Here is a 57,671-nt window from a genome sequence, read left to right on the forward strand (position 1 = left end):
CTACTCGCCGCTCTCGTCGTTCTACTCGCCGCTCTCGTCGTTCTACTCGCCGCTCTCGTCGTTCTACTCGCCGCTCTCGTCGTTCTACTCGCCGCTCTTAATTTCTCTAAACACTCATCTTTATTGCAAAAAAACGCCGAAGAACTACGAATGTCTTCGGCGTTTTTTTCCACTTATAGAAGGTGCACATTTGGAAATATACTAAGATGGAGCGTTATTCATTTTACATAGAAATAGAAAAGGAGAGCTTTTATGAAAAAAAATAAGCATCGAATTTTAACTTCATCAACCACAGATGTCGAAGAAATCAAACGTTTAAATGCGCAGTCTGGACTAACTTACAATGAAGTATTTGCACTTCTTGGAGAAACCTATTTGAAAAATCAAAAGAAAAAATAGTAAGCAGGGACTAGAAAACACCTTCTAGTCCTTATACTTTGAAAATCCCGGAAAATCCTTTTACTAAGGATGTTAATTGGTTCATAGCTCCCATCATCTGCCCGGCAGTATTCATCATCTTGTTCATATCGTAATTGCCATCACTCGATTTAAACTGAGACATTAATGACTGAAATTGAGATGGCTGAGGCTTTTGCTGCTGAGCTTTAGGGTATGGATTAAAAGGCGCACCTGCATTATTGTACATGGGCTGCTGGTACATTCCGTTCATATAGGGAATTTGCTGAGGGCCAAAAGGCATTTGTTGCTGAGCGTAAGGATGTTGCGGCATATAAGCTTCCGTCCATGGCTGCTGGTGATACTGTGGAAATGGATGTACCTGACTTAAATCAAAACGTTCTGGTTGATGTTGCTCATAATACGGATAGTGCTTACTTGTATACATGCAAAATCAATACCTCCTTTTTAATATTACATAATATATAGTATGTATGCAGAAATAAGAGGTGACGTTCGTCTACTTGTACTTTTGGAGAACGTATTCAAAAATATGTAGGTTTCTGTCGAAAGTTTAAATTTTTCAAAAAAACGAGATTATTCAAATATATGGTACGATAAGAACAAGTGATACTACGATACGTAGTGGCACAAATGGGGATTAGGAGGGAATTTACATGTATGTGAACGAACTTCAAGAAGCTTTTATAGCGGTGAAACAGTATGAGCCGCAGTCAAGTAATGAATTACTCGATTTTGCTCAGCAGCAGTATTTAAAAGGTTTTTTAACTCCTATGAATTACAAAGCCGCTGTACGTGAACTCGAACAAATTGGAGCTACTAAGCCCGATTTTAGTGCACAAGACGATTAATTTTTTTTACTACCACCGAGAAATCGGTGGTTTCTTTGTTTCCTTTAAAGTGGACACATACTTCTTTTTTGACTTGTTTATACTATAAAAGCTTTAACGTAGTATTCAATAAAGGAGGTCTATCTCATGAGTCGTGGAAAACATTTTGATCACAAAAAACAGGGACAAAGTGCAGTAAATAAAACAAATAACGCCGTTGCTTCTAAACATACCGAAAAAGTTGATTATCATATCGATACAGTCGCTTCACAAGATCACCCAGCTGTTTCTATCCAATCTCAAAAAGATTTTGATTAACTTTTTATTGATCATGATAAAAAGAGGCTGGGACATAACAAAAATGAATCCAATCTAGAAACGAACAAATGGGATACATGAGCTGAATCGCTTATGACACCGCAGTTGATCTCCATGCAAGGCTTCGCTTTCCGCGGGCGGTCGATGAGCCTCCTCGTCGCTTGCGCTTCTGCGGGGTCTCATCTGTTCCACTTTTCCCGCAGGAGTCTTTGCCTTGCCCTCAAATCAACTACTCGAAGGAACGAAACAGATGAAGCCTATGCTAATAATCAAAAAAAACGAACTACGAATCAAAAAAATGATCGATAGTTCGTTTTTAAATTCGAGTAATATACTTTTGTTACCATTTCATACATAGAAAATCCCCACCTTGTAGATCTTAACGGAAGGCCGGGATTAATTATTCAATATCGACTCGAGCACATACTTATTTGAGTGATACATCTTTTTAAATCGCTTTTCTCGCGTCTCTGGATAAAATGACTGTAGTACAACGTTTTGTAAATTTTCTTTTAACGTCTCCACTTGATTAACATGAATATATTTTGGTCGCTCTTTCTTCAGCCATTCCGTTACGAGACTAGCCCATTCATCAAGTTCTTTGAAGAAAATATCTCCATAAGGTTTTACTTCTTCAAAAAATTTAACTTCATAATTTTCTTCCTGTTGAATAGACGCTAATCGTTCTACAGCTACTTCATTATATTGAAACATGATTTCCGTACTTTTTTTCACATCTTCATTCATCGTTATTCGTCACCTCTACGATGACTATTGTAACATAAACAATCTTTATACTGTATGAAGAACCATTTCTCTTCGGCTTCTACTCCATTCTGTTTCGGAAGGCATGCTTTCATACACAGCTACTTCAATTTCTTGCAGTGATTGGTCAATGCGATGAACTTGTTCCATATATGTTTCTTCACAATGTGTAAATGCTTCATTTATAGATGTAGACATCGTTTTATCCACTAGATCTACTTGCTCTAGTAAGCTATCTAATAAAGTCATCATTTCGCTTGTTTTAACCATACTTTGTTTCATCGCCATCCCTCCAAATTTTCCTTTGCATAACGTATTCTCTTTTTTATTCAATGTCCCTTCACACATGACAAAACTAGTTTCTATTCGTCAAAGAAAGATGTTTTCGACATTTTCATTTAGGGTGAATCGAAAGAGAACATATTGAAAACACTAGTATAGACATTTCAGCTAAGTGGATACATTCTGCTGCTGAACGTTCATTACAACATGATAGGAGGTGCCTAGATATGGCCAACAAACAGCAAAAATCACAGCCTAAAAATAAGCCTGAAACAAAAACCTACGGTGATCCTAAAAAGTTAAACGGTCCTAACCAGCCTTCTACTTAAGAACAAAACGGTCACTTGTGGCCGTTTTTATTTACATTAACTACTTGCGCTACTTTCATTAATATATGCAGCTGCTTTTGCTTTTGAAGATACCACTTTGTAAAATGAACTTTCTTTGGAAAAGGCGGCTTTTTCATCAGCTTGTGTTCCTCTTTTTTTGTTAAAAACCACTTTTCTCTCTTTTTTTCATGATGGCTAATAGCCGGATACACCTTTCGAAGTGCAGGTGTACAGCAACTGGTTTCATCCACAAAATACTGCTCATAATCGTGTCTCGAACCCGTATGCTTTGTTTTCAAAGAAAATTCATAAAACAAGGGATAATACTTTTCATGAAATAATAAAGCCCCTAATTTCTTCCCCAAATCAATCCGATTATTTACTTTTGTAAAATCATGAACAGAACAACCGTATAGCTCCCCTTTTGTAGTAGGAAAAAGGACGGAACTAAAGTGGAATATATCTTGAAAAAAAAACAGCGCACTTTTAAATACTCTGTCTTGATAAAAAGGCTGTTCAATAACGGGCTTTTGAATAACGTGCTGCTCATTTACAATTAACGCATGAATAAGCTGCAGTTCAGAAGGTTTCTGCATAAATTGCCTCCACTTTTCTTCGATAAAAGATGAAACATTTAAATAGGGAAGTAAATGAACGTAAGAGACATGTTTTTTACGCGAAACAGCATACAATAGTAATTGCGGGAAGGCATCTTTAAAAATAAGCCAATTTGCTCTTTCATACGTCAAAAATAATAAATCGCGCGTTTGCTTTGATAACGCTTTTTTCATTGGTTCTCCTTGCAAATCACACATATTCCACCCTGCGTTGCGCGATACCATACTTGCGAGAAATGCCCACTTTACTTCAGGATATCTATGATAAAAAGTTGCATAAGCTTGGGTTCTTGATATATTATCAATATTCAGCTTGTCTGTTGTTTTTTTAATCGCCGTCAACAGCGCTTGTTCCGAACTATTGAGTGACATCTCTTCATCTTCTTTCATCTATTTTTATTTGTAGGATTTGGTATAATAGAATTTGTTTGTTTAATAGATTTACACTAAAGGAGTGATGGTTATGATTCGCTATCCTAACGGAAAGGCCTATAAGCCATTGAATACCAGCAGTCCTTCCCCTAAAAAGCTAGAAGCTAGCTATAGCAATCGTGGTATGACGCTGGAGGACGATTTAAACGAAACAAACGAATACTATGTTTCAAAAGGAATAGCCATTGTTCACAAAAAACCAACCCCTGTTCAAATTGTAAAAGTAGACTATCCGAAGAGAAGTGCCGCTGTTATCAAAGAAGCTTATTTTAAGCAGGCTTCTACTACAGACTATAATGGAATCTATAAAGGAAAACACCTTGACTTTGAAGCAAAAGAAACGAGAAATAAAACCTCATTTCCTCTGCGTAATTTTCATGAACATCAAATTGAACATATGAAGCAAATTGTGAAACAAAACGGGGTTTGTTTCGTTATATTAATGTTCTCTACTTTACAAGAAATATACTTGTTCGAAGCACAGTTCCTTTTTCCTTATTGGGATGCCATGAAAAAAGATGGACGAAAATCAATCCCTAAGGCAGATATTGAAAAAAAAGGGCATTTCATCGAACTTGGTTACCATCCGAGAATCGATTACATAAAAACTATAGATAAATTATACTTTTAAGAGTATGATATATATGTTTACGGAAATCATTCTCTTACAATGCGTTGAAAGGTAGGAGTTTTTATGTCAGATAATTATCGCTCTCGTGAAGAACGACGAAGAGCTATGAATGACAACAAACCAGAAGGTAAATCTCAAGGAAAACCGAAAAAGAAGAAAAAAGGAGGCCTATTTCGTAAAATTGTTGCCGCAGTTTTACTGATAGGAATCATCGGGCTCATTGCCGGAGTGGGAACTTTTTTTGCTATGATAAGCGATGCTCCAAAAGTTGATGACTCGGTATTAAAAAACTCTTTTTCATCTAAAGTATATGCAAACGATGGAAAAACAGTTGTAAAAGAAATTGGAGCTCAAAAACGTACATATGTGCAATACGATGAAATCCCTCAAGTCGTCAAAAATGCATTTATCGCTACGGAAGACGTTCGTTTTTATAAACATCACGGCGTCGACTTTTACCGTATTGGCGGAGCATTAATGGCGAACTTTAAAAACGGCTTCGGTGCTGAGGGCGGTAGTACGATTACTCAGCAAGTGGTAAAGAATTCGTTCTTATCACCAAAGAAGACGGTTAAACGTAAAGTACAAGAAATGTGGTTAGCTTACCAGCTTGAGCGCAAATATTCGAAGCAACAAATTCTTGAAATGTATTTAAACAAAATATATTTCGCATCAGGTGAAGTATACGGTATTGAACGAGCAGCTGAGAAATTTTACGGAGTTAAAAGCGTAAAAGATTTAACTCTTGATGAAGCTGCTATGTTGGCAGGCTTACCAAAAGCGCCAACTACTTATAACCCAGTTACAAACCCAGAGAATGCTACTAAACGCCGTAACACAGTATTAAACTTAATGGCTAAAAACGGCTTCATTACACAAGCCGAGGCCGACAAAGCAAAACAAGTAGATGTACAGGCTCACTTAGCTAAACAAACTGAATCAACATCTAAGTACGATGTATTTATTGATCAAGTAATCGAGGAAGTAAAAAAGAAAACAGACGCGGATCCATTTTCTGCGGGCTTAGAAATTTATACAACGCTTGACACGAATGCTCAGGACTATGTAGATGATGTGATGAATAACAAAGTAGTCAACTTCCCGAACGATAAATTCCAAGCAGGTCTTGTCGTTGTAGATAATGAAACAGGCGGTATTCAAGCAATTGGAGGCGGACGTAACCGCGTGTCAGGCGGCTTGAACTTTGCAACAAATATGAGACGCCAGCCCGGCTCAACAATTAAGCCGATCTTAGATTACGGTCCAGCGATTGAGAACTTAAAGTGGTCTACTGGACAACCGCTAAAAGATGAAGAATATCATTATTCAAACGGCACGCCAATCCGAAATTTTGGACGCAACTATAAAGGTTGGGTTTCAGCGCGTGAAGCTTTAGGACGTTCACTGAACATCCCTGCTTTAAAAGCGTTCCAAGCAACCGGTGCGGACAAAGCAAAAGAGTTCGCTACAGGCCTTGGGCTAAAATTAGATGAAGAAGACGGCGAAGCTTATTCTGAATCTTATTCTATCGGAGGCTTCCGTACAGGTGTTACACCTCTGCAAATGGCTGGAGCCTATAGTGCTTTTGCAAATGAAGGTATGTACAATGCACCGCATACTGTGACAAAGGTAAAATTCCCTGATGGAACAGAAATTGATTTAACGCCAAAACCAAAACGCGCAATGCAAGATTACACGGCATTTATGATGACGGACATGATGAAATCTGTTGTAAACGAATCATATGGTACAGCTCGTGCTGTTCGTACACCAGGATTAGAAATTGCGGGTAAAACGGGAACTTCGAACTTTAGTGCTGCAGAAAAGCAACGATACAATATTCCAGACGCTGGTGAAAAAGACGTTTGGTTTAATGGATTTACGCCAAACTATACGATTTCCGTATGGACAGGCTATGAAACTGCTAAAGACGGCTATATTTTAAGTCCTAATGAAACAGGCATGGCAAAAAATATCTTTAAGCATGTTATTACTCATATTTCTGAAGGCAAACCTAAAGGAAGTTTCAAGCAGCCGGACAGCGTAGTTGAACGTTCCGTGGAAAAACCAACGGGCAAAGACTTAAAACGCCCAAGCGGCTCTACTCCTTCGAGCTTAATTACGAAAGAATACTTTGTGCGCGGTACTGCACCGACCAAAGTATCTCAAACGTTTGTGAAAAAAGAAAAAGAAGAAAAGAAAGAAGATAAAAAAGAGGACAAAAAAGAGAAAAAAGACAATAAAGATGTGAAGCCAAAAATTACTGCTTCGTATAGCGGAGGAGCAATTTCAGTTAACTGGTCAGCGTCAAACGCAGCCAGTGATACAACCTTTACAGTCACAATGTCATCTCCTAACGGTTCTGAACAACTCGCATCTGGCGCAGGAGCCGGTGGAAAAACAATTTCCAACCCAGCACCAGGCGCAACGTATAGTTTCACCGTAACAACAAATACGGGCCAAAGCGCTAGTTCTTCTGTAAAAGTCCCTGATTCATCAGATCAAGCTACCGAAGATGATTCTACTAAGCCTGAAGATGACGGAACAACGGACGATAATCAAAATGAAGATAATAGCAGCACTGATCAAAACAACGGCTCTGATCAAGGTGACGATTCATCTACTCAGCCGGATGATAACCAAAACAGCAATAATGGCAGCAATAGCAGCGGTAGCAATAGCGGCAATACCGATAATAACAATAACAATAACGATAGCGGCAATGCTAACGATGGTAATAGCAGCAACAACAACAATAATAACGGAGGCGCAACAACTCCTCCAGCAGACAACGGTGGAAGTGACTCAGGAAGTCAAACACCACAAACTCCTGCTACACCATCAACGCCGTCAACACCTGCTACACCGCAGCAAGAGCCAACAACTGAAAATTAACGCAGCAGTAAAAAGCCCCTACACGTGTAGGGGCTTTATTTCTTGTGAAGAATAAGCATTTTTGCATACTGCTTACGCAGCTCATTAAATAATTCTGTCAGCTGAATATACGCTTGATAAGAAGAAACTCGCTGCAGCAAAAACATAAGTCTCTCAGCACAGTTAATAGGCTTATAGGTTAGGTCCGCTATGTCTTCTTGCAGCCGATTTAAACGCCGAACGGGCTGTCCATTAATCCAAAACAGTAAACTAATATACATAGCAGCAGCTTGTTTCATACAAGGCGCTGCTTCTTTTGCTTTTCGCTGAGAAAAAAGCGTATGCAGTTCTTCCCTTTGAGTTTCCCACTTTTCAAAAAATGGCCGTATGTTCTTTTGAACATCCCTCCAAGGTGTTTTCGTTTCTTTATGTACATCGTATAAAATATCATAAGCAAAATAATTTATTCCATTTTTTGTATCTAATTCAAGAACCCGATCTTCTTTTGAATAAAATGGTTCGCATATGAAATGTGACGGCACTTCAATCGGTAACATCTGTCTTCTTCTCTTTTCCTTTCATTCGTTTCTTTCCTTCTCGGCAAAGATCAAGAAGCGGGCAGACATGACATTGAGGAGACTGTGCTTTACAGTGATAGCGTCCAAAGAAGATAAGTCGATGATGCGTAACGGACCATTCATCTTTCGGAATTTTTCTCATCAGCGTTTTTTCTACTTCCAAAACGGAATCTTTCCACCTGCAAATCCCAAGGCGTTTACTTACACGTTCTACATGCGTGTCTACTGCTATTGACGGTACTCCAAAAGCTACGGATACAACAACATTAGCCGTCTTACGCCCTACTCCTGGAAGATTGGTCAGCTCATCACGATCTTTCGGAACTTCTCCTCCGTATTCATCAATGAGCATACGGCAGAGCTTTTGAATGTTTTTAGCTTTATTTCTATATAAGCCGATTGATCTAATATCTTGCTGCAGCTCTTCCAACGAAACGGCTAAATAGTCTTCAGGCGTTTGATATTTCTTGAATAAATCCGCTGTTACGCGGTTGACTAAAGCATCTGTGCACTGAGCAGATAGCGCCACAGCAATGACTAAATCAAAGGGATTCCGATGATTTAACTCACAGTGAGCGTCAGGAAACATTTCTGCCATAGCATCTAGGCACTGTCTGATTTGTTTTAACGTTAACATACTAGTTCTCCTTCTTCTTACAGGTAGTTCCCCCCTATTTTACAATAGGGTTCTTGTCAAATGCTACTTTTGTCCACATTCTTTTAAAAAAGCTGCTTCAAGATTCAATTACTTGGATCTTGAAGCAGCTTTTTATCCTGTCATTGCTCTAGCCAGTTAAAAAAAGGAATGGCTGATGTAGACTGAGAAGGGTTAACAGAAGATAGTTTTTTGGGCTGTTGATTTTGACGAAATTTTTGGCTATGCTTGCGGGCTTGATCAATGGTCTGAATGCCATTTTTCTTCCATTCGAATAAAATACGATCAATATACCGGAAGTTTAATTTTCCAGACATCACCGACTCTCTTAGTGCCGCTTTAATAATAATGGGGTCATGATGATCTTGATCAATCCACATCGCTAGCGTTTCGCATTCAAACGGAGACAATGCTCTGCCAAATTCTTTTTCAAACATTGTATATAAATTAAGCTCTTCTTGTTCTTCTTCGCTTTTTTCTACTTCTCTTGTTTCTTGCATCATATGATGAATAAGCTTTTCCCAAAGCGGTTTTAATGAATAACGTTCACAAATAAGGGCGTTTTGCTGTTGATCTTGCTCAATAGATAAAAAGCCGCGCTGAATTAATGCTCGCAGCGTATCCATACACACAGCACTTGAAATACTCATTTTTGCCGCCAATTCGTTAGGTGTCGGGAAACCTTCACCGCCTTCAATGGAAACATAAATATGCATTAACGTCATGAATTCCGTTTCGTTCATTCCCAAATCGCTATAGTGATTAAACAGCAGCTTCGGAATTGAAACTGTGCCTTGTTCAAACCATTCAATTAACGTTTCTTTTTTCATATCCGAACACCTCAGTAGTTAGTATATCATGAAGTTTATAGTCAAAGTAATAATTATTCGAAGCTAAAAAAGCTTCTATGTAAAACTTTCCGCTGAAACCGTACCATTGCTCTGCACATATAAAATATATACGAACGATGACTTCCTTCCAAGAATATTACACTAACTTATTTTTTCGAGAATTGCAACTCCCTTTTAAGTTAGACTCTCTTCTATGTTTGCCGTTGTTTCCTTGTGATATAAGTAAAAACCTCGTTTTTCTTTTCTTTTTATGATTCATAAAAAAAAGCTAAAAAAGTATCCTGACTACAGGAGTCAGAATACTTTTTCACTTCCTTACGGGTATAAACGGTTTAATAAGCGTGGGAATGGAATCGTTTCACGAACGTGTTCTACGCCGCTAATCCATGCTACTGTACGCTCAAGGCCTAAACCAAATCCTGAATGTGGAACTGAGCCATACTTACGAAGCTCTAAATACCACTTGTATGTTTCTGTATCTAATTTGTGCTCTTCTACACGCTGAGCTAAAAGCTCTTGATCATGAATACGTTCAGAGCCTCCAATGATTTCTCCGTAGCCTTCTGGTGCGATTAAGTCTGCACATAATACTACGTCTTCATTTGTTGGATCTGGCTGCATATAAAATGGTTTTAATGACGTTGGATAGTGTGTAATGAATACCGGCTTGTCATAGCTTTCTGCGATAGCCGTTTCATGCGGTGCTCCAAAGTCATCTCCCCACTGAATGTCTGTAAATCCTTTTTCATGTAAGAATTTAAGAGCCTCATCGTACGAAATACGAGGGAATGGCGCTTTAATTTGTTCTAACTTAGATGTATCACGGCCTAGTACATTTAACTCTAACTTACAGTTTGTTAAAACAGACTGTACGACATGAGACACATACTCTTCCTGTACTTTCAAGTTATCTTCGAATTGGTAGAAAGCCATCTCTGGTTCAATCATCCAAAACTCAATTAAATGACGGCGTGTTTTAGATTTTTCAGCGCGGAACGTTGGACCGAATGAAAATACTTTTCCAAGCGCCATTGCCGCTGCTTCCATATAAAGCTGTCCACTTTGAGAAAGATATGCATCTTCGTCAAAATATTTCGTGTGGAATAATTCTGTTGTTCCTTCAGGAGCACTTCCTGTTAGGATTGGAGGATCTACTTTTGTAAACCCGTTTTCGTTAAAGAATTCATACGTTGCACGAATGATTTCGTTACGAACCTTCATAACAGCATGTTGACGTTTAGAACGCAGCCATAAATGACGGTTATCCATTAAGAACTCTGTTCCATGTTCTTTTGGCGTAATTGGGTAATCAACAGCTTCATGAATAACTTCAAGGCTTGTAACTGTTAACTCATAGCCAAACGGTGAGCGCTCATCTTCACGTACTACACCTGTTACATATAGTGATGATTCTTGCGTCATAGACTTAGCTAATTTAAAAGTTTCTTCTTCTACTTCAGCTTTTACAACTACCCCTTGCATGAATCCTGATCCATCGCGCAGCTGTAAAAAGGCAATTTTACCACTTGAACGTTTATTCGCTAACCAAGCACCAATTGTTACTTCTTTTCCTACATGCTTGCTTGCTTCTGAAATCGTAATTTTCACGATTAATATCCCTCCAAAAAACTTACATTTCGTAATTATGTATGCCATCCTATTATACATTTCGACAAACATAATAACAAGTAACAAACAAAAAGAGCCTTCTAACACGTGTGATTTGTGCTAAAAGGCTCTTTTGTTTTTAAATATAATCTTTTTTATTTCATATGACGAGTCATGAATGATTGAATTCGTTCCAATGCCTTTTCTAGCAGATCTAGTGATGTAGCATAAGAAAGACGTACGTTTTCAGGTGAACCGAATCCTGATCCAGGCACTAGCGCTACCTTCTCTTCTTCTAAAATAGCTTCTACCCATGCATCAACTGTATCAAAGCCAGTTAACTTTGCAGCTTCAATTGCATTAGGGAATAAATAGAAAGCACCCTGTGGTTTTAAGCATGAGAACCCTGGAATGTTAATCAGCTTTTCATGAATCACGTTTAGACGCTCTTCAAAAGCTTGTCGCATCATTTCCACCGGCTCCTGAGTGCCGTTATAAGCAGCGATTGTTGCATATTGAGCAATAGATGTTGGATTTGACGTGCTGTGACTCGCTAGGTTTGTCATTGCTTTAATAAATGTAGCATCACCAGCTGCATATCCAATGCGCCAGCCCGTCATGGAATGTGACTTAGAAACACCGTTAATGATAATTGTTTTTTCTTTTAACGCTGGTGAAAGCTGTGCAATCGATACATGTTCATTTTGACCATATACAAGCTTTTCATAAATTTCATCTGATACGATAAAAATATCGTGCTTCAAGCAAACTTCTCCTAAAGCTTGAAGCTCTTCTCTTGTGTAAATCATACCCGTTGGGTTGCTTGGTGAATTGATAATAACAGCTTTAGTTTTAGCAGTAATAGACGCTTCTAATTGTTCAGGTGTGATTTTAAATTCGTTATTTTCAGAACCTTCAACGAATACGGGTGTACCTTCTGCTAACTTTACTTGCTCAGGATAACTTACCCAGTAAGGAGTTGGGATAATTACTTCGTCACCTTCGTCTAACAGAACTTGAAATAACGTATACAGTGCGTGCTTAGCACCTGTACAAACAATAATTTCAGAAGGTGAATACGTCAGGCCTTGATCGCGTTTGAATTTTTCAATTACCGCTTCTTTTAATGGTGCAAGACCGCCTGCTGGCGTATATTTTGTCTGACCATCATTCATTGCCGTAACAGCCGCTTCTAAAATGTGCTGCGGCGTATTAAAATCAGGTTCCCCTGCTCCAAGTCCAATCACATCATGACCAGCCGCTTTCAATTCTTTCGCTTTTGCTGTAATCGCTAATGTTGATGATGGCGTTAATGCTGATACACGTTTTGCTAACTTCACTAAAATCTCCCCCTATGAACTAAAGCTATAATCAGCCCGCAGGCTGATTATAGATAAAAAATTGGCTTCATTTTCATAAAGCGCTGAAATCTTATATTATGACACATATGGTATTTCATATGGTATAAACGATTTATGATTGAGATAAGCTGTATCGTTTTATAAATTCACCGCTAGAGAAATCAAGATAATAGTATGTTAAATGTTTCTTATCTTTATCCACATATGTTACTTCCCACAGCGGCTTTTTATTTTCAATGCCTAGGCGCACCGACTTAATTTCCTGCGGATTTTTATCATTTTTCACAATGGAAATGGCTTTCTCTTTTGTGATCCCGCTGCTTGCTTTCTTTAAAACAGCTGTTTGTTTTTTGCTTTTAGGCATCCAAGCAATTACCTTTTGATTGCTTCGGTTTGTACCTTCTACTACATAAAATGCATGATTGCCGAAATATGGCTGGGTGCTTGTGACAGATTTCAAATTAAATTCTTTTTTTGCTTGGGATGCTGCTTTTTCCTCAGCAGACTGAACATCCTTCACAGACGAGTGATAAATGCTAAAAGAAATGCCTCCGATAATTAAAAGCACAGCAGCTACCGCTACAATAATTAACTTTTTCATAAAATCCCTACTTATGTACGATAAATTGTAAATACAGCTTTGCTTTGATCTTCTTCATCTAACGCTAATCCGAACATCAAATCTTGCTTTTTCAACGTGCGATTCAAACTATCAACAATTTTATATAAATCCGAGGAATTTTCCACGCGGACAGTTGATAATACTTCAATCCTGCTTTCCATTGTAAACCTCCTAGCTCGTCTATCACGACGCAAAATGACGATATCCGTATTATAACAGGTATCAAAAACCATCGTCATCTTTTTCACTCATCAATCCAGCCTGTACGTTTTGCGTAAAAACCGAATAAATAAGTAAACATATATAATATTATAAGGAATTTACCTCTTTTTGCAAAAGGAAATTTGTTTATTTTGCAGAAAATTTCATCACATCATAGGATTTTAGCGACATTTTAATAGAGTAAGCGCTCCCCTCTCTTACGTCATATAATTCAATCCATTCAGCTGTTAAATTTGAAAGCAGTCGAGGGGAATAGGAACGCCCTGGTTTCGTAAACGCAACGGCAAGCTGTATATCTAATTGCTTCAAAAATGTATTCGAAAAAAACGTTCCCTCTCCAAAATTAGGAATTTTCAATATATCTACATGAGTAAGGGGAATGCGTAAAAACTTTTCCTCTACTTCATCTGAGCCGCTCATGGCATATAGAACTCGGTGCTCTCCAATCGTAAATAATAGATCCATAGCCGCTGTTTTTTGCTTCGATGCATGCAAGACATCAACGTGTATATTATCCGTTAACTGAAATAAATCATTTTCTTTCCACTTCTCTGTTTGAAATTCCGCCTGGTACTGAGCCGGCACAATAATACGCTCTATATGATAATCCTTCACAGCTCGCTGAACATTTGAATCATAGTACTTTTGCTGTTTCGTAATTATTAATTGGTTGATTTTTTTTACTTTATATCGCTGCAGCCACTTGTTTAGCTCTGGATAGGAAGATGCACTCCCCGTATTTACTAAAATCGCCTCACCGCTTCCGTCTTGAATCAGACTTGCTTCTCCATCTGAAAGAGGCAGAAAGGTGATCACTACTTCATCAGCTTGCAAACCAAAATCTACGTTTTTAATGACGGCTGCTGAAACCGAACAGGTCATAAAACTAAAAAACAGTACAGCACTTAGCAATATTTTAATCATACACTGTCCTCATTTGCTTATCATAGTATATTACTATCGTCTCTCAAGTGAAGAAACAGTATGCATAAAAAAAGACTTAAGCTATGCTCAAGTCTTTTCATTCCACCATTCTTTGTAGTCCAGTAAGATATTTGAAAACGTTTTTTGAACAACCTGGACTTTTGGAAGCGAGTGAAGGAAATGGTATCCATATGCTGTTCGCGTAATACGATTATCAAAAATAAATATAGCTCCCCGGTCACTTTTTGAACGAATCAACCGTCCAAATCCTTGTTTAAAACGGATAACGGCTTGAGGAAGTGAATAATTCATAAAGGGACTTTTCCCTTCTTTTTTCATCTGCTCAAATTTAGCTGTCAACAGAGGTTGATTTGGAGATGAAAAAGGAAGTCTGACTATTACGAGACATGATAATAAATCTCCTGGCAAATCAATTCCTTCCCACAGACTGTTTGTACCCAAAAGAATGGAATGCTCAAATTGACTGAAGTCTTTTAACAGTCTATTGCGATTTCTAGTTGTGACTCCTTGACCAAGCAGGACAAACTCTTCAAGATCGTTTAACTCTTTCAAATAACCATATGTAGCTTTCAACATGTCATATGAAGTAAAAAGCACCAGCATACGGCCATTTGTTACTTTGGCTACGTCAAGAATACTTTCTGCCATCATAGCGCTATACTCATATAATGATACTTCGTTAACAGCAGGCATATCCTGAGGAATATAGACTCTAGCTTGCTTCTCGTAATCAAACTCGGAAGGAAGAATGAGTTGAGCAGGCTGAAAGTCATATAACCCTAGCTCTTGAATTAAATAATCAAATGTTCCATTCACCGTCAATGTAGCCGATGTTAAAATAACGCTTTGTTTCTTAGCGAAAAATTCATCAGCCAGCGTATCGGCAATGGAAGTAGGCTGACTATAGATATACGTAGCATTTGCTGCTCCTTTTGGCTCAATTTCAAACCACGTTACGTAATTGCTCTGCTGTTTGAACAAAAGCTTTTCTATTTGCTGAGATATATGCTCAAATCCTTTAACAGCCGTTTGAAATTCATGAAGAGACGACTGTTCATTTTTTGTGGCTTTTTTGTCATATAGATCGTCAAAGGAATGTCTTGCCCCATCATTCCATGTAAAAAGATCGTGAATTAAAAAACGAATGCGCGACGCTGCTTCTTGAATGGCCGTCCAGTAATGCCCATGCTCTTTTTCCACTTTATACCGATAGCTGCTTCTTCCAATCTCGCCCTGCTGATTGCCCGTTCTTTTTTGAACAAAAGAATGAAGCAAACGAAATAAGTCATCGCACTCAGAATGAAGCTGCACAAACAGATTTTGAAGAAGTTCAGTGTTAAGCTCGATGCTATATTTTACAAGCGTATGATGAACTTTTTTTAACAGCCCTTTGTCTTGAATGGTTCCGATTCGGTTTAATAGCGCATGAACCGCAAAATAATCTAAGCGCTCTCCTAGTTCTTCTCCGGCAATGTCTTCTAAGTGATGAGCCTCGTCAATAATAACCTGTTTATAATCAGGCAGCAGCTCATGATTACTCATCACATCCATCAACAGCAAGCGATGATTTGTCACTACTATATGGGCATTTTGCGCTCTGTTCTGCGCTCGTTCATAAAAAGAATAAAGTTTCCAAGGATGCTTAAAGTCACTTGGAGACGGATTGCTTTCATTTAGCTGTTCCCAAAAAAGTTTGCCCCCAGAAGGCAGGTTTATTTCATCGCTGTCGCCCGTTTCCGTTTCCGTCAGCCAAATAAGCAGCTTCGCTTTTGTGAGGATCGCATCGTAATTATTATTTCGCTCTTTTAAGAGCTGAATGAATTTTCTTATACTAATGTAATGTTCTCTTCCTTTTAAAACAGCTGCTGTGACAGGAAATGGCACAATCTTTTCTAAAATGGGCACATCTTTTTCGATGATTTGCTGCTGAAGCGTTACCGTGTTAGTTGAGATAATGACTGGGTGGTGATGAACAGAAGCATAAAACACGGCAGGAACTAAATAAGCGTAGGTTTTACCAATACCGGTCCCCGCTTCAATTAAAGCATGCTCGTTGCCTGCAAAGCACTCTTGTACAAAGTTCATCATCTCCCACTGCCCTTTTCGTTCTTCAAACAATGGCAGAGCCTGATGGAACAGCTTTTGCTTTTCAGTTTCAAATATTTCGTAAGTATGAGAGTGCTGCTTTTCATTAGCTGAATGCGGCTGATATTTGTTTAGCGCAATGCCGTGTATAAATTCATAAGAATCATCCTCGGCATAACTTTTATCATCTATAACTTGTTGAATCAGTTCTCCAATTTCACTTTTAAAGTGTAAGCTTAGCGCGTATAGCTGCTTCAAGGTTGTTAAAGGGAGCTTCTTTAATTTTTCAATTAGTAAAAGTAAAATACGTGCCGTTACTTCTGCATCACTATCTGCTTGATGAGGGTTTTCATGTTCAATATGTAAATACTCAGCTAATTGACTAAGTTTGTACCCATCAACTGTAGGCAACAGAATCCGGGCCAGTTCGACGGTATCCACGGTTGAATTATAAAGCGTCTCCATCCCGCACTGATAGAGTTCTTCTTGTAAAAAAGTTAAATCAAATGCCACATTATGTGCAACAAAATAAGCATCATCTAGCAATTCTATAATTTTAGGTGAAATTTCTTCAAATAAAGGCGCATCTTTCACCATATCATTTTGAATGTTAGTTAGTTGTGTAATAAAAGGCGGAATATCCATACCAGGATTTAAAAAACTAGAAAAACGTTCAACAATTTTGCCGTCTTCTACTATGACAGCAGCAAATTGAATCATTTTATCTCCTTGTTTTGGAGAATGTCCCGTCGTTTCAAGATCTACCACAACAAAGCGTTTATTCACGGTCAACACCTCGCAAGTCTGTCTTTTTATAGTATAAAGTGAAAGCCTGCTCTATATGCTTTAAAAGCGCAACTCCTTCTCGTGAAAAACAGAGAGGCTTTCATACATAGAAGTTTTACTTTAGTGTGTATAGAGGTTTATACCGTTCACTTACTAGCGTATGTATTCAAATAAAAATCCCCCTCATAAAGGGGGACTGTTCTTATAGAATTGTACCAGCTGGTTCTTGTTTAAGCAATTGTTGGATTTTATTCTGCTCATTCATAATCGCTACGGTTGGATGATGGTGAGCTACTTCTTCATTTGCTACGAGCGCATAAGAGATAATGATGACGATATCTCCAGGCTGCACGAGTCTTGCAGCAGCTCCATTTAAACAAACTACGCCGCTCCCTCGTTCGCCGGGAATCACGTACGTTTCCAAGCGAGCTCCGTTATTATTGTTTACAATTTGGACTTTTTCGTTTGCTGCAATTCCTACTGCGTCGATAATATCTTCATCAATGGTGATGCTGCCAACATAATTTAAGTTGGCTTCAGTTACATGAGCTCTGTGTATTTTAGCGTTCATCATCGTGCGAAACATTTAGTTATCCCCCTGTACGTCTACAATTACATTATCAATTAAACGAGCTTTAGAGAATTGAACAGCTAAAGCGATAATGATTTTTCCAGCGGCGTTCTTAATTGGTTTTAGCTCTGGATACGTATAAACCTCGATATAATCCACTTTACCGCTCGTATGTTGCTCAATTTCTTTTCGAATGGTCCCTTTAATGATTTCTACTTGCTTCTCTCCACCTTCAAGAAGCTGCAGAGCGCTTTGTAAACTCTTAAATAAAACAGGTGCCTCTTCTCTTTCTTTATCTGTTAAATATACGTTACGAGAACTTTTAGCTAATCCATCTGCTTCTCTCACTGTATTTACTGCTCTAAGCTCCACCGGGAAATTAAAATCTTCAATTAAACCATCTACTACAGCAACTTGCTGCGCATCTTTTTTACCAAAGTATGCACGATCTGGTGTTACAATGTGAAAAAGCTTTGTTAGTACCGTGGCTACTCCGTCAAAATGACCGGGACGCTTCTGTCCACACAATACGTCTACACGATCTCTCACGGTTATAGCAACTGAACGGCTTGACTTATACATTTCCTCTACTGAAGGATAAAATAAATAGTCGACGTTAGCTTCTTTTGCCACGCGCTCATCGCGTTCAAAATCTCTTGGATACGTATCAAAATCTTCATTTGGTCCAAATTGAGTCGGGTTCACAAAAATACTTAGCGCCACTACTTCATTTTCTGTGCGAGCTGCTCCAAGCAGAGTAGCATGACCTTCATGCAAATAGCCCATCGTCGGGACAAATCCAATTGAACGTCCAAGCTGCTTTTCTTTTTTCATCTCCTGCTGCATGTCTTTAATTGTTGTAATGACTTTCATCTTATTTCCCTCCGTACAGTGCCGTTAACTGCTCTTCTTTCATTGAAAAAGTATGTGCTTCTTTCGGAAACTCTCTTTTTTTCACTTCACTTACATACTGAGAAAGCCCTTGTAAAATAGGCTCATTTATTTTCGCAAATGACTGAACAAATTTGGGCACACGCTCTACGCCGTACGTTAATACATCGTGGTATACAAGTACTTGACCATCCGTCTCAGCTCCTGCTCCGATTCCGATTGTTGGAATGCTTAAGCGTTCAGCTACTTGTTTTGCTACTTGTTTAGGAACACACTCCAATACAACAGCAATAGCTCCCGCCTGCTCACACTTGATTGCGTCTTGGATTAGCTGTTTGGCTTCTTTCGCTTCTTTCCCTTGCACTTTATAACCGCCCAGAACACCGACAGACTGAGGTGTTAACCCGAGATGTGCAACAACCGGAATACCAGCTTGCGTCAATTCTGAAATTGTATAGAGAACATCGTTTGCACCTTCTACTTTTAAAGCATGAGCTCCGCTTTCCTGCATAATGCGAGCAGCATTTTTCATCGTGTCTTCTTTCGACACGTGATAGGACATAAACGGCATGTCGGTGACGATAAATGTATCACTAGCCCCTCTTTTAACCGCTTTTGTATGATGAATCATATCATCTACCGTTACAGGAATCGTAGAGTCATATCCTAAAACGACCATTCCTAGAGAGTCGCCTACTAAAATCATGTCTACGCCTGCTTCTTCAGCGTACTTAGCTGACGGATAATCGTACGCAGTCAGCATCACAATTGGTTCATTGTTTTGTTTCATACGTAAAAAATCTAATTTTGTTTTCACTAACTTTCTCCTCCTTCTCAGAGGAGATGAGCGCACGTCTGCACACAAAAAAGCCCTTCTACCTATAAAAGGAAGAAGGACTTTGACAGACTTCATCTATAAAAAGCACACTTTACCTAATGTGCTTACCTACGCGTCATCCCTCTGTCCTAGTCCTTAATGGATCAAGGCAGATTTATTGTCATATTAAAAATAAACAAACGAGTATCAAGTGAAGTTCTTTCGATACTACCTTGATACTCGTATTATAATAAAAATTTCTTTATTTTTCTACTATTTTTTAGCAGAGAGCTCAATATCTGCAGAATGAATTCGGTGTATAACACCTTCATCGTCTTCAATCAATAAAACGCCTTCATCTGTTATACCTTTTGCAAAGCCTTCAATGTTGGCTGTCATCGTCCGTGCTATAATTCGCTTTCCAATGCTGATTGCATACGTTTCCCAAAGAACTTTAATTAAACCAAAGCCATTTTTTAAGTATTCTTCATAAAGGGTTTCTAACTTTAAGAAAAACGCTTGCATCAAAGCGGCACGATTAATTTCTTCACCTTTTTCAATACGTAAAGATGTGGCAATGTGTTTGATTTGTTCATTAAAATCCGTTTCCTGCTGATTCACATTAATGCCGATTCCAATGATGACCGAATGAATCCGGTCAAAATCAGCCTGCATTTCCGTTAAAATCCCAACTAGCTTCTTCCCATTTAATAAAACATCATTCGGCCATTTAATGTCTGGAGAAAGGTTCGTCACTTCTTGAATGGCCTGTACAACAGCCACTGCTGATAGTAAAGTCAGCTGAGGAGCCTGCTGCGGAGGGATAGAAGGACGCAGTATAATACTCATCCAGGCACCAGTATATTTTGGGGAGTACCACGCTCTATCAAGTCTTCCTCTTCCTGCCGTTTGCTCTTCAGCAACTACGACCGTTCCTTCTTTTGCTCCTTCTTGAGCAATTCGATGAGCAATTTTTTGAGTAGAATGCACGCTTTCCTCATAGTGAATATACTGGCCGATTTTTGTTGTTTGAAGCCCTAATAAAAGCTCGTTGCTGCTTACTTTGTTCGGCTTCCCAACAATGCGATAGCCTTTTTTACGAACAGCTTCAAGTTCATAGCCGTCTTTTCGCAGCTCTTCGATATGCTTCCATACAGCTGTTCTTGAACAGCCTAATAAATCGCTGATTTTTTGGCCGGACACATAGTCCCCATCTGCGTTCGTAAACATTTCAAGCAGCGTTCTTCTTATATCTGACTGCAAGACTGCACCCACTTTCTTATTGAAGATTTCGTGTTCATTAACTCATTGTATAGAACTTTCTCCTCAATTTCTTTTAATAGTTGAGACACCCATGGACCACCCTTTTTACCTGTCCATACTAAAAGATCTTGACCATTTATATCTAAATCTTTTAAAGAATGAATAGGCAGCTCGCTATAGATGTAAAGAAGCTCATGTTCATTCATATACTCATTGCTTCGAAGAAGTTGTAAAATACGATTCACGCTCACGCTGGCCTGCTCTCCAATTGTATACATGATGCGTTTTGACCATCCATTTTCCAAAACGTCCCGAAGACCAATAGACTGAAGCTGAATATCTTTAATTTGCTTATTAGATAATTTCCAGCTTTTAAAAAATGCCTGCTTGTCTTGAATGTCGAGCAGATGTACAAGAAGTGTCCATGACTCCGATACTCGCTGAAGCATCATCCAATCGTGTGCACAAACAGATCGGAATTTTTGCGGATCTACATTCAATTCGGGCAAGTAGCGATACAGCTCCGTATCTGCTACAAGTGCTAATGCTAAAGACGGCCGCTTTCCGCTCAGCATTTTTTCGAATTCAACTGTAATGCGTTCAATAGAAACATGCCTCAGTAGTTCACCGTATTGCTGAATGGCTCTTTTAGTTTGATCAGACAGCGAAAACGCCAGCTGACTGACAAAGCGAACGGCTCTCATCATACGAAGAGCATCTTCATGAAAGCGTTCTTTAGCATTTCCGACAGTACGAATTAACTGGTTTCGTAAATCTTCCCTTCCATTAAATGGATCAATAATTTCTCCTTTTGCATTCATAGCCATTGCATTAATTGTAAAATCGCGACGCTGCAAATCTTCTATCAGAGACGAAATAAACGTAACGGACGAGGGACGACGAAAATCATCATATTCTCCCTCAGAGCGAAAAGTGGTCACCTCATAGGTCTCGTTCTCATGAACAACGACAACCGTACCATGCTCAATTCCTACATGAATCGTCTTAGGAAAGAGTTCCATCACTTGTTCCGGCCTAGCTGACGTAGCGATATCAATATCTCCAATCGTCCGATTTAAAATGAAATCCCGGACCGCTCCTCCAACAAAATACGCTTCGTAACCGGCTGTCTCCAGTTTTTCAATAATATAAAGCGGATGAATGAACGGTTCTTTCATAACGTCCTCCATTCTTCAACCCTGTACCAATTTATAATAAAGTTTTTCATATTGACTCACAATCTCTGTTGAATGAAATTTATGATTAACTGCGCTTAGAGACGCTTCCCTCATTTGGTGATGCAGCTGTTCATTTTCAAGTAGCTGAATTGCTTTGCTCGCTGCCTCTTCGACGTCTCCAACTTCGCAAATATATCCTGTTTTTTCGTGTTCAATTACTTCAGGAATTCCGCCTATATTTGTTCCGATGCATGGAACACCACAAGCCATAGCTTCTAAAAGTACAAGCCCAAAGCTTTCTTTTTCAGATAATAACAGTTTTAAATCGCTAATCGAATATAATTCTGCTACATTTTCTTGTTTCCCAAGAAATAACACAGAATCTTGAAGATTTAGCTCTTTTACCAATTGAGACACAACCGTCATTTCAGGGCCGTCTCCTACAAGCAGCAGCTTAGACTGAAGCCTTTCATTAATAATAGCAAATGTTTTGACTATATCTGTAACTCGTTTGACTTGACGAAAGTTTGAAATATGAATAACGACTTTTTCATTTTCTAATATGCCATACTCCGCTTTTAAATACTGAACTTCTTTTTTATGATAAACTCGTTCATCAATAAAATTATACATCGTTTCAATTTCTTTATCTGGACTAATTAAATGGTGAGTTTGATCAACAAGTGACTGAGATACAGCCGTCACTGCATCTGATTTCTCAATTCCAAATTTAATTAAGTCTTTTAACGATGGATCCTCTCCTAGAACCGTAATATCTGTTCCATGAAGAGTCGTCACAATTTTCACTTCGTGCTCTACCATTTGTTTAGCTAAAATCCCGCAAACGGCATGGGGGATTGCATAGTGCGTATGAATAATATCAAGCTTTTCTCTTTTAGCCACTTCAGCCATTTTACTGGATAAAGCGAGATCATACGGAGGGTATTTAAAGACGGAGTATTGATTTACATCTACTTCGTGAAAATAAATATTTGGATATACTTTCGTCAATCTAAAAGGCATGCTAGAGGAAATAAAATGAATTTCGTGCCCCTTTTCAGCCAGCAGCTTCCCTAGCTCCGTTGCTACCACTCCTGAACCTCCAACGGAAGCATAACATGTAATACCAATTTTTAACTTCATTTATTTTCCACCTACTAAATCGTCGTACATCAAAATCGGTTTTTTAGATAAAAAACCTTCACCGTAAGCTATCCCGACTTCTTTGCCAAATAATCGCTCTCTGCTCTCTACCGTTTCAATATATCCGTTTACGAGCGGCGTATCAAACGTATCTGCTGTTTTTATAAATTGACTTTCATAAGCCTCTAGACTAGCTACTTTCTTTTGAAACGTGCTTGATACATCTACGATAAAATTTGGCTTATGAAATCCATTTATCATATAGAAATATAGAGACTCCGCACGATGAGCTTTTTGCTTCTTATCATCTATATAATTTTTAACGCCAGCGGAAAACATGGCCTCTTCTACAAGCTTTGCACAATTTCCATGATCAGGATGACGATCTTCAAAATAAGGAGCAAATATAATCCTTGGTTGATACGTGCGAATGACTGATGCAATTTCAGCTATATATTCTGGCTTTAAAAACAAACCTCTGTCTGGCAAATGCAGATGAATTCGCTCATGAACACCTAAGACTTCAGCTGCTTTAGACGCTTCTTGTTTTCGAATTTCAACCGTTCCATTTGAAGAAAGTTCAGCTTGCGTCAAATCGCAAATAACTACCTTCAAACCTTGTTCACTCATTCTTGCAATGGTTCCACCCATGCCGATTTCTACATCATCGGCATGAGCACCAAAGGCAAGGATATCTATTGTTTCTTTCATTATCTTCACCCTATTTTTTTATAATTGAACGCCAATGCAAATCGCCTCGTTCAAGTCCATGAATTAAAATCTCTGCTGTTCCCATATTCGTTGCAAGAGGAACCGCATAGACGTCACATAGACGCATCAGAGCTGAAATATCAGGTTCATGAGGCTGAGCTGTTAACGGATCGCGGAAAAAAATAACCATATCCATTTCATTTTGAGCAATTAAAGCTCCTATCTCCTGATCTCCTCCAAGCGGTCCTGATTGAAAGCGGTGAACCTGCAAACCTGTTGCTTCTGAAATACGCGTTCCTGTTGTTCCTGTTGCGAACAGCGAATGTTCCTGTAAAATCGCTTGATAGGCTGTTGTGAATTGTACCATATCATTTTTCTTTTTATCATGTGCAATTAAGGCGATTTTCATTTTTCTCGCTCCTTAGTCAATAATATTTTCTAACCCATATACAAGTGTGTCTACGTTCATAACTGTGTCAACAGCTAGCTTCACACCTGACATAAAAGAAGCGCGGTTGTATGAATCATGACGAATTTTTAACGTTTGTCCAAATCCTCCGAACATCACTTCTTGGTGAGCAATCAGTCCTGGCAAACGTACGCTATGTAGGCGGATTCCTTCATAATCTGCACCGCGTGCGCCCTCTAGTAATTCTTTTTCCTCAGGGTGGCCCTGTTTTTTTGCTTCACGAACTTCACTGATCAGCTCCGCTGTTTTTAAGCCTGTTCCTGATGGTGCATCTAACTTTTGATCATGATGCATTTCAATGATTTCTACATCATCAAAGTATTTAGCTGCCATTTGTGAAAACTTCATCATTAAAATAGCGCCAATTGCAAAATTAGGTGCAATGATACAGCCAAGTTCCTTCTCTTCAGCAAGCTGCTTTAATTCTTTTAAATCTTCTTCTGAAAAGCCAGTTGTTCCTACAACAGGTCGTACTCCATATGTTAAAGCTGTTTTAGTATGAACGCGTCCAATTTCAGGTGTTGTCAAATCAACTAAAACATCTGCCTTAACGTCTTGAAAACATTTTTCAATATCCGTGTAGATCGGCGCTTGTACATTTGGCATTCCTTCAATATCACTTATGTATTTTCCTTCATTGATACGATCCACCGCTGCTACTAATTCAAAATGCTCTGTTTCTTCTATTAATAATACAGCTTCTTTTCCCATACGACCTCTTGGTCCTGCAAGTACAATTCGAATTTTGTCCATTCTTTTTCTCTCCTTAGTCTTCTTTTTTCGTCCAGCGATCTTTGTCACGCGTATTAAATTTATTCATAACGCGATCATGCGCTTCTTGTAAATCAATATTTAATGAATTTGCAAAGCAAATTAATACAAATAAAATGTCGCCCATTTCTTCTTCGACCGTACGTTCTGCTTCAGTCGTTTTCTTCGGCTTTTCACCATAATAGTGGTTAATTTCGCGCGATAATTCGCCCACTTCTTCCGACATTCTCGCAAGCATAGCAAGAGGACTAAAATATCCTTCTTTAAATTGGCTAATATATGCATCAACTTCTTGCTGCATTTGCTCCATCGTTTTTTTTGACATCTTTTTATTCCACCTCTTTTAGAAGTACACTCAGCTTACTATTATAACATCTTTACTTCAAATTATTTAGTGTAATTACTTCTTCTTACCACGCCTTTGTCAGATGCTCTTTCACAATATTCCTCACGTTTCCCTTAATTCTCAAAAATCTGTCTATATTTTACGAATTGAGGATACTACTAATACATAGCACTAGAAGAAACATCATCACTTTTTACTATTTTCAAAAATCTTTTCGATAGTTATTTACGAAATGAAATATATTCCTTTATGATAAGGTAGTGCAAAAACGGTCATAGGAGGTTTGTAAGTATGAAAGGTCTCAGATTAAAAAATATTATTTTTATACTGCTTGGTTCTGCTATATTTGCGTTTGGACTTGTTAATTTTAACATGCAAAACAATTTAGCTGAAGGTGGATTCACAGGCATTACCCTGCTTTTATTTTTCTTATTTAACATTGATCCCTCTTATTCTAACTTAGTGTTAAATATTCCTTTGTTTTTTGTAGGGTGGAAACTATTAGGGAGAACAGCATTTATTTATACCATGCTCGGAGTTGTTAGCTTATCGCTATTTTTATGGATATTCCAGCGCTTTCCGGTGAATATGCCCCTGCGCCATGATATGACTCTAGCAGCTCTTTTTGCCGGTGTTTTTATTGGAGTGGGTCTTGGCATTATTTTCAGGTTTGGAGGAACAACAGGAGGAGTCGATATCATTGCCCGTGTTGTTCAAAAATATATCGGGTGGAATATGGGGAAAACGATGTTTCTTTTTGACTTTATTGTAATTAGTGCGTCTCTCATTTATTTATCCTACCGAGAAGCTATGTACACACTTGTTGCAGTCTTTGTCGCTGCACGGGTTATTGACTTTATGCAAGACGGTGCGTATGCGGCCAAAGGCGCAACCATCATTTCGAATCATAACGAAGCCATATCGGATAAAATTATGAAAGAAATGGATCGAGGCGTGACGATTTTAAAAGGACAGGGTTCTTTTTCTAAGCAAGATACCAACGTGCTATACTGCGTTGTTAGTAAAAATGAAATTTTCCGTTTAAAGCAAGTTATTACTTCTGTAGATCCACACGCCTTCGTTGCAGTTACGGATGTTCATGATGTCTTAGGTGAAGGATTTACCCTTGATGAAAATAAAAAACCGCTTGAAAGATAAAAAAATACCGCTAATGCGGTATTTTTTTATTAGTCGTCGTTATTCATTCCTGTATAAATCATGATTAAACGAACCAACTCAAGAACTGCTACTGCTGCGGCTGCTACGTATGTTAAAGCCGCTGCGTTAAGCACTTTGCGCGTCTCGCGCTCTTCGTCATTTCGAATCGCTCCCACTGAGACGATTTGCGTCATCGCTCGGCTTGAAGCGTTAAATTCAACAGGCAGTGTTACAACTTGGAATACGACCGCTGCTGCCATGAAGATAATACCTAACAATAGCAACGGCTTAATCGACGCGATAATTCCAATCATAATTAAAATCCAAGAAGCGTTTGATCCAAGGCTTGCCACCGGCACAAGCGAGTGGCGAAGGCGTAAAAACGAATAGTTTTCTTTGTCTTGAATCGCGTGTCCCACTTCGTGAGCCGCAACGGCAGCGCCTGCGACAGACGTTCCGTAATAGTTGTCTTCTGACAAACGAATGACTTTTGAGCGAGGATCGTAGTGATCGGATAAAAATCCGCCTACAGGCTCTACGTGAACGTTGTACAATCCGTTTTCATCCAAAATTTTTCTTGCTACTTCTGCGCCTGTCATTCCTGATGAGTTGCTTACTTGTGAATATTTTTTGTAAGCACTTCTCACCTTAAACTGTGCCCAAATTGGCACAAGGATAATAATGAGAAAATAAATCAAAAAGCTCATTTACCCACACCTTTCATTATGTGTTTGACTACTCTTTTATTTTAGACAATTCTGCGCTTTTACGTCAATCATTACGCCCTCTGGCTGACTTTCTTTTCTGGTCAGCGAAATATTTTCGCGCTCCTACATAAAAAAGTGTAGCAATAATAATACTTCCGGTGGTAATTGTAACCCAAATAAAAGACGGGTCCGTACGATTTTCTTTTACTTGTTCAAAAAAATCTTTTAAATTTTGTTCCATTTGGTTGAACTGGTCATCGTTAATCTCACTTAGCGTTCCTTCACTTTGTAAAAAGTGAACGTCTGCGCTCACACGCTGTACGTAGGGAGACGACACGTCTACCTGCGCGCTCGGTAAGATCATATCATATTCCTTTAAAAATTGCTTAAGCTGCGCTTCATAAGCCGCCTGTTGTCCTTTTACTGCTTCATTTCGCATCTCTTTAAATGTTGCTAGCATACTGCCTTCGAGTTCAGTCCACATAGGCTGATGCTTGCTGTGCAGCGCATCGACTAATAATCGAAATTGAGTAGCTTTTTGAAGACGTTCTTCATCACTGGAATCAGAAGATAAAAGAGACCTTTCTACCTGTTCATAACAAAGAGTTAAAATACGTATATCTTCGGCCGATACGCCCAAAGAAGCTGTATTGAGACTGGTAAATTCATTCGAAAAATTTCTGAACAAATGTTGGGCTGCTTTATACTCCTTTTGCTCTACAAGCGATAGCGTTTGATCAGATAAGTTATCAAGCTTTTCCCACTGCCCTTCAGCTGCATGTACAGTAGTCGTATATGCAAAGAAAAGTACGAGCAATATTCCTACTATTCTTCCTTTCATTCTCGTCCCTCCTCTAACCTCTACTAAAACTTATGAGAAAGAGGACAAGAGTAGACCTATTTTCAAAAGGAAGTTTTAATCTTACTATTCATTCATCGGAGTGATAAAGTTTTGCGTATAATACTTCTCATATACACCTACACCAAGACGCGTAAACTCTTTATTGAGTAAAGCCTTACGATGTCCCTCACTATTAAGCCACCCTTCAACCGCAGCGATTCCATCCTGATAATTCGAGGCGATATTTTCGCCCGCGATACGGTATACTACATCACCTTTTTGCAGACGGTTGCCTAAATCACCTTGTGCTGGTGAAACGTGAGAGAAATAGTTTAAGTCACTCATTTCTTTGCTGTGTAAATAAGCTACTCCGGCAGTGGCTTCGTCCCAAGCTAAAGGTGACAGCTGAAAACGGTCTCGAATTACATTTGTAATATCGATAATTTGCTGCTCTTCTCCTTCTTGGACACTTTTCCACTCCTCTGCTGTCAATGACGGAGCTGTTGGAAGCTCGCCGCGATAAACAATTTCGTACGGACGCTGTTTTAATAGCGTGTCCATATCCATAATTCGAATACTTGAGATTGTATTAAGGAACTGATCAAAATATAGTTGGACGTATACATCTCCATATTTAATAATGGGACGCATTTTCATATCCTCTTCACTCAGACGAAATCGGTATTCATTTCCGTCTTTTTGAAGCGTGAGTTCGGATGAAAGTGAAACTCTTTTTTCCACTTCTTCTCGCTTCTCACCAATCTCAAAAGGATCTGTATTTGTTCTTGAACCAATGACGTATACGGATACAACTTGATTATTTTCTACTCCTACCTGCGCATACGTTTGACGATTCTTTTTGTAAATCCACCAGTCATAGCCATATGCAGAAGAATCAATACGATCCGGCTCTCCAAGCATTCCAATTAACTGTTCTGAATGATCTCCAATGAGCCTCATCATATTTTCACTTTGTTTTTCATAAGAAGCCACTTCTTGGGTGGGCTGACTTTTGGAATCCGTTTGGTTTTGCTCAATATTTTGACCCGTTAGATATTTTTCTAGCTGAGGTAAATAATCCTCCGCGTATACAAATGCCACTATTAATACGAGAATAAAAATAACTTTTTTCAGCTTTTCTTCCTCTCCTTACACCTGTTTTCTTTACCTGTTTAACTTATTTTTATCTCTATTATACATGCATTCAAAAAAAAATAGCTATCGGTATGAAGGAAACAAAAGAAAAAGCCAACTATTTACGAATATCCTGCAAACAGTTGGCTTTCGCTTTTTAATGCGTATGTTCTGAAATGTCTGAGAGCGCTTCTCCTGCACGTTCATTTGCATAGCGAAACGTTGATAAATCACCTAGCGAAACAATCCCGACTAGCTTTTGATTTTCCACAACAGGAAGACGACGGATTTGATGTTGAGCCATAAGCTTAGAAGCTTCTTCTACAGAGGCTTCCGCTGTAATAGTTATAAGCTCTTCACTCATAACATCCGTTACTTTACTTGAATTTGGCTTCTTTTCTGCAATGCCTTTTATAACTAAGTCTCGATCTGTAATCATTCCTACTAACTGATCTCTATCGACAATTGGAATTGCGCCTACATTCCATTCCTTCATTTTCACTGCCACTTCATATACGTTATCGAGCGTGGTGCATGTTTCCGTATCAGCTGTCATTACCTCTTGTACAGTTTTCATTGTTTTATCCTCCTTTACATAGTGTGTTCGCTTTATAGTGTGACCAACTTTTTAGTAAACTTTCGCATTTAAAACGTTTAAATAAAAATAGATAACGTTTACATTTTTCCTTATTAGATATTGCAAGTTTTATCCATTCAGCTTATGATTTAGTTGGAGTATATCTGTTTTGGGAGGGAGTTCATATGAAATTTGAATATGCAAAGTTTGATTCATTAAAGGTAGATTTAGATTTATTAGATGAGATTATGCATCAATTTGGCCTGGTCCGCGCCGGACAATGGGATTATGAACGCGTCACGTACGATCGAAAATTCGAGTTTCAGCGAGATACCTTCTATTTGCGAGTCCAAGGACATGCTATTTCAGGCGATGTAGGGGGCAGGCATGCTGTTATTCACCTTATGACACCTCTATTAGGCAAACATTATTATCCTCACGGTGTAGAATATGGAGACGGAGAATATTTCCCGCCATCCCTTGTAGAACAGTGTGAAAAGATATTAACACAAATCAAATCACAGCTTGAAACCGTTCAGCTATAGAATTAGAAAAAGCGCAGTAATCAGACTGCGCTTTTTTTAATTCAAAGGAGGAGTAGACGGAAATTCCTTTGGTTTTATATCTTGAGGTTCAGTAAAATCAGGCATGTACGTATCTTTCTCTCGTTCTTTTCGAGCCCACTGAAAAAAAATAAAGCCTAAAACCGTTCCATACACAATTTCTTGAATGATCTTCATAATAACGCCGCCTAGCTGCTGGTCTTCCACGGGAGGCAGCGTATTAAACATCTCAGGAGCAAGCTGCCCTAAACTTGCAATCATAGAAGGCGGTACACAAAGGGAAAGAGCTTGTACCCAAGCGCTTGAATCTGTATACGTCGCATACAAAGAATGGTTTGCAAAAATAATCAGCGCGCACGCTGGAGTAAGAAGTACGCCATCTGCAAAAATGTATCCAAGCTTTTTTAAAGAACTTAGCGTTTGTTCTTCTTCTAGCTGATTAATGAGTGGCCACCACATACAAAATGCAGCGATAAATAATACAACACTCACGATTCCGTGAAGCGTCATATCCGTTTTAATAACATCAAAAAGCAGCGGAATATGATACAAAGAAAATAACCCATTGAATAATAGTAAAGCAATTAAGGGCTTTGTAAAAAATTTAAAAACAGGTTTAACCCCTCTTACATAAATAACAGAACGAGCTAACCACGGTGGAATTCCTAAAATAAAAAGCGGGGGAATCACCAAGTAAACAATTGCCATTTGCGTCATATGAGCACTAAACATAAAGTGCCCTAGTAAATCTACAGGTCCTCCTTTACATATATACAAAAGAACCATGCTGATAACAAAATACGCTTTTGTTTTTCTGTCTACGGCCGCCGCTCCTATAAAATTCCCTCTCCATCTACCAACGATGAAAAAATATAAGACGGTCACCAGACAAATGGTTAAAAAATAGTAAGGACTCCAAAGTGCTTCAAAACCAAACATCTGCAAATTGTTAATCAACGTCTATTCCTCCTTCTACAGATGATGAAAAGGACTGGCGCATGCCAGCCCTTTTCTTTACCACCAAATAATGGTTACAAAAGCTAAAATGGTTAAAAGAGCTACCAATACGCCTGAATACAAGAAAAATGCTGGTATGGTATGTCCTTTGTGGTTCATATGCATGAAATAATAAAGTTGAAAGATGACTTGAACAACCGCCAAGAGCACAATCACCGGCATAATGTACCATCCGCTAAACTCTTGATAAACCGCAAAAAAAGCAATTAGTGTTAAAAACAACATCATTGCAAAAGAGATAACTTGCATCTTCATATCTTCTGCGTTTCTTTTTTTACGATATTCTAAATTGAGCCTTGGGTTATCTGAGTTTGATTGATTTGTCGTCATCAGCTTATCCCACCATTCCCATTAAATATACAACCGTGAAAATAAAGACCCACACAACATCGATAAAGTGCCAGTATAAACTTGCGACATAATATTTAGGAGCGTTATATAAGTTTAGCCCCCGCTTCGCATTTCGAATCATCAAAGAACCAATCCAAAGCAGTCCGAACGTTACGTGAGCTCCGTGTGTCCCAACCAGCGCGTAGAAAGAAGAACCAAATGCGCTGCTTGTAAACGTATGCCCTTCATGAACATAATGCCTGAACTCATAGATTTCTAGCCCTAAAAACGCTAAACCTAAAAGCCACGTAACGCCTAACCATAGCTGCATCTTTTTAAACTCAAAATTTTTCATATGATACATAGCATATACGCTTGTTAGTGAACTTGTTAATAAAATCATGGTTGCTGCAAAAACAAGCTTAATATCAAACAATTCTTCCGGCTTAGGTCCTGACATCGTTGAATTGCGCAAAGCTAAATAAGTAGCAAAAAGTGAAGCAAACAAAACCGTCTCCCCGCCTAAAAAGAGCCAAAAGCCGGTAAATTTATTTTTCCCTTCAAGCGTTGCTTTTTCAGGCGAAGCAGGGAAAGTTTCAGCGGTTAGCTTTTGTTCAGTCTCCATTACATCTTCGCCTCCTTGTCATCATCAACTAAGTCTTCTTTGTGAATATGAAAGCCGTGATCATCAATCCATGAACGGAAGAACATCGATAAAAACATGACGATCATTCCGATAATCCCTACAACATCTCCCCACGCATGATCATTTCGATACAAAAAGCCAATCCCTGCAATAAACATCCCAAGCGATATCATAAATGGAATAAACGATGAGTTTGGCATATGAATATCACCAAGAGGTTCGGCTGGCGTCATTTCTTTATTTCCTGCCATTTTTTCAATCCAATATGCATCTAACCCGCGTACAAGCGGCGTTTGTTTAAAGTTATACTCTGGTGGCGGAGATGAAATAGCCCATTCTAATGTACGTCCGTCTCCCCAAGGATCTCCTCCTACCTTTTGTCCTTTGGCAGTGGTTTTTATAATGTTAACAAGTAAAATGAGCGTAGCAACCGCCATGAAAGCAGCTCCTGATGAACTGATTGCATTCCCAAGGTCGAGACCTTGATTAGGCAAGAACGTCCATACGCGGCGAGGCATCCCCATTAGACCTAAGAAATGCTGAATAAAGAACGTTAAGTGGAAACCAATCAAAAAGAGCCAGAACGTTGCTTTGCTTAACTTTTCATCTAACATCTTGCCAAACATTTTTGGCCACCAGTATGTGACACCTGCTAATATAGCGTATACGACACCGCCTACGATAACGTAATGGAAGTGAGCAACGATAAAATAAGAATCTTGAAATTGATAATCTGCAGGTGCTACAGCTGCCATAACTCCTGTTACTCCCCCGATAACAAATGACGGAATAAAGGCGACAGCGTAAAGCATTGGAGACGTAAACTCAATACTTCCTCCCCAAAGCGTAAACAGCCAGTTAAAAATTTTAATTCCAGTTGGAACGGCGATGGCCATCGTAGCGACAGCAAAAATGGCATTTGCAATCGGACCAAGTCCGGTTGTAAACATGTGGTGAGCCCACACCATGAACCCTAAAAATCCGATTAATACGGTAGCAAAAACCATCGACGAGTATCCGAATAATCTCTTTCTTGAAAAAGTAGGTAAAATTTCCGAGAAAACACCAAACGCTGGAAGAATTAAAATATATACTTCCGGATGACCGAATATCCAGAAAAGATGTTCCCAGATAATCGTATTTCCACCCATTGTGGCGTCAAAAAAGTTTCCACCGAACAAGCGGTCAAAAATCATTAAAAACAATCCAACCGTCAGTGCTGGAAACGCAAACAAAATAAGAGCTGATGCAACAAACGTCGTCCACGTAAACAGCGGCATACGCATATAAGTCATACCTGGCGCCCTCATGTTAATGATTGTTACGAGAAAGTTGATACCTGAAATCAATGTCCCGGCTCCGGAAATCTGCAAACCTATCGCATAAAAATCAATTCCGTGACCAGGCGATGCAATAGACAGCGAAGCATATGATGTCCAACCTGCATCAGGTGCTCCTCCTAAAAACCAGCTTAGATTTAAAAAGAGTCCCCCAAAGGCAAACAACCAAAAACCTAACAAATTTAAAAATGGAAATGCTACATCTCGAGCTCCGATTTGCAGCGGAACAACTGCATTCATCATAGCAAAAAGAAGCGGCATGGCAGCTAAGAAAATCATCGTTGTTCCATGCATTGTTAAAATTTCATTATACGTTCCTGCACTAACAAAGTCATTGCTTGGTATAGCCAGCTGAATACGTATAAATAGCGCTTCCACTCCTCCGACTAGAAAAAAGATACCGCCGGCAATTAAATAAAGAATGGCGATTTTCTTATGATCCACAGTTGTCATAAAGTCCCAAATTGTTCCACCTACACCCTTCTTTTGACTGAGTGTACTCATCGCTAAACCTCCCCTTTTAAAAACGACTGGACGTTTATTTTTCTTTTAAACTCATTAAATAGTCTGCTAGCTCATTTACTTGTTCATCAGTTAAGTCAGGATATGTACCACTCATCTTATTACCCGGCTTAACTTTCTCAGGGTTTTTTAACCATTTTTTGATATTTTCCTTGTTGTGAGGAAGCACTCCGGCTACACGCTCACGTTCAGAAAAACCGGCTAAGTTTGGTGCTTGACGAGCTTGCTCTGGACGATTGTCTTTGACATCAACAGCATGGCATCCGATACAGCTTTCATTAAAGACCTCTTGACCCGCTTTTGCGGATGCTGTTTCTACATCAGGCTTTGCCTTTTTCAAATCTTTTGCCCACGTATCAAATTCATTGCTTGATACAGCCCGTACTTTAAAGTCCATAAGAGAATGAGATGGACCGCAAAGCTCAGCACATTTTCCGTAGAAAACCCCGTTAGCTTCCTTCGATTTTTTAGAATCAAACACTAGCCAAAATTTATTATCATTTTCTGTGTTAGCATCGAGCTTTCCTCCAACTGAAGGAATCCAGAATGAGTGCTTGACGTCAGAAGCTTTAATATTAAAGTAGACTTTTTTATCCGTTGGAACAACTAGATCTTGGGATGTAATAATTTTTTGATTAGGATACTCAAATTCCCACCAGTACAAGTTAGCACGCACATTTACTACGACAGCATCTTTGTCCTTCATTCCTTTTACGTCCGCTAGCTTAAATGTTGAGATGACCGTTGGAACAGTCAAAATAATGAGCAGCAAGATAGGAATCACTGTCCATATAATTTCTAACTTTCTGCTTCCTTCCACTTGCTTTGGAATCACGTTTTCTTCGCCTTTACGACGACGAAAGCGCAGAATAACAAATATAAAGATAATGGTGACCACAATAATAACTAAAACCATGATGGCTGTACTAAGAAGCATAAGCAAATATTGTTCTTCAGCTACCTCACCTGCAGGCTTAAGTGTTGACAAAAACGGTTTTCCACAGGCCGATAACACGAATGCAAGCAGCGTAAATAACGACAAAACACGAAAGTTCAATCGCCATTTTTTCATACCATTCCCCAACCTCTCTTTCATTGACGTGATTTCATCTATGCCCTCTTGAGCATAAAACTTATTCCTTCTATAATGAATTCTACATGTAGAAGAAATCCCCCTTGTGCAGTGTCGCATTCAGTGAAAGATTTTATCTAGGCAAAAAGCGTTGCGACAATCATTGAGACAAATAAAATAGTTAAATAGTTTAGTGAGTAGACAAACATCATGCTAGCCCACTTTGTGTCTTCTTGTTTATTGTATTGAGCAAATCCTAAAAATAGCCATCCTATGTTTAAAACAGTGGCCAAAATTAGAAATGGAATGCCTAATTTGTATAAATAAAGAGGTAATGGCAACAAACAAGCAATCCAAATGAGAATCTGTCGTTTTGTAAGCTCAAAACCATGTACAACAGGCAACATAGGGATTCCCGCTGCTCGATATTCTTCACATCTTCGCATAGCAAGAGCTAGAAAATGAGGCGGTTGCCAAATAAACATGATTAAAAATAATACCCAAGCCACTACGTGTAAATTGGGATCGATAGCGGCCCATCCAATTAATGGCGGGACAGCGCCTGATATACTTCCGATTACTGTATTAATTGTGTATAGTCTTTTGGACCACATGGTGTAAAGAACTACATATGTAAGTATTCCTGCTAATCCGATGAGAGCGGCTACGGAAGAAACAACTAGTAGCATAAGCAAGCCGGTTAACGTCAAACCGATTCCAATCCCAAGGACCGTCAAAGGTGTAAAGCTTCCTGTCACTGTAGGTCGTCCCTTCGTTCGTTCCATTAGAGGGTCAATGTCACGATCTATGTAATTGTTCAAACTGCATGAACCGGCGATGATAAGTGAAGAACCTATTAAAGTAAAAAATGCTTTATCCAGGTTTTCTAAGAAGTGTTGTTCGTTGAAGAAAAGAGCTAGCCAAAAACCAGTAAAGGTGGTGATGAAATTTGAGTTGACTATTCCGATTTTAATCGTAGCTAAAAAATCTGACCAAATGGAACTATTTTCGCTTACATGAGCTGTGTTAGGCGATGCAGAAAGCGTTGAATCTTCCACCATTTTTGAATCTTCCATGGCGCTTCCTCCTTTACTCATCCACAGACTTTTATCTAGTAAATAAAGAGTCTATAAATGAAGGCGTTTTCAACATATTTTTACAAAAATCTCCTCTTTGTTCACAAAGAAGTCATATTCCTCTCACCGAAACTACTTAAAAGCTTCACATGTAAACGATAAAATAGTAGAGAATTATCTATTTCTCATGTTTATTAAACCATATTTTGCCGTTACTTTGTGAAGAATTCATGAAAAAAATATGGATTTTTTTTGTCATGAGCTAAATGCATGTCCCTGTCACTTGTTAAAAGATATTTCTGCAAGTAAAATAGTTTTCTGTACGGTACCTTTTACATATCTGCAGAGTCAAACTCATGAACAACCCTTACACTTTCTACCATTATAACAAATTCAATCAAGTTTATGGAGAATAAATGAAATTTATGTTTAATATACAAAAAGATTAGGATAAAATGTTTAGCTCGTTATATTACTTACTTTGCTTTTAGGATGGTGATTATTGTGCGACTTGGATTAAAGTTTTTATCCGTTGTGACGAGCATAGCCATGTTACTTATTCTACTTGGCGGTGCTCTTGTTACGAAAACTGGTTCAGCAGACGGGTGCGGAGATTCTTGGCCTCTGTGTAACGGACAGCTCATTCCCGACCCTTTAACATTTGAAACCGTTGTTGAATTAAGCCACCGCTTAGTTTCTGGCGTGTCGGGCTTTCTTGTACTCGCTTTATGCGTATGGGCGTGGATTTCACTAGGACATATAAAAGAAGTTAGACCTTTAGCGTTTATCTCTTTTTTCTTCCTAGTACTGCAAGCATTAATTGGGGCCGCTGCCGTTATGTGGGGGCAATCAGATGCGGTGCTTGCTCTTCATTTTGGTATTTCCCTTATTTCGTTTGCTTCTGTACTGCTGTTAACACTTATCATTTTTGAAGTGGATCAAAAGCTCGACACAGCTAATATGCAGCTAGGCTCTAAAATGAAAAAACATATTTACGGGGTTATCTTATACACATATGCCGTTGTGTACACGGGCGCGCTTGTTCGCCATAAAGAAGCTAGCTTAGCCTGTCCAGACGTTCCATTTTGTTCAAACGGAAACGGTTGGCTACCCGTTGATTTGAATCAGTGGATTCAAATGGGACATCGATCCGCTGCTGTTTTAACGTTTGTATGGATTTTAGCTGCCTTTATCCATGCAGTTAAATATTATCGTCATCAAAAAAATATTTTTTACGGATGGTTAGCTGCTCTCATTCTAGTTATTTTTCAGGCGGTTTCCGGTATGCTTGTTGTTGTCACACGTCTGCAGCTAGAGCTCGCGCTTGCTCATTCTTTAATTATCTCTTTCCTATTCGGTGTATTAAGCTACTTGACCTTACTTGCAACGCGTCATACACATAATTAATCAAAAAAGGTACGAGCTCTGAGCTCGTACCTTTTTTGATTAGCTTTCTAATTCAATTAATAAATCTCCCGGCTGGATGCCATCTCCATTCGATACGTGTACTTGTTTAATCACGCCGTCAAATGGTGCTTGCACGGTTGTTTCCATTTTCATTGCTTCTGTGATCATTAAGTGATCACCTTTTGAGACTTTATCGCCTTTTTCTACTACTACTCGAATAACGGTTCCAGGCATTGAAGCGCCAATGTGGGCCGGATTTCCTTGGTCGGCTTTTTGTTTTGCCGTAACGGTTGTTTTGACACTTTCGTCTTTAATCACGACTTCACGAGGCTGACCGTTTAATTCAAAGTATACTGTTCGCGTACCGTCTGCCTGCGGTTCTCCAATGGATACAAGGCGAACGATTAAGGTTTTTCCTTTTTCAATCTCAATTTCAGCCTCTTCTCCTAAACGCATGCCGTATAGGAAAGTCGGTGTATCAAGAACAGAGATGTCTCCGTATTGTTCGACTGCTTTGTGATAATCCATAAATACTTTTGGATACAGCGCATAAGCAATGGCGTCAAAACTCGTCACTTGACGATTTAAGTCTTTAAATAGCTTTTCTTTCACTGCATCGAAATCCACATCTTCTAACAGTTCTCCAGGACGAACTGTAATAGGTTTTCTGCCTTTTAGAATGATGCGCTGAAGCTCTTTAGGGAATCCCCCGTGAGGCTGTCCTAAATACCCTTCAAACAATTCAATAACGGAATCCGGGAAGTCAAGCGTTTCACCGCGCTCAAACAGCGTTTCTTCTGTCAAATTGTTTTGAACCATAAACAATGCCATGTCTCCAACTACTTTTGATGATGGCGTAACTTTTACAATATCACCAAATAACAAATTCACGCGTGAATACATATCTTTTACTTCATCCCAGCGGTTTCCTAAACCAACTGCTTTTGCTTGTTGCTGTAAGTTGCTATATTGACCGCCTGGCATTTCATGCTCGTACACTTCCGTATGAGGAGCATTCATCCCGCTTTCGAAGTCTTGGTAATATTTTCGCACGTCTTCCCAATAGTAAGAAAGCTCTTCTAGATTTTTAATATCCAGATTTGGTCTGCGGTCCGCACCTTCTAATGCGTAATAAAGAGAGTTAGCGCTCGGCTGCGACGTTAAGCCTGCCATTGAGCTTACGGCTACGTCTACAATGTCTACACCTGCTTCAATTGCTTTTGCATACGTGTATACACCGTTTCCGCTTGTATCATGCGTATGAAGGTGAATTGGGATATCGACCGTTTCTTTTAGAGCCGATACTAAATCATAAGCTGCCTGTGGTTTTAAAAGACCCGCCATATCTTTAATGCCTAGGATATGTGCTCCAGACTGCTCAAGCTCTTTTGCTAAGTTCTTGTAGTAATCCAAATCATACTTACGGCGCGTCGGATCTAAAATATCACCTGTATAACACATCGCTGCTTCTGCAATCTTCCCTGTTTGACGAACAGAGTCAATTGCAAGAGTCATTCCTTGCACCCAGTTTAAGCTGTCAAAGATACGGAAAACATCAATACCTGCATAAGCTGATTTTTCAACAAATTCCTTGATTACATTATCAGGATAGTTTTTATATCCAACCGCATTTGACGCGCGAAGAAGCATTTGGAAAAGAACGTTTGGCGCTTGTTGACGTAAAGTAAGCAAGCGATCCCACGGATCTTCTTTTAAGAATCGATAAGCGACATCAAACGTTGCTCCTCCCCACATTTCCATAGAAAATAAATCCGGAAGCAAGCGTGCAGTTGGGTTAGCTACTTGTTTTAAGTCGTTTGTACGAATACGCGTTGCTAAAAGAGACTGATGGCCATCACGGAAGGTTGTATCCGTTAATAGCACTTCCTTGCGTTCTTTCACCCAATTTACTAGCCCTTCAGCGCCTTTTTCATCTAAAATCTGCTTTGTTCCGTTTGGAATTGGTTGTTTTATATCGACATTAGGAACACGCGGTTTCGTAAAGATTGGCTTTTTCTTTTCCGATACACCCGGGAATCCGTTTACCGTAACATTCCCAATGTATGTAAGCATTTTAGTTCCGCGGTCTTTTCGCTTAGGGAAGACGAAAAGTTCAGGCGTTGTATCAATAAAGGATGTATCATAAGCGCCTGTTAAGAACTTATCATGCTTTACTACATTTTCAAGAAATGGAATATTGGTTTTAATTCCACGAATACGAAACTCTTTTAAGTTCCGTACCATTTTTGATGCGGCTTGATCGAATGTTAAGGCCCATGTTGTTACTTTTACTAACAGTGAATCATAATACGGCGTAATGACAGCACCTTGGAAGCTGTTTCCCGTATCTAAACGTACGCCAAAACCGCCACCAGAACGATAAGCCATAATCTTACCCGTATCCGGCATAAAGTTATTTAACGGGTCTTCTGTCGTTACACGAGATTGAATTGCATATCCATGTACGTGAATTTGGTCTTGTGCAGGAATAGACACTTCCTTGCTGTGAAGTGCGTAGCCGTCCGCAATTAAAATTTGCGATTGAACGATATCAATACCTGTAATCATTTCAGTAATTGTGTGCTCTACTTGAACACGTGGATTTACTTCAATAAAATAAAAATCGTTTCCTGATACTAAAAATTCAACTGTACCAGCATTTATGTACTGCACTTTTTCCATCAGCTGCACAGCTGCTTCACAAATGCGGAGACGTAAGTCTTCATCTATAGAAACACTTGGTGCTACTTCTACTACTTTTTGGTGACGACGCTGCACTGAACAGTCGCGTTCGTAAAGGTGCACAACATTTCCTTGTTCATCACCTAAAATTTGCACTTCAATATGTTTTGGATTTTCAACTAGTTTCTCGACGTATACTTCATCATTACCAAAAGCCGCTTTTGCTTCTGATTTGGCACGATCATAAGATTCATTCAGGCTGTCTGCATCGCGAACGATACGCATACCTCGACCGCCTCCGCCCAAAGCTGCTTTGATCATTAGAGGATATCCATGCTGATTAGCAAATTCTTTTGCTTCGTCAATTGAATCAATAGGACCATCTGTACCAGGAATAACGGGAATATCTGCTTGAATAGCCTGATGACGTGCTTTTACTTTATCGCCAAACATATCAAGATGCTTGGATTTTGGGCCAATGAAAATAATGCCTTCTTCTTCGCAACGTTTTGCAAATTGGATATTTTCTGACAAAAAACCATAGCCAGGGTGAATAGCATCTACATCATGAGACTTAGCAATGTCGATGATGCCTTCTATATCTAAATAAGCATCAATCGGCTTTTTCTCCGCTCCTACTAAATAGGCTTCATCCGCTTTGTAACGGTGATAAGAACCTGCGTCTTCCTTCGAATAAATTGCAACAGTCCGAATATTCAGTTCAGTACATGCTCGAAATACACGAATCGCAATTTCTCCTCGGTTTGCTACTAATACTTTTTTGATTTTTTTAGTTACAAAACTCATGTTGCTAATCTCCTCTCAATTTCGTATAAACTTCAATATATAGCAAAATTGGATAAAAGAAAAGCAAAAATCAATGGAAAATAATAAAATTCCAATAAATTTTTGCTTTTTTTACACAATTTTTTTACGAAAATCAATCGCTTGTTGTTGATGTATTGTTCGGATGTAGCACGATATTTTCCGTATTTTTCTGTTTTTTATTTTGATAATTTACGAAAAATGAAATATTTACAATAATTCCCATAGACACCATCAGCGTTAGCAGCGAAGACCCTCCGTAACTGATAAACGGAAGCGTGACGCCGGTAATCGGAATGAGTCCCGTAAGCCCTCCAAGGTTGATGCCTGTTTGAATACCTATCATACTGGCTACTCCAATACAAATCATGCTAGCAAACGGATCCTGAGATTTTTTAGCCAGCATTAAAATCCTGAAAATTAAGAAGCCTAAAAGGCCCAGCACGAGCATAACTCCAAAGAATCCTAATTCTTCTGCAATAATGGCCATAATGAAATCGGTATGGGGCTCGGGAAGATAACCATACTTTTGTACACTTTCTCCTAAACCAAGGCCTTTTAAGCCTCCTGTACCTATTGCTAAATATGAATTAACCAGCTGATAACCGGTTCCTTGAGCATTAGCAAACGGATCTGACGCACCGGTAAAACGGCCGATTCGATTGGCAGTAAACTGACCTGTAAAAAAACCAATCGTAATAATGACCGTAAGCAAAATAATACCTAGTGCTAACATGCGGAAAAAAGTTTTTTTAGAGATTCCCGAACATAGCATAATGGTAACGGAAATCGCAAAAATAATTGATCCCGTTCCAAGGTCAGGCTGAATCGCTACAAAACCTAATATTAGAAATACAAGACCCATAGGTCCAAAAAAAGCTTTTTTGATGTTGTCAATATACTCTTGCCTTTTAGACAAAACATACGATAAGTATAAAATGACAACAAGCTTGGCATACTCAGCCGGCTGCATGTTTGCTCCGCCAAGCTGCAGCCAACTTTGCGCATTGTTACTCGTATGCCCCATTACAAACACAAGCAAAAGCAGTACAAAAATGCCCAGAATCGCATAAGGCAGTATTTTAGGATACAGCTTGTAAGGTGTTAGCATTGTTAAAATGAACAATACAAGCGTAAACGCAAGCCACATTTTTTGTCTGTTGTAAAAGAAATCACTTGACGTATGATATCTTGTAATACTTACAATCATACTTGAACTGTAAACCATAACTAGTCCAACCGCACAAAGAAGCAGCACTGGAATTACAATTGAATAGTCAAAATGCCTAAATATTTTTTTTACCATAACCCTCTTCCTTTAAAAATGACGTGTTTCTGTTTCGTTTCATCTTTTATGTACAAATTTGAGTAAATTAGGAAATTTCAACCACCTGTAATAAAAAACTCAAACTACGTTTGTATATAGTTTGAGTTTCGATCGCGTGATTTTTATTTTTTTGTAAACGCTTCATGCAGTGCAGAAAGTTCACGCTCGAGGCGGTCTAGCAATGTTTTTCCAACACGTTCATCAATTAAACCAAGACGAACTGCAAAATCAATTTCTCTTGATAAACCAAACATTTGTGTATCTAAAACCTCTTCATAGAGAGGACATTGTGGCATTGTTAAGTTATCCATTTGAACTTGAATTAATTGCAAAATCTTATCTGCATCAGCTTTTAACAACGCATACGCTTTTTCACGATGATCTATCATTGTCTCAGGCGTCAAACTCAATCCCTCCGTTCGCGAGCGATTACCTAATCTATCTCTCAATTTTAAAGGCTATGCTCCAAAAAAGCAAGGATAAACATGTCCGTGAGGCTGGCCGTCTTTTTTATACTGTTACTTTCTCAAAACCATTACCATAGATGTAGGAAATTTCGCACTTTCGTTGACTCTTACATTATATCATACGAGAATCACTCTCAACTAAATTTTTTCATCAAAGTGACAAATAAGGAGAAAGCGCTTATACTTTTAGCAAGGGGGCATTTATGATGAATTCAATTATTATGTTAAAAGGAAAAGTAAAATATACGCTGACACTCGACCCAAGCGTGTGGATTTTCGATGACCGCAAGCTCGATATGGACGTTTTCTTTGAACATCCACCGGAGCAAAAAGATGAGACAGAAGCGTACACAAAGGCTGTTTCTAAGCATTGGGACCGTGAAATTCAAGAAGGAGCCGTCTTTCCTCCTACGTTAAAAACCGAAAAGAAATTCAAAAAACAGGAGCTAGTAAATGGAACATTTGGGATTTTATTTGCACCTTTTCTAGCAAACGCTTCACCTACTGAAGACGCTACCAACGTTTCATTTAAAACAAAAGACGCGCTGATTTCTTTTTCATTAGAAGAAGCGCAAAAACTAATCTTTGGTTTCAGCCAAGACGGAAAGCCTCTTAGAGAAGACGGGCCTATCTATGTCTATTTACCGGACGGATCTAACCGAAATAACCCTATTAAATATGTGGAAGAAATCATCGTTACATAATAAAAAAAGTGGGGTTCCAAAAGGGACCCCACTTTTTTTTAAAGAATATCAGCTGCTAATTGTGCTAGCCCGGAGCGCTCTCCTTTGATTAACCGAACGTGGCCCGATACTTTTTGCTCTTTAAACTTTTCAACTACGTACGTTAATCCGTTGTTATACTCATCTAAATAAGGATGATCAATTTGAGCCGGATCTCCCATAAGCACAATTTTACTCTTTTCCCCTACCCTTGTTAAAATTGTTTTAATTTCATGCTTCGTTAAATTTTGTGCTTCATCAATAATAATAAACTGTTCCGGAATACTTCGGCCTCTTATATACGTCAAGGCTTCCACTTCTATTGAACTCAGCCCCGCTAGAATCGCATCCAGTTCTCCAGGTTTTTTAGTGTTGAATAAGTACTCTAGGTTATCATAAATTGGTTGCATCCATGGACGAAGCTTCTCCTGCTTTTCTCCTGGCAAGAATCCAATATCTTTCCCTAAAGGAACAATTGGACGAGCTACAAGCAGCTTTTTGAAACACCCTAGATCTTCCGTCTGCATAAGTCCTGAAGCTAAAGCAAGCAGCGTTTTCCCCGTACCTGCCTTTCCAATTAACGTGACCAGTTGAACGTCGTCTCTAAGAAGAAGTTCTAACGCCATAATTTGCTGAACATTTCGAGGTTTAATTCCCCAGATATGATCATATTCAAATAAAAGTTTTTTTACTTTCGTTGTTGTTTGATCGACAATGCCGATGGCTGATCCGGATCCTCCAAATGCATCTTTCATCACTAAGAATTGATTTGCAAAAAAGGAGTGGTTTGCAATTTGAGACGTTAGCAGCTCTCCTTTTTCGTAAAATTGACTCAGCAGTTCTTTTGCAATATAGACTTCTGAAAAGCCTGTATAAATACTATTGAATTCCACTACTCGATCACTTAAAAAATCTTCTGCTCTTAAACCGATTGCGTCAGCCTTCACACGTACCAACACATCTTTACTCACTAGTATCACTTCACGTCCATCTTCTTTTGTTTCCTCTTCAAGGGATAAATTTTTAGCAACAGCTAAAATCCGATTATCATTTGTTTTTTCCACAAAGATTTCTTGAAGCTGTTGAAAAGAGCGATGATTGAGTTCAATTCGCAAATGGCCCCCATTTTCTAACGGGATTTTCTCATATAACTTTCCATGTTGTCTCAAGTTATCAATGAGTTTGGATACCTGCCTTGCATTTCGTCCGACTTCATCCATATTTCTTTTTTTCGAATCAACTTCTTCTAGTACAACGGCTGGAATCACTACTTCGTTATCATCAAATGAAAAAATTGAATGCGGATCTTGTAATAAAACATTCGTATCTAATACATAAATTTTTCCCAATAATTCAGCCTCCTACTCCGATTGTTTTTCCTGTAAGGAGTGAAACAAGGCACCCATCCATTTATATACTATGTAACGCACATGTGTGAAGTGACCTTAAATGGACGGACCATTTTCTTTAAATATATGAACACGTGTATAAAGATAGAAGAACTATTAGAAACTAAATACAAATTACTACAAAAAATGAGTCATTCATAAGGAGGAGTCTCCCACATGAACAAATTTTTTCTATCCATTAGCTTATGTTTTATTACACTAACCGGCTGCAACAATAATCAAGCAGACGTTGAAGAAGGGCAAAAGACAGATCGAATTGTACAGGTCAAAAATTCATCTCCTGAACGCTCTCACAAGCGTACTGCTAATGAAATATCAGCGCATTTAGTTGAACTGGCTTCAAGCGTTCCGAATGTAAATGATGCTACTGCCATTGTGCTCGGCAAGTATGCAATCGTAGGCATTGACGTCGGCAAAGATATTGATCGTTCAGAAGTAAGTTCAATCAAATATACAGTTGCCGAAGGTCTGAAAGCTGATCCGTACGGCGCTAACTCTGTTGTTATTGCAGATCCTGATACGGTCGCTCGGCTAAAACAAATTGGAAATGAAATTCGCAAAGGTCGGCCGGTTACAGGATTTTTAGATGAATTAGCAGCCATTGTAAACCGAGTGATGCCTGAATTTGCAGAAGAAATCCGCCGAAATCCTAGTTCAACAGATACAAACAATCAAAAATTAAATAATAAACAAGAGCAAAATTTAAAGAATGAGCAGGAAAAACAATCTAATAATCACCTTCAAAAAAATGAATAAGAAAGTCGCTTAGCGGCAGGCCGCTGCTAAGCTTTTTTTATCGCTTCAATTACTTGCTTATCGAGTTTAGCGGCTGCTACTGGATCATAGGTCTTTTCATATGAAGGGTTTACTGAAATCTTAGAGCCATAGAACATGACATCTCTTACTTCATTAATATCTAGTTCAATTAGTGTCAGCTTTAAAGCTACTCCTTCTAACTTTTCCTGCACTACCTCAGCTATTCCGCTGATTGAGTAGCATGATTCATTAGCAAGAATATTTACCACTGCTTTATTCGTATGTTTAATGTTTTCTACAATCCTCGATTTGACATCTACGGCAAATCGAATTTTTTGTTTAGTCGGAGCTACTAACCACGAAATGGCACTAACATTTGGAGCGTTTGTTTCAAAATCAATAGTTGAAATGGTTGCAAATCTCTCTGTCTGTAGCTCATCGTATAATGCATCTACTAATTGAGTCTCGACTTCGTTGGCCATTTTCATCCCTCCTACTGTTTATGTACTTACTAGTTACTATCTTCGAGCTAACAAGCAAAATTACCTGCTTCTTTAGGAATGTTTTCCTATCGTTCCTTTTCTCCTGAGAGATAGCACCGCAAAAAAACTTTATAAAACAAGAATTTTCGGCTAGAATGATGTATAGAGAAGTTGAGGTGATAGAAATGAGAGTACAATGTGTCATGTGCGATAAAATTGAAACAATTGAGGATGAAACGCTCGTGGCAAAACGACTGCGCAACCGTCCTATCCATACATATATGTGCAATGAATGTTCTGAACGGATTGAAAAACGAACAAAAGAACGCATAGCTACTGGTAACTTTAAACTATATGAGTCGAAAAAGACAGAGGAGGATTGGTAAGGTGCTCCGTTTAGGAATAAGTATTGGCATGTTCAGCGGGATTATCCTTGGGCTATGTTTGAAATGGATAGAATGGCTAACGGGCACACAAGTTTATACCCTTTTATTAAATGTTGATTTTATTCCTATCATTGGCCCTATTCAATGGCCTGAATGGGTGGAGTTTGTTTTTCATTTATTCATTGCCGTTGCAATTGGGATCGTTTTTGTTTACATAGTAGGTAAATTAAAAAATATGTCTATTCGAAAAATCGTATTTTGTTCTTTTTTATTAACACTTCCAACCATTCCTTTGTATTTTCCGTTGACGCTGCTTGCGCTTAAGCCTACGCCTGCGGTGGATGATGCAGTAGCAATTTTTTATTGGACAGCTGGCCATTTAATTTTCGCAGCCGCTCTTGTCTTCGGCTATATCATACTAAAAAGACGCTTGTAGCTACAAGCGTCTTTTTATGTAGTCTTTTATGAACCCAACGTGGAGTTTTGCTTTTTAGCCTGATACAGCCGTATTTTATAAATAATTAATACAAGCGCTGCAACCACAAGCCCTTCAGCTACAGGTAAAAAAATGCCTAAAAACGTTAAAATCGTACATCCAAAAGCTAAAAATAGATAAATAACCACAGATTTTAAAAGCGGCAGCTTCTTTGCAAACCCGAGTTTGTACACAAGAACAGATAGCCCTAAAATAGTAAAGTATAACAGCCACATTCCTATTTTTGCATGTTCATCTACTTGATACAAAGCAGCAAAAAATGAAAGGTGTTCTTTTACATCCATCTTCCTTCCCCCTATTCCTTACTTTACATTATTCGATATAAGCCACCTTTTTCCTTTCCAAATCATCTCTTTATAAAACGCTTTCAAAAAAATAGAAAATTCTGATATAATTGATAAAAAACAAGCCGCTAGCAAATAAAGCTAACGACTTCCTTTTTTTATTATTTCGTGTCAGCGTATTTTTTCTTTTTCGCTGCTTTTTCACGTTCATTTTTATCAAGAATTTTTTTACGTAGACGAATAGATTCTGGTGTGATTTCACAATATTCATCTTCGTTTAAATATTCAAGTGATTGCTCTAAAGACATAATACGAGGTTTTTTCATACCTGTTGTTTGATCTTTGTTAGCAGAACGCATATTCGTCATTTGCTTCATTTTACAGATGTTAACAACGATATCATTTTCACGAGTGTGTTCTCCTACGATCATACCTTCGTATACTTCTGTACCTGGCTCCACGAAAATTGTACCGCGGTCTTCTACGCCTTGGATTCCATAAGTAGATGATTTACCGCTTTCCATAGAAACAAGCACACCTTGACGGCGACCTCCAACTTGACCTTGCTGCATTGGTTGGTAGCTATCAAATGAATGGTTAATGATACCGAATCCACGAGTTAACGATAAGAACTCAGTTGTATAACCGATTAAACCACGTGCAGGAACCATAAAGATCAGACGAACTTGACCGCTTCCGTTGTTAATCATATCAACCATTTCACCTTTACGAGCACCCATTGATTCCATAATAGAACCCGTATGTTCTTCAGGCACGTCGATTTGCACACGTTCAACTGGCTCACAGCGAACCCCATCAATTTCACGAACGATTACTTCAGGTTTTGATACTTGAATCTCATATCCTTCACGACGCATATTTTCAATTAAAATAGATAAATGAAGTTCTCCACGTCCTGAAACGACCCATACATCCGGTGAATCAGTATTTTCCACGCGTAAACTTACATCTGTCTCAAGTTCAGACATTAAGCGCTCTTCAATTTTACGAGATGTAACAAATTTACCTTCACGACCAGCAAACGGTGAATTGTTTACTAAGAACGTCATTTGTAAAGTAGGTTCATCAATACGTAAAATTGGCAGTGCATCTTGGTGGTCAAACGGACATACTGTTTCACCTACGTTGATGTCTTCCATTCCTGATACAGCGATCAGGTCTCCTGCTTTTGCTTCTTCGATTTCAACACGCTTTAAGCCTAGGAAACCGAATAATTTTGTTACGCGGAATTGTTTTACCGTACCGTCAAGCTTCATTAATGCAACTTGCTGGCCTACTTTCATTGTTCCGCGGAATACGCGCCCTACACCGATACGACCAAGGTAGTCATTGTAGTCAAGCATTGCCACTTGGAATTGAAGCGGTTCGTCGCTGTTGTCTACTGGTGCTGGAATGTGCTCGATGATTGAGTCAAATAGAGATGACATGTTCTCATCTTGCTTTTCTGGGTTCGTGCTAGCCGTTCCGTTGATTGCTGAAGCATAAACAACAGGGAACTCAATTTGTTCCTCACTTGCACCTAGTTCAATAAATAAGTCAATTACTTCATCAACTACTTCAGTTGGACGAGCAAAGTCACGGTCAATTTTGTTAACAACAACAATCGGCGTTAAGTTTTGCTCTAACGCTTTTTTCAATACAAAGCGCGTTTGAGGCATACATCCTTCGTATGCGTCTACTACAAGTAGAACACCGTCTACCATTTTCATAATACGCTCAACTTCTCCACCGAAGTCAGCATGTCCTGGCGTATCCATAATGTTGATACGCGTATCTTTATAATTAATAGCTGTGTTTTTCGCTAAAATTGTAATTCCACGCTCACGCTCAAGGTCATTTGAATCCATCGCACGTTCTTCAACATGCTCATTAGTACGGAATGTTCCGGACTGATGTAATAATTTATCTACTAACGTTGTTTTCCCATGGTCTACATGGGCAATAATGGCAATATTACGTAAATCTTTACGAATGTTCACGCATTTCACTCCTATGCTTGTAATAACTAAGCTATTATATCACACTAACTCTAGAATTGCAGAATGATTTTGTTGTACACTATAAATATCCGTTACAAATGGGAGGAATCAACATGAGAAACATTAAGTGGGTATTTGTTTTATATGCATTCATCGCAACTGCAGCTATTATGTCAATTGGCATATTTATCGGAGAAGGAAGCGCTCTCGGGGTCATTTTAGCTATCGTAGCTTTAATTGTTGTAATGGGTCTTGGCTTTACGACTAAGAAAAAAATGCGAGAAAAAGGGCAGCTGTAATTTTTTTGCGATGATTGAAAGCGTCATGGCCATTTGCAACATCAAAATGGTTCATGACGTTTTTTCATCACAAAATTCTTTGACTACACGTAAGTCTTCACTTCTATTTTATTTATTCCACTTTCCTTCAAGGTACGTACGAAAGATTTCGTCATGTAATGTTGGTTTGCTTACAAATACACTGCTTTTTTCAAGAATCTCTAACGGCTTCCCTTCTAAATCCGTCATGACTCCTCCAACTTCTTCAATCAACACTTTACCGGCAGCAAAGTCCCATGGAGCCAAACGTAAAGTAATGTATCCATCCAAGCGTCCAGCCGCTACGTAAGCAAGCTCAATAGCTGCGGATCCATATGAACGGGTCCCTCTTACTTTACGCACAAGCGGACTTAATACGGAAGGATCAATACGGCGGTTCTCCGTCACCCACGTTGCATTTAAGCTAATAATAGCTTCTTCAACTGGTACAGGTTCAAGTTTCGGCAATTGGATGTCATTCATAAACGCGCCCTGTCCTTTTAAAGCATGATACAGCTCATTATGAATAACATCATAAATATAACCTGCTTGTCCTACACCATTTTCGAATATACCGATGGAAATAGCAAAATTTCGCTGCTGATGAACAAAGTTCATCGTACCGTCGATCGGATCGATAATCCAAATCGTTCCTTCTTCTGATTCAAGCTCTTCCCCATATCCTTCTTCTCCGAGAATATGATGTTCCGGAAAGGTTTCATTGATTTTTGAGATAAAAAACTGTTCAATTTCTTTATCCATATTTGTTACTAAATCATTTGGATTCGATTTCGTTTGAATGAGAAGTTCTTTACTAAACGACTGTTGAATTTTTTGTCCAGCTTCTTTTAGCCACTCTTTAACGTATGTATCAATTTCTTTCCAGCGTTGTGTCATCTCAATTCCCCCTCAAAAATACGTCTCTTATTTTAAGCTTAAAAAAACCTCTGCAAGATGTCAATTAACAGAGCACGTGGGAGAAGAACTGCCGCTTCTTCTCCCACGTGCTCTGTTACCACTTATGAATCTGCTCATTCAGTTTAATCCTTTTTTACAGTTTACCCATATTTGTTCTATTTTATTCCCGTGTCTGCTACTGAAGAGATATCATTTCTTCACGAAGTTTCTCGAGCTTTCGCTTACATTTTTGTTTTTGTTCCTCATTATTCTCCATCATGGCTTCATATAACGTCGCTAACTCGTAATCTAACTCCAACCGAATTACACCTAATCTTTTTTGTCCATCATTCTTCTTATACATATTCACCACTTGTTTCATGTTTCAAACACCCCTCTCAAATTATTGAACCCACTTATAGAAAACTAAATTTTCAGATATTTTGATTGATATAGTCTATGTCGAAACCTAATCTCATGCAACTAAATTGTGTGATTACCTATAAAAAAATGATAGACACGTTTTGACAAGCATATGCGAATTAATTGGTGTTTATGCTTTTCATGTGGTAGAATCTTCGCGTAAATCATACTTACTTGCATAGATGCACAGCAGCTATACATATTCACTAAAAAAACGGAGGTTTCACATGGCATTCTCAGGATTTTCACAAGATGACTTTAACGTATTCCGTATCGAGGGGCTTGATGCACGTATGGAAGCCATCAAGACAACGATACGCCCAAAATTCGAACAATTGAGCAATCATTTTGCTCCTACTCTTTCTTCACTTTGTGGAGATGAAATGTTCGTACACATTGCCAAGCACGCACGAAGAACAGTTAACCCGCCAGCAGATACGTGGGTAGCCTTTGCTAACAGTAAACGCGGGTATAAAAAGCTCCCTCATTTTCAAATTGGCCTTTGGGAAACACACGTCTTTGTGTGGTTCGCCGTCATTTACGAATCACCTATTAAAGAACAATTTGGAAAGCTGCTAAAACAAAACATGGAGGAGATTCGTCAAAATATCCCAGACTCGTTTGTTTGGTCGAAAGATCATACAAAACCTGATAGTAAAAAAATGGGCGACTTATCTTCTGAAGACTTAGAGAGTTTGTTTGAACGTCTAGAGACGGTTAAAAAAGCTGAGATCCTATGCGGCATTACAATTCCAAAAGAAGAAGCGATTGCAATGAGCGGCGAAGAATGGATGGCTCGTATTGAACAAACATTTCATACGGTAACTCCATTATATGAACTAACTAAAAAAGCATATGCATAATTTTAACGAATTGATATAAAAAAAATGAGGGTGACACATAACGAAAGGAAGCTCATCGAAAGACCAACAAATGGGATACATAAGCTGAAACGCTTGTGACACCGCAGTTGATTTCCCTGCAAGGCTTCGCTTTCCGCCGGCGGCCGGTGAGCCTCCTCGTCGCTTGCGCTCCTGCGGGGTCTCACCTGTTCCGCTTTCCCCGCAGGAGTCTTCGCCTTGCCTTCCAATCAACTGCTAGAAGAAACGAAACAGATAAACTCTATGTTTACCGTAACAAAAAAACGAATCATTAATCAAACAATTTGATTAATGATTCGTTTTTTACTTCGGCTAAACTACTTTTGTCCCAGTCTCATTTTTTACATTTTTATGATATCTCCAGAAGAAGCAGCCTTTGCTTTTTGAATCGTTCGATAAGAAGAGTATTTGCTTTGGTCTTCAAAATCGTTACAGATTGTTTTTTCTTCTGCTTTACTTGGCACAATTTCTTTAAATCGGCGATAGACTGCCATTAGGTGATCACGCTCAATACCTTTTTCATAAGCTCGTTCAATGCTTTCAAAAAACTTCACTACATCAATAATTTCTTCTGTACTCCAATCAAGGGAGATAGGGTATTGATATTCCACTTCTCATCACTCCATTTATTTCTTCATTCTATGTATATCTATATTCTTAACTCTATCACAATCTATAATGTACACAAAATTTATTCTCTTTTCACCCAAAAGAATTTCTCCTTTTTTTTCTTTTTATTTTCTCTTTAAAATATCTTTGCAAATAGGTTAATAAGTGCTATAATTCTTTTGTTTTATGGGGATTTTCAAAACATAAAGAACTATAAAATAATAAGTAATAAGCAGTTTACAATTACTTGTATTTTTTTAACTAAAAATTGTATTTATATTATCAAACAGTAGTAAACATACGCGTTTCATTCATTTATATAATGGTTAAAATCAAGAAAACTGCGGAGTAGAATTTCTGTTGAATTTCTTTTATAGAAAAAAGATCTGATATTTTAATATGTATAATTCAACAGCCATTAGTTTTTGGTATATAAAATTGAATGCTGTAATTTGATAAAAAAACAATCAAAGTCCCTCTAAGCTTTGCTTAGAGGGACTGACAATTTATGATAAAAGAGGTGTATAGCAAAGTTGTCTTCTCAATTTTCAACTCCATTATTTACTGGATTAGTTAATCACGCTAAGAAAAACCCAACACAATTCCATATCCCTGGACATAAAAAAGGAAATGGAATGGATCCTGAATTCCGCTCATTTATTGGCGATGATGCTTTATCCATTGATTTAATTAATATCGGTCCCCTTGATGATCTTCACCAGCCAAAAGGCATTATCAAACAAGCGCAGGATTTAGCTGCAGAAGCATTTGGTGCTGATCATACTTTTTTCTCTGTTCAAGGAACGAGCGGAGCAATTATGGCAATGGTTATGGCGACATGTGGACCTGGAGATAAAATTATCGTTCCTAGAAACGTGCATAAATCTGTTATGAGTGCGATTGTTTTTTCAGGAGCTACGCCTATTTTTATTCATCCTGAAATTGACGAAAATCTTGGCATTTCTCACGGTATTACATCGGACTCTGTAGAAAAAGCCTTAAAGCAGCACCCTGAAGCAAAAGCAGTGCTTGTTATCAATCCAACTTACTTTGGAATTTCCGGAGACCTTCGTAAAATCGTAGAAATTGCCCACTCGTATCAAGTGCCTGTACTTGTTGATGAAGCTCACGGCGTTCATATTCACTTCCATGATGATTTGCCTCTGTCTGCTATGCAGGCCGGTGCAGATATGGCAGCAACAAGCGTGCATAAATTAGGCGGTTCTATGACGCAAAGTTCCATTTTAAACATACGCGAAGGCTTAATTTCTCCAAAACGCGTACAGTCTATTTTAAGCATGCTGACAACAACATCAACCTCTTATCTGCTGCTGGCTTCTTTAGATGTTGCACGAAAACGTCTAGCTACAGAAGGAAAAGAGCTGGCTGAACGTGCAATTTCTCTTGCTGAAAAAGCACGAAAAGAAATTAATACAATTGAGCATATCCGATGTATAGGCAGAGAAATTTTAGGCACAAAAGCTACGTATGATTTAGACCCTACTAAATTAATTATTTCTGTTTCAGATTTAGGAATTACGGGCTATGACGTAGAAAAATGGATGCGTGAAGCTCATAATATCGAAGTGGAAATGTCTGACCTTTATAATATTCTATGTATTATCACGCCCGGAGATACAGAAGAAGATCTTTCACGTCTTGTCACAGCTCTGCGTGAGTTATCCGCAAAATTCCATAACCTTTCTGAGACAACGGCAAAACCGGCTATTTTATTACCTGATATTCCTGTATTGGCTTTAACACCTCGTGATGCTTTTTACGCTGAAACCGAAGTGGTACCTTTTCATGAGTCAGCAGGTCGTATTATTGCAGAATTTGTAATGGTCTATCCTCCTGGTATTCCTATTTTTATTCCTGGGGAAATCATCACTGAGGAAAATTTAACCTACATTGAAACAAACTTAGAGGCAGGTTTACCAGTGCAGGGTCCGGAAGATTTTGAATTAAAGACATTTCGTGTCATTAAAGAACATAAAGCAATTCAATAAAAAAAAGGTGCGGAATTCCGCACCTTTTTTTTATTGAATTAATCTAAATCTTCATCTGCTTTTTGACATTCTCCGCTTTTACATGTTGAGTATAATCGCGTCACTTTCTCATCTTCGAAATGATCAATTGTGCAGTTACATGTTTGACATACGATTGTTCCCATTTTGTAAACTCCCCTTTAACCGTCTTTTTTTGTAAGCGTTTTACAACTCTTGATATTATATTATTATGTCACATTAAATATGTCAACAACTAATTAGTATGTCACATTAAAAATATTTTTCTCATAAATGTTATATTTGTTTTTAAAAAACTGACCCCTTAGCATCATCTCTATTTATATAAAAAAACTATGTCTAATTTTATATCTATTTCGGCACTTTAAAATAATTACGAAAAATAAGAATTTGAGATCTTGCCTTTTTTTCTTACCAATAGGGTAGACATTTCATACAAACTTTACTAGAATGTATAACCATGTGGTTTCATGTATAGCTGAAAAGGCTATATGAAACACTATGTTATGTAAAATAGAATAGGAAAGGAGTGTTAATCGATGAAAAAACTGACTCCCGTTTTTATCATTTCGGTTATTATTGCTGCAGTATTTATCGTATGGGGTGTTATTCCGGAATCTGTGCTAGGAAGCGCGGGGCTTACACCTGTCACGTCGGCAATACATAGTTTTATCATCGAGAAATTTGGCTGGTATTATTTATTAGCAGCTACATTATTCTTAGTTTTTACGCTGTACTTAATTTTTTCAAAGTACGGAAACATTAAACTAGGTAAACCTGACGAAAAGCCTCAGTATGGTTATGTCTCGTGGTTTGCTATGTTATTTAGTGCTGGTATGGGGATTGGACTTGTATTCTGGGGTGTTTCAGAACCAATCAATCATTTTCATACTCCACCTTCTGGTGAAGGCGGTACAGCAGAATCAGCTCGTGCAGCTCTACGTTATTCGTTTTTCCACTGGGGTTTACATCCTTGGGCTATTTATTCCGTTCTTGCACTGGCCCTTGCATATTTTCAATTTAGAAAAGGTTACCCGTTCATAATCAGTAATATTTTACGTCCACTATTAGGAAAACGTGTTGATGGACCTCTTGGAACGATCATAAACGTCATCGCCGTATTTGCAACTGTCTTTGGGGTAGCAACATCTCTAGGACTTGGCGCTATTCAAATTACCGGTGGAGCCTCTTACTTGTCACCAAGTATTGATAATAATTTTACGACTCAATTAATTGTTATTATTATCGTGACGTTCTTGTTCATGCTGTCAGCACAGACAGGTCTGAACAAAGGTATTAAGTATTTAAGTAACATTAATATTGTTTTAGCTATTCTGTTAATGTTGTTCTTGTTATTTGCAGGTCCAACCAACTTTATTATGGACTTATTCGTTACAACAATTGGCAGCTACATTCAAAACTTGCCGTCGATGAGTTTTCGATTGAGCCCGTTTGATAACAGCACCTGGGTTAAAGATTGGACAATTTTCTACTGGGCATGGTGGATCGCCTGGGCACCGTTCGTTGGCACGTTTATTGCTCGTATTTCACGAGGTAGAACCATTCGAGAATTTTTAATTGGTGTACTAGCTGTTCCGACCGTATTTGGCGGATTATGGTTTGCTGTATTCGGAGGTTCTGGGGTTTATTTAGACTTTTTTAAGGATCTTCCTGTTATGGATGTTATCAATAATAAAGGAACAGAAGTTGCTTTATTCTACGTACTTGAACAGTTTCCATTTGGTACGTTCATGTCCATTGTTGCTATTTGCTTAATTGCTACATTCTTCATTACATCAGCTGACTCAGCTACATTTGTTTTAGGAATGCAGACAACAAACGGTGATCTAAATCCTTCAGGCTCTATTAAGCTTACGTGGGGCTTAATTCAATCGTTAACAGCAATCATTCTGCTTTGGACAGGTGGTTTGGATGCGCTCCAAACAGCTGCGATTATAGCAGCACTTCCATTCTCAATTGTGCTGGTGCTAACGGTCTTCTCATTAATGAAAGCATTTAAAGAAGAAGGCGCGTTAAAAAGAGAAAACAAATCTGTGTAAGACAAAAAAAGCGTTAGCTTATATAAGCTAACGCTTTTTTTATGCACTCTTATGCCGTGCAAAATAAAATTAGTTGATAACATGTCAAGCAGATAGCTGACGTTGTGCCCGTCATCATAAGCGCCAGTCTTTTAGATTTGACGTTCATTTCTGCTATACCGTAAGCTAAATAAGCAAATACTAAAAATAAAATAATTTTAGATGTCAATTGATCACGTTTTGATAATAATTCAACCAGTGAATACCCCATCCAAATAACAATGTGCAAGCTCCAAACGAAATATGTCTTCATAGCTCCTTCGCCGCCTTTTCATTCGTTATCCAAAGAAGCAATTTTGTATCCAACTATAAGCAAAGCACGTCCCACTTTATATGTATGCATCTAGAACTCATTTAAGACTGTCTCAGCGCTTTTTACATCTTTCTGCTAGAATTATACTCAACCAGTAAAAAAACTGTCTGACAAGCACCTTATACTTTATGAAAACCGTTTTCTTCAAAAAAAAAAGCTGATGCGTATGCATCAGCTTTTTAAAAACATTATTTTACAATGTGAATTGGGCTTCCAATAGCTACTTCAGCAGCTTCCATTGTGATTTCACCTAATGTTGGGTGAGCGTGAATTGTTAATGCGATATCTTCAGCTGTTACGCCAGCTTCGATAGCAAGACCAAGTTCAGCGATCATGTCAGATGCGCTAGGTCCAGCGATTTGAGCACCAACAACTACTCCGTCTTCTTTACGAGTGATAAGCTTCAAGAAGCCTTCTGCAGCGTTAAGTGCAAGCGCACGTCCGTTAGCAGCGAATGGGAATTTAGAAGCTTTAACAGCTAACCCTTCTTCTTTCGCTTGTGCTTCAGTAT

General features: G+C 38.6%; 64 protein-coding genes (1 of these 64 cut by a window edge). 17 read left to right on the forward strand and 47 right to left on the reverse strand.

The features are described 5' to 3' along the window. Positions 1-252: 252 nt before the first annotated feature. Positions 253-399: a hypothetical protein gene (locus tag WKH56_RS11105; protein WP_168760479.1), complete on the forward strand. Its 147-nt coding sequence runs from the start codon at positions 253-255 to the stop codon at positions 397-399. 31 nt (positions 400-430) lie between these two features. Here the strand turns inward: WKH56_RS11105 and WKH56_RS11110 are convergent, their stop codons facing one another. Continuing rightward, on the reverse strand, positions 431-844 hold the full coding sequence (locus tag WKH56_RS11110; RefSeq protein WP_013056116.1) for a YppG family protein: 414 nt from the start codon (positions 842-844) through the stop codon (positions 431-433). Positions 845-1,073: 229 nt separating this feature from the next. Between WKH56_RS11110 and WKH56_RS11115 the strand changes: the two genes are divergently transcribed. Both WKH56_RS11115 and WKH56_RS11120 read left to right on the forward strand, forming a co-directional pair. Then, positions 1,074-1,268 (forward strand): YppF family protein, encoded by a 195-nt coding sequence (locus WKH56_RS11115; protein ID WP_013056115.1) that lies wholly within the window; start codon positions 1,074-1,076, stop codon positions 1,266-1,268. Between the two features lie 126 nt (positions 1,269-1,394). Beyond that, positions 1,395-1,565, forward strand: coding sequence for a hypothetical protein (locus tag WKH56_RS11120; protein ID WP_165573332.1), 171 nt, complete (start codon positions 1,395-1,397; stop codon positions 1,563-1,565). A gap of 396 nt (positions 1,566-1,961) precedes the next feature. On the opposite strand, the gene WKH56_RS11125 is transcribed toward WKH56_RS11120, so the two are convergent. Beyond that, positions 1,962-2,312, reverse strand: a complete 351-nt coding sequence (locus tag WKH56_RS11125; RefSeq protein WP_013056113.1) for a YppE family protein — start codon at positions 2,310-2,312, stop codon at positions 1,962-1,964. 45 nt (positions 2,313-2,357) lie between these two features. Further along, positions 2,358-2,612: a hypothetical protein gene (locus WKH56_RS11130; protein ID WP_029325131.1), complete on the reverse strand. Its 255-nt coding sequence runs from the start codon at positions 2,610-2,612 to the stop codon at positions 2,358-2,360. Between the two features lie 227 nt (positions 2,613-2,839). Here WKH56_RS11130 and WKH56_RS35140 point away from each other — a divergent pair, with 227 nt between their 5' ends. After that, on the forward strand, positions 2,840-2,941 hold the full coding sequence (locus WKH56_RS35140) for a hypothetical protein (protein ID WP_016763465.1): 102 nt from the start codon (positions 2,840-2,842) through the stop codon (positions 2,939-2,941). An 11-nt stretch (positions 2,942-2,952) separates the two neighbouring features. On the opposite strand, the gene WKH56_RS11135 is transcribed toward WKH56_RS35140, so the two are convergent. Next, positions 2,953-3,948, reverse strand: a complete 996-nt coding sequence (locus WKH56_RS11135; protein WP_048020000.1) for a DUF2515 family protein — start codon at positions 3,946-3,948, stop codon at positions 2,953-2,955. Positions 3,949-4,021: 73 nt separating this feature from the next. On the opposite strand from WKH56_RS11135, the gene recU reads away from it, so the two are divergent. Together recU and WKH56_RS11145 are read left to right on the forward strand one after the other, a co-directional pair. Then, the gene (gene recU / locus WKH56_RS11140) at positions 4,022-4,621 is read left to right on the forward strand and encodes a Holliday junction resolvase RecU (RefSeq protein WP_034266860.1); all 600 of its coding nucleotides are present in this window, start codon (positions 4,022-4,024) and stop codon (positions 4,619-4,621) included. Between the two features lie 63 nt (positions 4,622-4,684). Further along, the gene (locus WKH56_RS11145; RefSeq protein WP_048020001.1) at positions 4,685-7,516 is read left to right on the forward strand and encodes a PBP1A family penicillin-binding protein; all 2,832 of its coding nucleotides are present in this window, start codon (positions 4,685-4,687) and stop codon (positions 7,514-7,516) included. Between the two features lie 35 nt (positions 7,517-7,551). Here the strand turns inward: WKH56_RS11145 and WKH56_RS11150 are convergent, their stop codons facing one another. The 19 genes from WKH56_RS11150 to WKH56_RS11240 all read right to left on the reverse strand — a co-directional run bounded on the left by WKH56_RS11150 (position 7,552) and on the right by WKH56_RS11240 (position 25,347). Next, complete coding sequence (locus WKH56_RS11150) at positions 7,552-8,052, reverse strand: YpoC family protein (RefSeq protein ID WP_048020002.1); 501 nt, start codon at positions 8,050-8,052, stop codon at positions 7,552-7,554. Further along, complete coding sequence (gene nth, locus WKH56_RS11155) at positions 8,039-8,710, reverse strand: endonuclease III (protein WP_028414079.1); 672 nt, start codon at positions 8,708-8,710, stop codon at positions 8,039-8,041. The genes WKH56_RS11150 and nth overlap by 14 nt, the downstream gene beginning before the upstream one ends. A gap of 140 nt (positions 8,711-8,850) precedes the next feature. Next, entirely contained in the window at positions 8,851-9,558 is a 708-nt protein-coding gene (locus tag WKH56_RS11160) for a DnaD domain-containing protein (protein WP_016763459.1), read from the reverse strand. A 336-nt stretch (positions 9,559-9,894) separates the two neighbouring features. Beyond that, a complete protein-coding gene (gene asnS, locus WKH56_RS11165; protein WP_045293839.1) occupies positions 9,895-11,187 on the reverse strand; it encodes an asparagine--tRNA ligase in 1,293 nt (430 codons plus the stop codon). A gap of 155 nt (positions 11,188-11,342) precedes the next feature. Further along, positions 11,343-12,527, reverse strand: coding sequence for a pyridoxal phosphate-dependent aminotransferase (locus tag WKH56_RS11170; RefSeq protein WP_063247544.1), 1,185 nt, complete (start codon positions 12,525-12,527; stop codon positions 11,343-11,345). Between the two features lie 133 nt (positions 12,528-12,660). Beyond that, on the reverse strand, positions 12,661-13,149 hold the full coding sequence (locus tag WKH56_RS11175) for a cell wall elongation regulator TseB-like domain-containing protein (protein WP_013056103.1): 489 nt from the start codon (positions 13,147-13,149) through the stop codon (positions 12,661-12,663). Positions 13,150-13,160: 11 nt separating this feature from the next. Then, positions 13,161-13,331 (reverse strand): YpmA family protein, encoded by a 171-nt coding sequence (locus WKH56_RS11180; RefSeq protein WP_013056102.1) that lies wholly within the window; start codon positions 13,329-13,331, stop codon positions 13,161-13,163. A gap of 187 nt (positions 13,332-13,518) precedes the next feature. After that, the gene (locus tag WKH56_RS11185; RefSeq protein WP_047751376.1) at positions 13,519-14,316 is read right to left on the reverse strand and encodes a ComEC/Rec2 family competence protein; all 798 of its coding nucleotides are present in this window, start codon (positions 14,314-14,316) and stop codon (positions 13,519-13,521) included. A gap of 87 nt (positions 14,317-14,403) precedes the next feature. Beyond that, entirely contained in the window at positions 14,404-17,208 is a 2,805-nt protein-coding gene (gene dinG / locus WKH56_RS11190) for an ATP-dependent DNA helicase DinG (RefSeq protein WP_342835644.1), read from the reverse strand. A gap of 202 nt (positions 17,209-17,410) precedes the next feature. Further along, positions 17,411-17,794: an aspartate 1-decarboxylase gene (gene panD / locus WKH56_RS11195; RefSeq protein WP_028407965.1), complete on the reverse strand. Its 384-nt coding sequence runs from the start codon at positions 17,792-17,794 to the stop codon at positions 17,411-17,413. Then, positions 17,795-18,652: a pantoate--beta-alanine ligase gene (panC, locus tag WKH56_RS11200; protein ID WP_310884270.1), complete on the reverse strand. Its 858-nt coding sequence runs from the start codon at positions 18,650-18,652 to the stop codon at positions 17,795-17,797. Position 18,653: 1 nt separating this feature from the next. Continuing rightward, a complete protein-coding gene (gene panB, locus WKH56_RS11205; RefSeq protein ID WP_047751378.1) occupies positions 18,654-19,487 on the reverse strand; it encodes a 3-methyl-2-oxobutanoate hydroxymethyltransferase in 834 nt (277 codons plus the stop codon). A gap of 273 nt (positions 19,488-19,760) precedes the next feature. Continuing rightward, positions 19,761-20,750, reverse strand: coding sequence for a bifunctional biotin--[acetyl-CoA-carboxylase] synthetase/biotin operon repressor (locus WKH56_RS11210; protein ID WP_013056096.1), 990 nt, complete (start codon positions 20,748-20,750; stop codon positions 19,761-19,763). Continuing rightward, positions 20,735-21,928, reverse strand: a complete 1,194-nt coding sequence (locus tag WKH56_RS11215; RefSeq protein WP_063247546.1) for a CCA tRNA nucleotidyltransferase — start codon at positions 21,926-21,928, stop codon at positions 20,735-20,737. The genes WKH56_RS11210 and WKH56_RS11215 overlap by 16 nt, the downstream gene beginning before the upstream one ends. A gap of 15 nt (positions 21,929-21,943) precedes the next feature. Next, positions 21,944-23,071, reverse strand: a complete 1,128-nt coding sequence (gene bshA / locus WKH56_RS11220; protein ID WP_048020008.1) for an N-acetyl-alpha-D-glucosaminyl L-malate synthase BshA — start codon at positions 23,069-23,071, stop codon at positions 21,944-21,946. Further along, positions 23,072-23,782 carry a bacillithiol biosynthesis deacetylase BshB1 gene (gene bshB1, locus WKH56_RS11225; RefSeq protein ID WP_063247547.1) on the reverse strand — a complete coding sequence of 237 codons (711 nt, stop codon included), beginning with the start codon at positions 23,780-23,782 and terminating at the stop codon, positions 23,072-23,074. 10 nt (positions 23,783-23,792) lie between these two features. Continuing rightward, positions 23,793-24,191: a methylglyoxal synthase gene (mgsA, locus tag WKH56_RS11230; RefSeq protein WP_033578417.1), complete on the reverse strand. Its 399-nt coding sequence runs from the start codon at positions 24,189-24,191 to the stop codon at positions 23,793-23,795. 12 nt (positions 24,192-24,203) lie between these two features. Beyond that, entirely contained in the window at positions 24,204-25,004 is an 801-nt protein-coding gene (dapB, locus tag WKH56_RS11235) for a 4-hydroxy-tetrahydrodipicolinate reductase (protein ID WP_013056091.1), read from the reverse strand. A gap of 13 nt (positions 25,005-25,017) precedes the next feature. Then, on the reverse strand, positions 25,018-25,347 hold the full coding sequence (locus WKH56_RS11240; protein WP_013056090.1) for a nucleotide pyrophosphohydrolase: 330 nt from the start codon (positions 25,345-25,347) through the stop codon (positions 25,018-25,020). A gap of 312 nt (positions 25,348-25,659) precedes the next feature. Here WKH56_RS11240 and WKH56_RS11245 point away from each other — a divergent pair, with 312 nt between their 5' ends. After that, complete coding sequence (locus WKH56_RS11245; protein ID WP_028414090.1) at positions 25,660-26,526, forward strand: YitT family protein; 867 nt, start codon at positions 25,660-25,662, stop codon at positions 26,524-26,526. Positions 26,527-26,555: 29 nt separating this feature from the next. Here the strand turns inward: WKH56_RS11245 and WKH56_RS11250 are convergent, their stop codons facing one another. From WKH56_RS11250 to WKH56_RS11265, 4 genes are all read right to left on the reverse strand, one after another. After that, complete coding sequence (locus tag WKH56_RS11250; RefSeq protein ID WP_013056088.1) at positions 26,556-27,233, reverse strand: zinc metallopeptidase; 678 nt, start codon at positions 27,231-27,233, stop codon at positions 26,556-26,558. A gap of 64 nt (positions 27,234-27,297) precedes the next feature. Further along, positions 27,298-28,074 carry a sporulation protein YpjB gene (locus WKH56_RS11255; protein ID WP_028414091.1) on the reverse strand — a complete coding sequence of 259 codons (777 nt, stop codon included), beginning with the start codon at positions 28,072-28,074 and terminating at the stop codon, positions 27,298-27,300. Between the two features lie 84 nt (positions 28,075-28,158). Further along, positions 28,159-29,175, reverse strand: a complete 1,017-nt coding sequence (locus WKH56_RS11260) for a CAP domain-containing protein (protein ID WP_048020009.1) — start codon at positions 29,173-29,175, stop codon at positions 28,159-28,161. Positions 29,176-29,365: 190 nt separating this feature from the next. After that, on the reverse strand, positions 29,366-29,785 hold the full coding sequence (locus tag WKH56_RS11265) for a CBS domain-containing protein (protein WP_028414093.1): 420 nt from the start codon (positions 29,783-29,785) through the stop codon (positions 29,366-29,368). Between the two features lie 185 nt (positions 29,786-29,970). On the opposite strand from WKH56_RS11265, the gene WKH56_RS11270 reads away from it, so the two are divergent. Continuing rightward, positions 29,971-30,330, forward strand: coding sequence for a YugN family protein (locus tag WKH56_RS11270; RefSeq protein ID WP_013056084.1), 360 nt, complete (start codon positions 29,971-29,973; stop codon positions 30,328-30,330). Positions 30,331-30,366: 36 nt separating this feature from the next. On the opposite strand, the gene ctaG is transcribed toward WKH56_RS11270, so the two are convergent. From ctaG to cyoE, 6 genes are all read right to left on the reverse strand, one after another. Next, positions 30,367-31,305 (reverse strand): cytochrome c oxidase assembly factor CtaG, encoded by a 939-nt coding sequence (gene ctaG / locus WKH56_RS11275; protein WP_028414094.1) that lies wholly within the window; start codon positions 31,303-31,305, stop codon positions 30,367-30,369. Positions 31,306-31,362: 57 nt separating this feature from the next. After that, positions 31,363-31,695 (reverse strand): cytochrome c oxidase subunit IVB, encoded by a 333-nt coding sequence (ctaF, locus tag WKH56_RS11280; protein ID WP_014460982.1) that lies wholly within the window; start codon positions 31,693-31,695, stop codon positions 31,363-31,365. Between the two features lie 4 nt (positions 31,696-31,699). Beyond that, on the reverse strand, positions 31,700-32,320 hold the full coding sequence (ctaE, locus tag WKH56_RS11285; RefSeq protein ID WP_013056081.1) for a cytochrome c oxidase subunit III: 621 nt from the start codon (positions 32,318-32,320) through the stop codon (positions 31,700-31,702). Further along, on the reverse strand, positions 32,320-34,185 hold the full coding sequence (gene ctaD, locus WKH56_RS11290) for a cytochrome c oxidase subunit I (protein ID WP_033578414.1): 1,866 nt from the start codon (positions 34,183-34,185) through the stop codon (positions 32,320-32,322). The genes ctaE and ctaD overlap by 1 nt, the downstream gene beginning before the upstream one ends. Before the next feature lie 34 nt (positions 34,186-34,219). Continuing rightward, a complete protein-coding gene (gene coxB, locus WKH56_RS11295; RefSeq protein WP_310884269.1) occupies positions 34,220-35,275 on the reverse strand; it encodes a cytochrome c oxidase subunit II in 1,056 nt (351 codons plus the stop codon). 137 nt (positions 35,276-35,412) lie between these two features. Next, positions 35,413-36,351 (reverse strand): heme o synthase, encoded by a 939-nt coding sequence (gene cyoE, locus WKH56_RS11300; protein WP_310884268.1) that lies wholly within the window; start codon positions 36,349-36,351, stop codon positions 35,413-35,415. A gap of 504 nt (positions 36,352-36,855) precedes the next feature. Between cyoE and WKH56_RS11305 the strand changes: the two genes are divergently transcribed. Continuing rightward, a complete protein-coding gene (locus WKH56_RS11305; RefSeq protein WP_028414098.1) occupies positions 36,856-37,758 on the forward strand; it encodes a COX15/CtaA family protein in 903 nt (300 codons plus the stop codon). A gap of 39 nt (positions 37,759-37,797) precedes the next feature. Here WKH56_RS11305 and pyc read toward each other — a convergent pair whose 3' ends face one another. The 3 genes from pyc to WKH56_RS11320 all read right to left on the reverse strand — a co-directional run bounded on the left by pyc (position 37,798) and on the right by WKH56_RS11320 (position 42,981). Then, positions 37,798-41,247 (reverse strand): pyruvate carboxylase, encoded by a 3,450-nt coding sequence (pyc, locus tag WKH56_RS11310; protein WP_033578413.1) that lies wholly within the window; start codon positions 41,245-41,247, stop codon positions 37,798-37,800. 133 nt (positions 41,248-41,380) lie between these two features. Then, positions 41,381-42,571 carry an FtsW/RodA/SpoVE family cell cycle protein gene (locus WKH56_RS11315; protein ID WP_028414100.1) on the reverse strand — a complete coding sequence of 397 codons (1,191 nt, stop codon included), beginning with the start codon at positions 42,569-42,571 and terminating at the stop codon, positions 41,381-41,383. 143 nt (positions 42,572-42,714) lie between these two features. Further along, complete coding sequence (locus WKH56_RS11320) at positions 42,715-42,981, reverse strand: Fpa/YlaN family protein (RefSeq protein ID WP_370506486.1); 267 nt, start codon at positions 42,979-42,981, stop codon at positions 42,715-42,717. 281 nt (positions 42,982-43,262) lie between these two features. On the opposite strand from WKH56_RS11320, the gene WKH56_RS11325 reads away from it, so the two are divergent. Then, complete coding sequence (locus WKH56_RS11325; RefSeq protein ID WP_014460988.1) at positions 43,263-43,763, forward strand: hypothetical protein; 501 nt, start codon at positions 43,263-43,265, stop codon at positions 43,761-43,763. Between the two features lie 38 nt (positions 43,764-43,801). On the opposite strand, the gene WKH56_RS11330 is transcribed toward WKH56_RS11325, so the two are convergent. Then, a complete protein-coding gene (locus tag WKH56_RS11330) occupies positions 43,802-45,130 on the reverse strand; it encodes a PhoH family protein (protein ID WP_013056072.1) in 1,329 nt (442 codons plus the stop codon). A 216-nt stretch (positions 45,131-45,346) separates the two neighbouring features. Between WKH56_RS11330 and WKH56_RS11335 the strand changes: the two genes are divergently transcribed. Then, positions 45,347-45,946, forward strand: a complete 600-nt coding sequence (locus tag WKH56_RS11335; RefSeq protein ID WP_013056071.1) for a YhcN/YlaJ family sporulation lipoprotein — start codon at positions 45,347-45,349, stop codon at positions 45,944-45,946. Between the two features lie 26 nt (positions 45,947-45,972). On the opposite strand, the gene WKH56_RS11340 is transcribed toward WKH56_RS11335, so the two are convergent. Beyond that, entirely contained in the window at positions 45,973-46,428 is a 456-nt protein-coding gene (locus WKH56_RS11340) for a pyridoxamine 5'-phosphate oxidase family protein (protein WP_028414102.1), read from the reverse strand. Positions 46,429-46,613: 185 nt separating this feature from the next. Here WKH56_RS11340 and WKH56_RS11345 point away from each other — a divergent pair, with 185 nt between their 5' ends. After that, a complete protein-coding gene (locus WKH56_RS11345; RefSeq protein ID WP_013056069.1) occupies positions 46,614-46,814 on the forward strand; it encodes a YlaI family protein in 201 nt (66 codons plus the stop codon). Between the two features lies 1 nt (position 46,815). Further along, the gene (locus tag WKH56_RS11350) at positions 46,816-47,250 is read left to right on the forward strand and encodes a hypothetical protein (RefSeq protein ID WP_221832919.1); all 435 of its coding nucleotides are present in this window, start codon (positions 46,816-46,818) and stop codon (positions 47,248-47,250) included. Positions 47,251-47,276: 26 nt separating this feature from the next. On the opposite strand, the gene WKH56_RS11355 is transcribed toward WKH56_RS11350, so the two are convergent. Both WKH56_RS11355 and typA read right to left on the reverse strand, forming a co-directional pair. After that, positions 47,277-47,594: a YlaH-like family protein gene (locus WKH56_RS11355; RefSeq protein WP_013056067.1), complete on the reverse strand. Its 318-nt coding sequence runs from the start codon at positions 47,592-47,594 to the stop codon at positions 47,277-47,279. 161 nt (positions 47,595-47,755) lie between these two features. Then, positions 47,756-49,594, reverse strand: a complete 1,839-nt coding sequence (typA, locus tag WKH56_RS11360; RefSeq protein WP_013056066.1) for a translational GTPase TypA — start codon at positions 49,592-49,594, stop codon at positions 47,756-47,758. Between the two features lie 113 nt (positions 49,595-49,707). On the opposite strand from typA, the gene WKH56_RS11365 reads away from it, so the two are divergent. Next, positions 49,708-49,893, forward strand: a complete 186-nt coding sequence (locus WKH56_RS11365; RefSeq protein WP_028414104.1) for a YlaF family protein — start codon at positions 49,708-49,710, stop codon at positions 49,891-49,893. Positions 49,894-50,001: 108 nt separating this feature from the next. Here the strand turns inward: WKH56_RS11365 and WKH56_RS11370 are convergent, their stop codons facing one another. Together WKH56_RS11370 and WKH56_RS11375 are read right to left on the reverse strand one after the other, a co-directional pair. Further along, positions 50,002-50,808, reverse strand: a complete 807-nt coding sequence (locus WKH56_RS11370) for an inositol monophosphatase family protein (protein ID WP_014460992.1) — start codon at positions 50,806-50,808, stop codon at positions 50,002-50,004. A gap of 196 nt (positions 50,809-51,004) precedes the next feature. Continuing rightward, positions 51,005-51,190, reverse strand: a complete 186-nt coding sequence (locus WKH56_RS11375; protein WP_013056063.1) for a hypothetical protein — start codon at positions 51,188-51,190, stop codon at positions 51,005-51,007. A 268-nt stretch (positions 51,191-51,458) separates the two neighbouring features. Between WKH56_RS11375 and WKH56_RS11380 the strand changes: the two genes are divergently transcribed. Further along, on the forward strand, positions 51,459-52,094 hold the full coding sequence (locus tag WKH56_RS11380; protein ID WP_063247549.1) for a YktB family protein: 636 nt from the start codon (positions 51,459-51,461) through the stop codon (positions 52,092-52,094). On the opposite strand, the gene WKH56_RS11385 is transcribed toward WKH56_RS11380, so the two are convergent. Then, the gene (locus tag WKH56_RS11385) at positions 52,071-52,325 is read right to left on the reverse strand and encodes a hypothetical protein (RefSeq protein ID WP_081213986.1); all 255 of its coding nucleotides are present in this window, start codon (positions 52,323-52,325) and stop codon (positions 52,071-52,073) included. The genes WKH56_RS11380 and WKH56_RS11385 overlap by 24 nt on opposite strands. Positions 52,326-52,453: 128 nt before the next feature. Beyond that, positions 52,454-52,723 (reverse strand): UPF0223 family protein, encoded by a 270-nt coding sequence (locus tag WKH56_RS11390; protein WP_013056061.1) that lies wholly within the window; start codon positions 52,721-52,723, stop codon positions 52,454-52,456. Between the two features lie 531 nt (positions 52,724-53,254). Here WKH56_RS11390 and WKH56_RS11395 point away from each other — a divergent pair. Further along, the gene (locus WKH56_RS11395; RefSeq protein WP_028414107.1) at positions 53,255-54,730 is read left to right on the forward strand and encodes an aminotransferase class I/II-fold pyridoxal phosphate-dependent enzyme; all 1,476 of its coding nucleotides are present in this window, start codon (positions 53,255-53,257) and stop codon (positions 54,728-54,730) included. Between the two features lie 38 nt (positions 54,731-54,768). Here the strand turns inward: WKH56_RS11395 and WKH56_RS11400 are convergent, their stop codons facing one another. Beyond that, positions 54,769-54,894 carry a GapA-binding peptide SR1P gene (locus tag WKH56_RS11400; protein WP_013056059.1) on the reverse strand — a complete coding sequence of 42 codons (126 nt, stop codon included), beginning with the start codon at positions 54,892-54,894 and terminating at the stop codon, positions 54,769-54,771. Positions 54,895-55,287: 393 nt separating this feature from the next. Between WKH56_RS11400 and WKH56_RS11405 the strand changes: the two genes are divergently transcribed. Next, positions 55,288-56,808: a glycine betaine uptake BCCT transporter gene (locus WKH56_RS11405; RefSeq protein WP_063247551.1), complete on the forward strand. Its 1,521-nt coding sequence runs from the start codon at positions 55,288-55,290 to the stop codon at positions 56,806-56,808. 49 nt (positions 56,809-56,857) lie between these two features. Here the strand turns inward: WKH56_RS11405 and WKH56_RS11410 are convergent, their stop codons facing one another. Both WKH56_RS11410 and lpdA read right to left on the reverse strand, forming a co-directional pair. After that, entirely contained in the window at positions 56,858-57,100 is a 243-nt protein-coding gene (locus WKH56_RS11410; protein WP_033578408.1) for a hypothetical protein, read from the reverse strand. A gap of 248 nt (positions 57,101-57,348) precedes the next feature. After that, a protein-coding gene (gene lpdA, locus WKH56_RS11415; RefSeq protein ID WP_013082295.1) for a dihydrolipoyl dehydrogenase crosses the window boundary here: on the reverse strand, positions 57,349-57,671 show its 3' end. The gene runs 1,090 nt beyond the window's last position; only the last 323 of its 1,413 coding nucleotides appear in the window; the start codon falls outside the window, past its right edge; the stop codon is at positions 57,349-57,351.

Source organism: Priestia sp. SB1 (assembly GCF_038898415.1).

Bases quoted from the DNA above. Each gene is read 5' to 3' on its own strand.
- WKH56_RS11215 (WP_063247546.1), bottom strand. From the start codon at position 21,928: ATGAAAGAACCGTTCATTCATCCGCTTTATATTATTGAAAAACTGGAG.
- WKH56_RS11400 (WP_013056059.1), bottom strand. From the start codon at position 54,894: ATGGGAACAATCGTATGTCAAACATGTAACTGCACAATTGATCATTTC.
- WKH56_RS11375 (WP_013056063.1), bottom strand. From the start codon at position 51,190: ATGAAACAAGTGGTGAATATGTATAAGAAGAATGATGGACAAAAAAGA.
- ctaE (WP_013056081.1), bottom strand. From the start codon at position 32,320: ATGGAGACTGAACAAAAGCTAACCGCTGAAACTTTCCCTGCTTCGCCT.
- coxB (WP_310884269.1), bottom strand. From the start codon at position 35,275: ATGAAAAAATGGCGATTGAACTTTCGTGTTTTGTCGTTATTTACGCTG.
- mgsA (WP_033578417.1), bottom strand. From the start codon at position 24,191: ATGAAAATCGCCTTAATTGCACATGATAAAAAGAAAAATGATATGGTA.
- WKH56_RS11185 (WP_047751376.1), bottom strand. From the start codon at position 14,316: ATGATTAAAATATTGCTAAGTGCTGTACTGTTTTTTAGTTTTATGACC.
- WKH56_RS11145 (WP_048020001.1), top strand. From the start codon at position 4,685: ATGTCAGATAATTATCGCTCTCGTGAAGAACGACGAAGAGCTATGAAT.
- WKH56_RS11175 (WP_013056103.1), bottom strand. From the start codon at position 13,149: ATGAAAAAGTTAATTATTGTAGCGGTAGCTGCTGTGCTTTTAATTATC.
- WKH56_RS11130 (WP_029325131.1), bottom strand. From the start codon at position 2,612: ATGAAACAAAGTATGGTTAAAACAAGCGAAATGATGACTTTATTAGAT.
- cyoE (WP_310884268.1), bottom strand. From the start codon at position 36,351: ATGGAAGATTCAAAAATGGTGGAAGATTCAACGCTTTCTGCATCGCCT.
- WKH56_RS11410 (WP_033578408.1), bottom strand. From the start codon at position 57,100: ATGAAGACATATTTCGTTTGGAGCTTGCACATTGTTATTTGGATGGGG.
- WKH56_RS11380 (WP_063247549.1), top strand. From the start codon at position 51,459: ATGGCATTCTCAGGATTTTCACAAGATGACTTTAACGTATTCCGTATC.
- nth (WP_028414079.1), bottom strand. From the start codon at position 8,710: ATGTTAACGTTAAAACAAATCAGACAGTGCCTAGATGCTATGGCAGAA.
- panC (WP_310884270.1), bottom strand. From the start codon at position 18,652: ATGAAAGTCATTACAACAATTAAAGACATGCAGCAGGAGATGAAAAAA.
- WKH56_RS11240 (WP_013056090.1), bottom strand. From the start codon at position 25,347: ATGTCAAAAAAAACGATGGAGCAAATGCAGCAAGAAGTTGATGCATAT.
- WKH56_RS11355 (WP_013056067.1), bottom strand. From the start codon at position 47,594: ATGGATGTAAAAGAACACCTTTCATTTTTTGCTGCTTTGTATCAAGTA.
- ctaF (WP_014460982.1), bottom strand. From the start codon at position 31,695: ATGACGACAAATCAATCAAACTCAGATAACCCAAGGCTCAATTTAGAA.
- WKH56_RS11120 (WP_165573332.1), top strand. From the start codon at position 1,395: ATGAGTCGTGGAAAACATTTTGATCACAAAAAACAGGGACAAAGTGCA.
- WKH56_RS11160 (WP_016763459.1), bottom strand. From the start codon at position 9,558: ATGAAAAAAGAAACGTTAATTGAATGGTTTGAACAAGGCACAGTTTCA.
- WKH56_RS11250 (WP_013056088.1), bottom strand. From the start codon at position 27,233: ATGAGCTTTTTGATTTATTTTCTCATTATTATCCTTGTGCCAATTTGG.
- WKH56_RS11345 (WP_013056069.1), top strand. From the start codon at position 46,614: ATGAGAGTACAATGTGTCATGTGCGATAAAATTGAAACAATTGAGGAT.
- recU (WP_034266860.1), top strand. From the start codon at position 4,022: ATGATTCGCTATCCTAACGGAAAGGCCTATAAGCCATTGAATACCAGC.
- WKH56_RS11115 (WP_013056115.1), top strand. From the start codon at position 1,074: ATGTATGTGAACGAACTTCAAGAAGCTTTTATAGCGGTGAAACAGTAT.
- ctaD (WP_033578414.1), bottom strand. From the start codon at position 34,185: ATGAGTACACTCAGTCAAAAGAAGGGTGTAGGTGGAACAATTTGGGAC.
- WKH56_RS11325 (WP_014460988.1), top strand. From the start codon at position 43,263: ATGATGAATTCAATTATTATGTTAAAAGGAAAAGTAAAATATACGCTG.
- WKH56_RS35140 (WP_016763465.1), top strand. From the start codon at position 2,840: ATGGCCAACAAACAGCAAAAATCACAGCCTAAAAATAAGCCTGAAACA.
- WKH56_RS11180 (WP_013056102.1), bottom strand. From the start codon at position 13,331: ATGGAAAGCAGGATTGAAGTATTATCAACTGTCCGCGTGGAAAATTCC.
- WKH56_RS11365 (WP_028414104.1), top strand. From the start codon at position 49,708: ATGAGAAACATTAAGTGGGTATTTGTTTTATATGCATTCATCGCAACT.
- WKH56_RS11245 (WP_028414090.1), top strand. From the start codon at position 25,660: ATGAAAGGTCTCAGATTAAAAAATATTATTTTTATACTGCTTGGTTCT.
- WKH56_RS11270 (WP_013056084.1), top strand. From the start codon at position 29,971: ATGAAATTTGAATATGCAAAGTTTGATTCATTAAAGGTAGATTTAGAT.
- WKH56_RS11150 (WP_048020002.1), bottom strand. From the start codon at position 8,052: ATGTTACCGATTGAAGTGCCGTCACATTTCATATGCGAACCATTTTAT.
- pyc (WP_033578413.1), bottom strand. From the start codon at position 41,247: ATGAGTTTTGTAACTAAAAAAATCAAAAAAGTATTAGTAGCAAACCGA.
- bshA (WP_048020008.1), bottom strand. From the start codon at position 23,071: ATGAAGTTAAAAATTGGTATTACATGTTATGCTTCCGTTGGAGGTTCA.
- WKH56_RS11370 (WP_014460992.1), bottom strand. From the start codon at position 50,808: ATGACACAACGCTGGAAAGAAATTGATACATACGTTAAAGAGTGGCTA.
- WKH56_RS11125 (WP_013056113.1), bottom strand. From the start codon at position 2,312: ATGAATGAAGATGTGAAAAAAAGTACGGAAATCATGTTTCAATATAAT.
- WKH56_RS11110 (WP_013056116.1), bottom strand. From the start codon at position 844: ATGTATACAAGTAAGCACTATCCGTATTATGAGCAACATCAACCAGAA.
- WKH56_RS11255 (WP_028414091.1), bottom strand. From the start codon at position 28,074: ATGAAAGGAAGAATAGTAGGAATATTGCTCGTACTTTTCTTTGCATAT.
- WKH56_RS11265 (WP_028414093.1), bottom strand. From the start codon at position 29,785: ATGAAAACTGTACAAGAGGTAATGACAGCTGATACGGAAACATGCACC.
- WKH56_RS11315 (WP_028414100.1), bottom strand. From the start codon at position 42,571: ATGGTAAAAAAAATATTTAGGCATTTTGACTATTCAATTGTAATTCCA.
- WKH56_RS11335 (WP_013056071.1), top strand. From the start codon at position 45,347: ATGAACAAATTTTTTCTATCCATTAGCTTATGTTTTATTACACTAACC.
- WKH56_RS11135 (WP_048020000.1), bottom strand. From the start codon at position 3,948: ATGAAAGAAGATGAAGAGATGTCACTCAATAGTTCGGAACAAGCGCTG.
- WKH56_RS11405 (WP_063247551.1), top strand. From the start codon at position 55,288: ATGAAAAAACTGACTCCCGTTTTTATCATTTCGGTTATTATTGCTGCA.
- dapB (WP_013056091.1), bottom strand. From the start codon at position 25,004: ATGGACAAAATTCGAATTGTACTTGCAGGACCAAGAGGTCGTATGGGA.
- WKH56_RS11320 (WP_370506486.1), bottom strand. From the start codon at position 42,981: ATGATAGATCATCGTGAAAAAGCGTATGCGTTGTTAAAAGCTGATGCA.
- WKH56_RS11105 (WP_168760479.1), top strand. From the start codon at position 253: ATGAAAAAAAATAAGCATCGAATTTTAACTTCATCAACCACAGATGTC.
- bshB1 (WP_063247547.1), bottom strand. From the start codon at position 23,782: ATGAAAGAAACAATAGATATCCTTGCCTTTGGTGCTCATGCCGATGAT.
- panD (WP_028407965.1), bottom strand. From the start codon at position 17,794: ATGTTTCGCACGATGATGAACGCTAAAATACACAGAGCTCATGTAACT.
- WKH56_RS11340 (WP_028414102.1), bottom strand. From the start codon at position 46,428: ATGGCCAACGAAGTCGAGACTCAATTAGTAGATGCATTATACGATGAG.